Origin of the sequence: Streptomyces sp. SID3212 (assembly GCF_009865405.1) — a bacterium.
Lineage (GTDB): Bacteria > Actinomycetota > Actinomycetes > Streptomycetales > Streptomycetaceae > Streptomyces.
Genome location: NZ_WWJY01000005.1, coordinates 1 through 41,626, shown reverse-complemented (window position 1 = coordinate 41,626; position 41,626 = coordinate 1). Strand labels below are relative to the sequence as shown.

Sequence of the window (41,626 nt, the reverse complement as noted above, 5' to 3'; positions counted from 1 at the left end):
TCCTACGAACCGGCGGGGGCGGGCAGGATCGGCTCCATCGTCTTCCAGCGGGCGATCTCGCAGCCGTTCTTGCGGTTGAAGGTGGCGTCCACGTTCCTGCCCCGCCAGATGCCGGTGACGCGGGCGGTGGCGTCACCGCCGTACTGCATGGTGCACATCTGGTCCTTGGCGACCGGCGCGAACGGGTCCTTGTCGCTGCCGGCCAGCTCCGTCAGCCGGTCGCAGGCGGCCTTGGCCCGGGGGTGTGTCCCGCCGACCGGACCGCATTCCAGTTTGAACGAACCATCCGCCCGGGTGACGCCCGAACCGGCGACGGTCACGGTGAACGAGTCGGGCCGCTCTTCGAGGAGCGGCAGCGGAAGCGGCGCGAGCCGCCCGAGGGGGGAGGCGAGCGGGGAGGCACCGGAACCGGCGACGGGCCCCGCGAGGGCGCCGGAGGCGCCTGAGGCGGCGGGCGCGAGGGCGGTGAGCGCGGCGACGGACGCGGCGGCGGTGAGGACGAGGCGGCGCAGCATGAAAGCTCCTGACGGGTTACGGATCCGGGGTCGGCCCCCGACACGTCTAACGCTCGTCGGGCCCAGGCGTTGCGCAACCGGAGCCGCGCGAACGCGGCAGGGCGGCCGGAGATGCTTTGCTCTACGCCCCGCCCGCCTAGTACCGTGAGCGGCGATTGGTGAGAGCCCACCCGGCTGTGTCATCATCTGCACGCACCGTCCGCGCCCGCGCGGTGGTGTGCTGGAGGCGTCGCCTAGTCCGGTCTATGGCGCCGCACTGCTAATGCGGTTTGGGCCTTAAAGCCCATCGAGGGTTCAAATCCCTCCGCCTCCGCGCAAGCACCACCGAAGCCCCGGCCACCCGGCCGGGGCTTCACCTGTTCCGGACCCGTTCCGGACCCGTTCCAAGGCTCGCGCGCCACCCGGCCCACCCACTCCACGAACCGCACTTCCCGGGCATCTCCGCAGGTCAGCCCCGGTATGACGAATGGATTTCACCTGGCGCCACAGGTCATGTAATGTTGTTCTCGCAACGCCGCCCAGGCAGAAAAGCCCGGAACGCCAAGCACTCGTAGCTTAACGGATAGAGCATCTGACTACGGATCAGAAGGTTGCAGGTTCGAATCCTGCCGAGTGCACACAGGTGAGAGCCCCTCTGGATATGTCCAGAGGGGCTCTTGCGTTGCCCGTACAGCAACGAAGTACAGCAACCGTGTCAGCCGGTACTGCCCATCGCGTCGGACAGCTTGCCGAGAGCCGTGCGTACTTCCTCTTCGCCTGCTTCGGCGTACACCTCCATCGTCATCGCGATCTGCGAGTGCCGCAGGATCCGCTGCGCGATCTTCGGATGGACTCCGAGGACGACGAGAAGTGCGGCCACCGTGTGCCGGGTGTTCCGGAGCGGGATGATCCGCAGGCCGGCGCGCCGGGTGCGGAGGGCGAACATCCGCGTGAGGTTTCCGGGCTCGATCGGCGTGCCGTACTTGGTCGTGAAGACCAGCCCGTGAACGTCCTGCCAGAGCTCTCCGGCGGCGCTCCGGTCGCCGATCTGCTGGGCCCGGCGCATCCGCAGCGCCTTGAGGCAGAGCGCCGGCAGCGGCAAGAAGTCGTCCGAGTCCTCGGTCTTGGTCTCGCGATGGAGGAGCTGCCGACCGGCCCGCTGGATCTGGTGATCCACGTACAGCTCGCCGGAGTCGAAGTCGATGGACGTCCACGTCAGCCCCAGGACCTCCCCGCGGCGCAGGCCCAGCGTCAGGACGAGCACCCAGGCCGCGAAGAGGTGGTCATCACGAGCGGCGGCATCAGCGAGGAAATGCCCGGCCTCGGCGACAGACCACGGCTTGACCCGGCGCCGGCGAGGTTTGGGCACCTTCACGAGGGAGGCCACGTTCTTGTTGATCTCCTCTTCTGTGACCGCATGCGTCAGCGCAGCCCGAAGAGCGTCACGGGATCCCTGGACCACCCGACGGGAGGCGTACGACTCACAGCAGTCCCCGACCGCGCAGCACTTCCTCCGAGCCGGTGCCCGCTTCGCATCCTTCCCCTGGGCACAGCACTGGCACAGAGTGCCCAGCTTGCTCAGCCACTCCCGCACGTCTCGCACGGTGAGCTTGTCCAGTCGCTTGGCGCCGAGGTGCGGGGAGATGTAGAGCCGCACGTACCCCTCGTACGAGACATACGAGAGCGGGGCCAGGTTGGGCTTCACGATCGAGTCGAGCCAGTACGCGAGGAAGGCCGCGAGGGTGCGGTGCCGAGTGGCCACTGGCCCTCTCTTCGATTCGGCATGGAGCTTGAGCCACTTGTCGTGGACCTCTTCGCGGGTCTTGCCGTAGGCGTACTTCCTCGCCCGCCTCCCGTCCGGCTTGGTGACCCAGGCGTAGGCCGCGTAGCCGTTCTTGTACGGGTAGATGGACCCTTCCCCGTTGCCACGCTTCCCGGTCATGCCGCCCACCCTTCGGCGTCCGCGGTGACGCGCTGGACGTATTCGTCCACCCAGGTCGGGAGGATGCGCCGATTGCGGCCGATCTTCACCGAACGGATCTCGCCAGCGAGCACGAGCATCTTGGTCTTGGAGAGGCCGAAGCCGAGCATTTCGGCCACCTCGGCAGTGGTGTGCCACTTCCGCTCGATCACGGTGGTGGTCATGAGTGCCCCTCTTCCAGGTCTTCCAGCTCGGCACGGTGTTCACGGGCGGTCAGGCGGTTGTGTTGGAGGTCGCGGTGGATGTTGGCGGCGAGCCAGGATTCGCCGGGGGTGTGGCCGTGGCCGGCGTAGGCCCAGTGGGCGACGGTGAGCGTGGTGGCGTCGGGGTGGTCGTCGGGGTTGGGCAGGCCGAGGGCGGCGCGTTGTTGGTTGGCGCGGTAGTCGGCGCGGACCTGTCGTAGGGCGCCGAGGGTGGTGGAGTAGCGGCGGGATTTGGTGGAGAAGTGGCCCCGGAAGCCGAGCATGTGAGCCCACGCCCAGAGGCGGCGGTCGGGGTAGGCAGCGTCGAGGTCCCAGCAGGCGCGGATGAGGCGGCGGGTGTGGTCGGGCAGGTCGGGGAGCTTGTCGAGTTCGGCGAGTTCTCCGATGCGGCGGTCGACGGTGCCGGTGGTCTCTGCGGCTTTGGTGGCGTATTTGGCGACGTAGGAGGCGACGGCTTGCTCGGTGAGGTCTTCGCCGTTGCCGAAGGCGCCAATGGGTTGGACGTCGAGCTGCGTGCCCCAGCGCAGGACCCGGGCCGGGTAGTCGCCCGCGGCGGGGAGGGCGATCTCGGCGCGGGCTGCGGCGGCGCGTAGGGCGTCGGTGAGCAGGTCGAGGGTGGCCCAGGTCGGCGGTGGGGAGTCCGGTCCGTCGGGTCCGTCGAAGCGGATCACGGCGTGGAAGTGGATGGCGCCGCGCTTTTGGTACTCAGCAACCTTGCCGTAGGAGACCCGCAGGCACTTCCGAAGAGCCTTCTGGGTGATGCCGGCGCGAGCGGCCAGTTCCCGGGGGAGGTAGATGGTGACGTAGCGCCAGAGGTGCCCGGCGTGGTTGTTCCACAGCACCGCCCCGGCGTAGTCGTACGTACCGGGGTCCAGTGCGGTCCCCAACTCGGTTGCTCCGTCTGCGTGTTGGGTGCCACAGCGGCAACGCCCCGAGGTGGGCCGGTTGTGAACGGGGCCGAAGGACGGGGCGGTGAGGGTGGCGAAGACGCGGGGGTGGTCGCGGACGGTGTGGGGGGTGCCTTTGGCGGGGTCGCCGGTGAGGCCGGCGCGGATGAGGTGGTAGGTGTCGCCGGCGTAGGTCCAGGCGCAGGAGGGGCAGCGGGAGGCCCGCCGGTTGCCGCACGCGATCCGCAGCCGGCCGCCCGGTTCTCCGTCGGTGGTGTAGGTGGAGAAGACGGTGCCGGTGGCGGGGTCGATGGTCTTGGTGGAGCCGGAGAGGTGGATGGGGTCGGCGCAGCCGCCGGTGCGGCGGATCTGGTCTTGCCAGCGGTCGAAGCCGGGGGACCCGGCCACCCTCAGGAGGTCTGTGAGGGTGGTCGGGTCCAGGCCCGCCGTGGTGGCGGTGTCGTTCATCAGCGGCCCTCGCAGGTTTTCTTGTGGTCGGTGTAGCGGTCGACCAGGGCCTTGACGTTGGCGTCGCCGTTGGCGTGGTCTTCGTCTCCGCAGCGGCAGAGATAGTCGCCCTGTGAGCTCGTGTACTTCGTGCCGCTGCGGACCCTCAGCCCCGGGGAGGCCGGTGTGGGGGTGAGGTCGGCGGGAAGTTTGCGACGCATGCCGGTCACCTCGCCACGAAGATGCGAGCGGCGGTGAGAGCGGCCCGGCCGGTGCCGTGGCAGGTCCGGCAGGCCACGGTGATCGTCTGGCGGGAGCCGTCCGGGGTGCGGGTGCCGGTGGTGATGGCGACGGTGGGGAAGCCGTCGCAGTCCTGGCAAAGGCGCGTCCGGGCAGGGCTGTGCTGGGGCATCATGGGTGGGTCCTTCCGGGTCTTCGGATCGGGATGGGTGGGCGCCCGGGGCGGCGGAAGTTTGGCGACCGAGGCCGCCCCGGGGGCTACTTGCTGTGGCGCTTGAGGGTGAGGCCGACGCCGCCGGTGGCCGAGAGAACGGCGACCGTCGCGGCGGCGGCGACGTGCAGGGTCACCGCGATCATGAGAATGATCAGGGCGATGCCGCCGGTGATCGTGACCGCGAGCAGGATGGGGCCGGTGTAGTTGCGGGGTGCGGCCCGGACGATGACGATCTGTTTCGGGTCGGTGCCGGGCGGAAGCTGTCCGAGCAGGTCAGCGGGGATGTGGCCGGCGTTGAACTGGTCCTCGGGGTAGCGCATGGTGCTCACCTCCGGTCAGGGGTTGCAGTGGTGGGTGCGGGCGGCGAGTTCGGCGGCCGGGCGGCTGTCGTAGTCGGCGGAGAACCCGCACTTGGGGGCGGTGCAGGCAGCGGTGTGCTTGGTCCGTCCCCGGCCGTCGGTGTGGGTGCCGACCTGGACCGGACCGATACGCAGCAGGTCGCGGAAGCGGTTCGGACGCGGCATGAACTTCCCTCCTTGTCAGGCGAGTTGGGCGACGATTGCGTCAGCGAGCTGAGGCGGGACACCGAGCCGAGCCCGCAGCGTTCCGGGGTCGATCTCGTTGCCGGTTGCGGTGTGGTGTGCGTCCGCGATCTTCCGGGCGTGATCGAGCAGAGCCGGAGGCACTGGCGAAACGGCGACCGGCAGCGGCCCCGGTAGCAGTTCGGGGACGAACGGGTCAGCGTCAGGAACCCGCTCAACCTCGATATCCGCGACTTCGGCCGGGGCCGGTTCTGTTTCCGGTTCGGCCAGCGGGGCGGGGCCGTCGTCAGCCGGGGTGGCGACGAGGTTGTGAACCTGTCGCATGAGGGCGCCGAAGGCGAGGAGCGCGGCCGAGGGCGGTACGGCGGCGACGACGTAGTGCAGGCGTGGTGCTCCGGCGCCGACTCCGGCGACGTTGAGACCGATCGACCCGAGCGACCCGGCGACCGTGAGGCCGATGGCCCACCAGTCGGTGACACCGCGCAACGCGGCCCGGAACATGAGGACTTCACCGGCCACGATGAATAGGTCGAGGGTGGCGGGCCAGGCCCAGGTGCGGGCGTTGGAGGCGGCGAGGCCGTTGGTCTTAGCGACGTCGGCGAGGTGGGCGTAGGAGAGCCAGAACGCCACCGCCGTCAGGGCGAGGATCACGACTCCCGCGGTGAGGATCGCGGTCCGTTCGGCTTCCTGCTTCGTCATCACAGGGTCCTTCCGTGTGGTCAGGAGGTGGTGGTGCCGGTGCCGAAGCAGGCCAGGCAAAAGCCCTCCTGCTGTCCGACGTTGCGGTGTTTGCGGCCGACGCGGACACTCACGGCGACCTGTCCCGAGCCCTTGCACACCCCGCACGCGGCAGGCGGGACGGGAACCGTCTTCGGGGTGGTGCGAGGGGTGGTCTTCCGGGCCATGGCGGTGATTCCTTCCGGTTTCAGGCATGGGCGGGGTAGGGACCTGGCGCGAGAAGGCCGCGCCGACCTGTGGAGCAAGGGGGGGTGTTACTCGGTCACGGGCCGAGCGGTGACCAGCGGCGGAGCTCCATCCGGAACCACCACGTCGGGAACGGCCGGGCGGAACGGGGCCAGGACCGGAAGGTGCGGGGTGAGGTGCGCATACTCCCGGCAGATCGCCACCGCCTCAGCGGGAGACATCTCGGGAGTGCGAATACGGGACCAGCCGCCCGACGAGTCACCGGCCACCGCGACACCGGGGCGGTCCGGGGCGATCGTCGTCACGGCCGAGACCGCGTCGGGGGCGATGTCCCCGAGGCCCATTTCAGCGGTCTGCTTGTCGTTGACCCGGTGGATCACACGGCCGGTGAGCTGAGCTCGCAGAGTGGTGGCGCCCTTGCCGAGGTCGGAGCCGAAGCGCTGCCCGCAGATCTCCAGATAGATCCCGACCGCGCGGGCCATCTGACCGAGACGGATCATCTGCATGACCATCCGGTCCCGCCGCTCCTCATCCTTCCTCGCCGCCGTGAGGAACAGCTCCGCCACCTCATCCACCAGAACCACCAGCGGCACCGGCCGAACCCGCTTCGGCAGCTCCCACAAGTCCGAGACCTGATGCTCACTCAGCAGCGAAAACCGGGACTCCATCTCCCCCACCAGCGCATCCAGCAGGGCGGACGCCTCATCCGGTGTGGTGGCCAGGGCGGACAGGCGGGAGGCGAAGCGGCCCTGCTCGACACCGCGTTTGCAGTCGATCCCGACCAAGCTCACGGGGAGCCTGGCCAGACCGGCGATGAGGTTGCGCTGATACATCGACTTGCCCGACTGATTCGCACCCAGCGTCAGCGCGTGCGGGATCTTCCGGTAGTCGCGGACGAACGCCCTCCCGTCCTCCCGCAGCGCCACCGGCACCACCAGCTCCCCCGACGCAATCCGGCGGGGCATCCGCACCCGGCGCAGCACGTCGTACCCGGTCATCCGCAGCTCTACGACCCCCGGCTTGGCCTCCACCACGTGGACGGAGTGGACACCCCAGGCGTGCCGCAACCGCTCCGAAGCGGCGGCCACGTCGGCAGGCTCCAGACCGGCCGGGAGCCGCAGCGACACGAGCAGACCGGTCGAAGTACCCCTGACGCGGCGGACTTTCGGCGGGACCGGCTGGACGTCGCGGCGGGCGACGTTGCGGACCATGAACGCCCGCAGCCGGGAGGGTTGGACCGTCAGCCCGCACACGTCCATCGTCGATCCGTACGTCACGGTGAACCGGCCGATCGCAACCGGCATGCCCACCAGAGACCAGTACACCCGAGGCGCCCGAGCCTTCGCGTACCCGAGACCACCCGCAGCCGCTACAGCCCCGGTGACCTCAGCGATCGTGGTCAGATCCGACATGGCGTCAGATCCCCGCCGTGATCGCGACCGCACGGAAGCTGATCCCGTGGCGCTTCTGCCCGTTGAACTCGTTCTCCCAGTCCCGCGCCTTGAGCCCGATCACCGACACCGGCGTCCCCGGCACCAGGCTCTCCGGAACCCCCGTCTTCGGCACGGTCACCTGGTAGAGGTTCCCCTCCCCCTCATCCGAGATCAGCAGACCCACCGTGACCAACGGCGCACCGGTCTCCCGGTCCATCGCGATCTCGCCGGTCTGCTTGTTGACGAGCTTCGGCACCGGCGCCGTCGCCACGAACACCACGGCGGTCGAAACGTCGATCTTGAAGGACGGCATGCGGCTCTCCTGTAGAAGAGATTCTCTCCTGCACTCATGTACAGGAGTTATGAGTAGAAGAGTGCCCGACTCCTGTACATGAGTCAACCCGCCACTAGAAAGAATCTTGTGGCGGGTTGCCGATCTGACTGACCGTCAATCTCTGGCAGGGAAGCGGTAGTCCAAAACGAACTGGTCAGCGGCCATGATCGTGTCGCAGACCTCGACAACACGGCCGGCGTCCGTCTGCGCATTGCGTACAAGATGGATCACGGGGGAGCCCGGACTCAGCGCGAGAGCCGAACTTTCCGCCTTGGTCGCGAGCCGTGCCCGTACCGTCTCCGTGAACTCCGCCAGGAGGTGACCGCGGTCTTCGAGACGTGCGTAGATCCCGCCACCGCCGGGGTTCTCAGCGAACATCTCCGGGATGTCCTTGACGACGTCCCAAGGGAGATACGACGTCGCTTCCTCCGTGGGCACCCCGTCGCGGAAGTAGCGGCGCTTCCGCGCGAGCACCTGACTGCCGGCGCTGACGTCGAGCCGGGCGGCGATCTCCGCGGGTGCCTCGACCGGGCCGATGAAGAGGACCTTCACCGAGGGCGTACCGCCGGACTGTTCAGCCTCTGCCAGGTACGCGGCCTTGCCGGCTTTCCGATGCGACCTGCGGAATCGATCAGAGGACTTCCGCTGCACCGGGGGGCGGGAGCGGACGAACGAGCCCCGTCCGTGATGCGTCTCGATCAGCTGAGTCGTGCGCAGCTCCGCGACCGCCTTGCGTACGGTGCCCGAGGCGACGCTGTAGCGTTCCATCAGCTCCGCTTCACTCGGCACCGCAGCTCCAGCGGCCAGGGCACCCGATTGGATCTGTGCCGCAAGGTCGTCCGCGATCTGGAGATACTTCGCTTTGGCCGTTGAAGCCACCTCAGTACTCGCCATAGTCCTTCTCAGTCTCCTATTCTCATGTACATGAGTAACAGTCGCCAGGAGACCCCGTCAACGCCGCTCCACTCGGTGTCCGTGGCCGGCGTGGTCGTTCGCGAGGACGGGCGCGTACTGACGATCCAGCGAGCCGACAACGGAACGTGGGAGCCGCCGGGCGGCGTGCTCGAACTGTCCGAGGCCCCCGAGGACGGCGTACGGCGCGAGGTCTACGAAGAGACCGGGCTCAAGGTCCAGGTTGAGCGGCTGACCGGGGTCTACAAGAACACGGCCCGCGGCGTCGTCGCGCTCGTCTTTCGGTGCCACGTCGAGGGCGGCCACGAGCAGCTCTCCGACGAGTCGACCGCGGTCGAGTGGCTGACACCTGCCGAGGTGGTCGACCGCATGGGCGAGGTCTTCGCGGTCCGGGTCACCGATGCGCTGCGGGACGATGCTCCGCACGTGCGCTCCCACGACGGCCGGAAGGTCATCGCGAGCGCCTGACCGGCGACCCTGGTTGTTACAGGTTTCTCTACCTCATCAAGCCCCACCCTTCGGGCGGGGAGGGGAGGGGAAGCCCTCCGGGATCCCGCGCGGGAGGCGCCGCTACTTCCGGAACCTGTCGGGCAGGTGGGGGATCACTCCTTCGGGAGGGCCCGGAACTCTGGCCGGCGAAGCCGCGAGAAGGCCAGCAGGCCGCCCCGGGACCGGGGCAGCGAGTGGCCGGCGTGGTGTCTTCGGCTTGGTGGCTTCCTCCGTGCGTGGTGGGCTGCTCTTGCCCCTTGGGCATCCGGCGCGGTTGGGCAATCGGCATTCTGCCGCCGCTACGGATCACACCCCACCGGCCCGTCACACGGGCCGGCGCGGACTCGGGGACTCGGGCGGCCATGCCTTCGGCCCGCCGCCCGGCCCCCGGCCCCGCGCCACCAGAGGTAGCCGCAGGGTTCCCCGATTCACGCTTTGCCCCGCCCTCCACACCGCCGGACCGAGGACGACAGCCCACCACCCCACGGGCCACCCATCCGAACCACCAGCCACCCACAGCACCCCCGACACGGACGCCAGCAGCCGAGACACGGCACGAACGGCGTGCTTCACCCACCGAGAACCAGCCCCAGAACCCGCAAGGCGAGGAGGGAGGCAGGGGAAGGTGGAGAAGGGTGAAGGTGTGGACAGGGAAGAACAGGGCCTCCGGCGGGGGCGCTCAGACTCCGGGATGGGAGGGGCGCCGTCCGCGACTGCGGGCACGTGGTGGTGAGCGTTGTGGGCTCCCGTCCCGACCACCTCCGACCCAGGCAGAGCCCAGCAGTTGTGGTTCAGGGCGTCAAGGTCGTTCGTACAGTGGCGCGCTCCACCTTGACGCCCTGAACCACAACTGCTCCACGGTGTGTGGGTCGAAGGCGGACGGGACGGGAGCCGGGGTGCGTAGTGGGCTGCTGTGTGAGCACCTCCTGCGAGTGAGAGCTCCTGAAGCCAACAAATCTTCAAGAGTTCACGAGTTGTGGACTTTTTTCTCTGCACAGGCAGTGGACAGCGTGCTTGCAGGTGAGGCGCGGTGAGCTCGTGACGCGGCGTAGTCATACACAGCTTCGTCCCCCGGTTTATACACAGAATTGGGCCAACTACCCACAGAATCATGGAGGTTATGCACAGGCCCTGTGGATGACTGGTTTGGTCGGAGGTCCCGTCACATGCCACGATCGAGACGTAGTTACCCACCGTCACATTCTCCTGTTGGGCCTACAGACGTTTTGACGATGCATGAACTGGCGGTCTTCCAGCGTTCTAGTCCGTCAGCACATGCAGCCAACTAACATCATTTGCACCGACAAGGAGGTCGCGCATGCCCCGACACCAGTTTGCCGTCTACGAGATCCGAGTGCGGAAGGTCCAAGAGCCTAAGTCCTTCCGCCAGATCAGCAGCTTCAATAGCAGAAAGGATGACTTGCTTGATGTCTACTCCAAGTTCCTTTCAGATGGCGTCGGAACTAAAGGCATGACGATCGACAAGTCCGAGCGGTATATCCGCCTGCAGTCCTTTGAGGCATCCGGGCGGGCAGTGTGGTTCACGGTCGAGGCGGGTCGCTATGGAACACGAGGGAAGGTAGTAGACACCGGGACGGGAAACGACTCGTACGAGATCCTTGACGATGATGCTGCGGCCTACCCCTTGAGGCAGGCGTTGTTTGTTCCGCGGTCAGGAGATTTTGCTTTGTGGGCTACAGAGGTGATCGGGCATGCGAGCGCTCAGGGCTCTATGGCAATAGCATTTCGTGACTGGTTCAAGGCCGGGCAAGAAGCGGAGAGGCTCTGCGCCGAGATCAACTACTTCCAAGATACGAATGCGTGGAACAAGTTTATCGAGGAGTCCAGCCTTGAAGAAATCACCTACGTCACTCGTGAAAGGGATGTTGCGGACAGGGCGGTGGGCGTTCGGGTGCAGGAACATCGAGTGAAGGCCCAAAGGTCCCGACTTCCGCGGGATTGGATCCAGATGGCCATTCAGAAGAAGCTTCCCGCAGACGCAGTTTTCTCCGTTACAGGCATTCCAGAAGCGGACGAGGTCCGGCTTCAGATCGAGCTTAATGGGCGGTCTAGAACGATCGTTGTAAACCGCGACTGGCCACGCTTCATGTATGCGCTGGAGGGCCCCCGGAACGGTCCTCCAGGCGACGACGTCTTCCGGCGCGAGGTACTGTCAGAGGTAGGTGCTTCACTAGACTATCTGCGCGTCGACAGAGGGGCGTGGCAGATCGACTGACTGCGTCTAGGGGGCCGCCGTGAGTGGAAAATGGGATGTTCGGGACATCGCGGCGGCCAACTTTGCGACGTATGTTGACGGCGAGAGCAGTAAGGCGAGATTTGCTGATTTTTTTGCCTTCATTCTCCTCCCTGCGTTTCTTGGTGTAGGCGTTGGTGTGCTCCGTCATTTTAATCATTTTAATCTCCTTGATGTTTCGAAATTCATTGGAGGTATCGGTGTTTTCACTGGCCTTCTATTTGGCCTGTTGACGAACGTTTTCACGCTGAGTCTTCGGGTTCGTCGGGATGAAGGTTTGCATCCCGCTCACGATATAATCCGTGATGTGGCGGAGCTATTCGCTAATGTGGGATGGGCTGTGCTGGTAGGTCTTACCCTTGTGGTTGCTCTGGTAATTGTCGCGGCTACGCATGATCCAAAGGTTCCGGTTGGGCCCTACTGGACAGGGGTTCTGGTGGCGATCTTTTCTCACTTGGTGTTGACCGTTTTGATGAGTCTTAAGCGCTTGTGGTTTGCCCACGGGCATGTCGCGAACTTGCCTCCAAAGTAATTAAATTATTGAGCATATTGTATTTGGCTGTGATTGGATGGATTAATTCTGTCTCTCATTTTGGAAATACTTGAGTCGTCGGTGAGTGAACTTTATCCGGGAATATGAAGTGGCTCATGATGGTGCCAAATGAGATATCGATCTGCGCGACGTAATTCTGCGCCTCCCCATTCAAGGCGCATGACTCCGCGGTCCATGGAGCAGGCGTAGGCGACGAGGATCAGCCGTGTATCCGGCGGAACCTGGACAAGGTCTCGGTGGGCTTCTTGCTCTTCCAACTCTTCAAGTCCAAGGTCTAGTTCGCCCTGCATGGGCTCTGGTCCGTGGCGTCGAATCAGGTCGGCTCGTAGTCCGGTAGCCCGACGGAGTCGCGCCGCGGTGACGGGTACGTCCGTTTTGGCGTAGCGGATCGGGTAGATCACGTTGTCCGCGACGATCATGACCGTTCGGGCTTGGAGACGGACCGCGGTTGCGCCCGGAATCTGTTCGAGGCCGGCGGCAAGCTCCTCGTACTGCACTGCGTGGAGGCCGTGCCCGTACGCCTCCAGCGTTTGGGTGTGCACCCCTTGGTGGCCGTTACGGGCTCGCTCGTGGGCGCGCGTCAGGCAAGCCGGTATGGCGTCAGCCAGCGCGCCGGCCACTTCGCCGAATGTCTCCTTCGCCCATGGGGTCACCCTGTTCATCGCCTACCGCCCTTCCCCCAGGTATCTAGCGGCGCCGCCAAAGCAGCAAGGCCACCGTCGCCGCGAGGCTCTCGGCGCGTCAGTGCGCATAGGGGCGCATCTAGGCATAGGGCGGGCGTACGGATCCATCCTGGAGGTGAATCGGATGCCAAAATTTGACATCCGATTCACATGCGCGCATCCTACTTACGATCGCACCTCGTTGTGAGGTCCGACAGCTTTCGAGGGAGGCCCATGAGCGAGACGACGGTGGACAGCGTGGAGTGGCAGCTCCAGCCCGGCGATCAGATCGAACGCAAGGCCCTGCACAGCGAGTTCGGGGGGCGCACGCAGGGAGGCATCGGGCCGTCAGCCAAGACGCCCAACGTGTTCGTCTTCACGGATCCTGTCGCCGGCGAGAAGCACGGCTACTACGACGACTGGATGCCGGACGGCCGCTTCCACTACAGCGGAGAGGGCCAGTACGGCGACCAGCGGATGATCTCTGGCAACGCCAGCATCCTGAACCACCAGGCCGAAGGGCGCGCACTGCGCGTCTTCCAGGGCGCCCGCGGGACGATCACCTACCGGGGTGAGTTCACCGTCGACCAGGAGGACCCCTGGTACTCCGCAGACGCCCCCGAAACCAATGACGGCCCGCTCCGCAAGGTCATCGTCTTCCGGCTCAACCCGGTTGACACCGCACCGCAGGAACCCGCCACCAAGCTTGGCCGGCTGCTCGTCTCTCACCCAAACCAGGTGGACGATCTCCCCCTGGAACGCAACGAGAACGAGACCACGTTCGTCAACCCGAACCAGGAACCGTACGAGGCTGATCGGAAGGAAGCCCGCCTGGTCAAGGCGTTCGCCGACTACCTGACCAGCAACGGCCACCAGTCTGGCCGGCAGCGCATCCTTCCCCCCGGTGAGAGCCGTCCACTCTTCACCGATCTCCACGCCAAGGGGCTCGGCCTCCTGGTCGAGGCCAAGGGCAGCGTCACCCGCGAGAACATCCGCATGGCCATCGGACAGCTCGCCGACTACAGCAGGTTCGTCGACCACACCATCCGCGCCATCCTGCTCCCCTCCGAGCCGCGGGAAGACCTCCTGGCCCTGGCCGCGACGCAGGACTGCGCCGTGATCTGGCCCGAAGGCAAGGGGTTCATCAGCACCAACCCCAAGGCCCTCCCGTAGCGGCAGACCCCGTACCGCAGTGCAGTACAGCAACGCCAGCAACCGTCCCCGTCCGCGACCGTCTCTCCGTGGCCCTGTAGCGGCCGGTATGGCCGTCACTGACCGTTCTGGCTAGAGCTACGGATCAGAAGGTTGCAGGTTCGAATCCTGCCGAGTGCACAGCAGCCAGAGGCCCCGGAGAGATCCGGGGCCTCTGGCGTTGGCCCGTATGGCAACAGGTCTTGACGACGTCAGCCGGTCCCGCCCACCGGCTCGGACAGCTTGCCGATCGCGGCGCGTACTTGTTCCTCGCTCGCCTCGGCATGGATAGTCCGCACGGGACGGTGCACACCGCCGGGGCTGCCCGGGCATTGCTGGAAAGCGAGCTGCAGGTGCACCACGTCATCGCCTACGCGGACTGTGAGGTGCGCCGTCAGTTCAACGTCTGCTTCACCGCCCGCGTGGTCGGTGGCCGGCTCGCGATCTCGGACGAGTCGACGGAGCTGCGCTTCGTCCAGCTGGAAGAGATCGACCAGCTGCCGATGCACCACACGCAACAGCTCCGGATCCGTCACTTCCTGGAACACCGTGAGCGGCCCTACCTCGGCTGATCGCACCCGCGACACCGCTTGGAGGGACGCCCGTCCCGTGTCGCGTGGCGAGACCTGGACTCGCCCCTCCTGGATCACTGGGGAGTGATCCTGAGGGGTTGCCGCCTGGCTCATCATCGACAGTTTCTGACGTCCGTCAAGCCAGGGGGCGTGAGACCGGCCTTGTCTCCTCCGTGCGGGTTTGCTGGGGGAGGGGGGTTGGTGCCGTGGGGAGCTTGTTCTTGTGGGGGGTCAGGGCGGCGCGGGCTCGGTGGGACAGGGACGTGAAGAAGCGGTCCGGGAGGAAGACCATGTCGGCCACGATCATGGCGCCGGAGAAGAGTGGCAGGCCCATGAGGAGGGCGATTCCCAGGTGCATGCCGAACAGCGCTGCCAGGACCGGGTACTTCAGGCGGCCGAAGAGGGTGAAGGGGAAAGCCACCTGGAGCAGTACCGTCAGGTAGCCCGTGACCGCGATCATCAGGGGGTACTGGTCGGCGAGTTGGGAGAGGGCCGGCCAGGGGCGGAAGAGTTGCAGGTTCAGTACGTAGTGGAGGGCCGTGCCGTTGCCCCAGGTGCCGCCCTGGACCTTGTACAGGCCGGCCGATCCGTACAGGAAGCAGACCTGCGCCGCGATCACGAACATGGCGCAGTTGTGCAGTGTGGTGGTGAGTGTTCTTGCCGCGTCGCGGAGGGGGATGAGGGGGATGAGAGGGAGGAAGGGGCGTTGTTTTTCGGGGTTTCCGGCGCGCCTCTTGCCGGCTCGGCGTGCGTCCAGTGACCAGCGTCTTCCGCACGCCGTCAGGACCAGGCAGACCGTCATGAGGAGGATGAGGTTGTCTCCCCCGTCCGTCATGAAGATCGACCGGGCGTGGAACGACGCCACCACTACCGCGAAGAGTACGGAGAGGATTCTGGTTCGCCAGCCCAGTGTGAACAGGGCCGAGATGACCAGGGCCGCCGCGTAGCAGCACTCGAAGTACGTCCGGCTGTCCGACAGCGTCAGGACGCTGGTCCAGCCGGTCTGGTCGAACAACTCCCTGGCCAGGGTGGGGGTCCACGGCGAACCGGGGCCCCAGATCTCGTCGCGGTGCGGGAACTCGCGTACCAGGAAGGCGAGGTAGAGGAATCCGTACCCGATGCGCAGCACGGCCGCCGCGTACAGGGAGACGGGCCGCTCGACGAGGAGTGTGCTCACGGCTCTTGCGCGGGTGAACAGCCGCGTGATTCCGGTGTCCTCCGGCCCGGGGGCAGTATGCCGCCGCGGGGCCGGCGTGCTTCGTTCAGTGTCCATCCCGGTTCACCTTCCGCCACGGCAGCAGCCGGTTCTCTGTCACCCGGGACGCCGTCGGCGCCTGTCGGCCGTCCGGTGACGGGGGTGGGGCGATGGCCAGCGTGAGGACTCGGAGCTGGAGGGACTCGAAGGGGCCGTCGCCGTGGTCGGCCGCGCGGTCCGACGCGATGTTGTACAGGTACCGCTGGATCATCGCGGCCCGCTCCGAGTGGGGGCGGTCGTCACCGCCGTGGAGTTCGACGTACGACGTCCAGGCGCGGCGCAGCAGGTTCTGTGTGGTGTGGCTCGGGAACACGTTGTGTTTCACATCGGCCCGGTCGGCGGCCGTCACGTCGAACCAGTCGCTGACCTCGACGGCGCCGTTCGGCGCGGTGTGTGCAGTCCTTGCCAGAATGCGCCGGTTGACGGAGTCCGGATCCGGCGCGAAGAGCCGCCAGTTCTGTTCGAACAGGGGATAGATCCACGCGTCGATCTGCCGGCTGTAGCGCTGTGAAACGGCATTGGCCGGGGCCACGTGCAGGAATACCATCGTCACGTGGGTCAGTGTCGTCACCGCGCAGAGGGCCACCACGGTCCGCAGCCCCACTTTCAGCGTTCGCGCGAGCCAGGGGCGCGGTCGTGCCGAAGGCACGGATTCCGCAATTGTCTCTTCCTCGCGTTCTCGTGGGATTTCTTTCTCGTCGCAGCTACTCACGTCCACGTTTCCTTACGGGATTCACGGACGGCACGCGGCGGAATCGGGATCCGGGATTCCGCCGCGCGCCGCCGTTGATCGAGCCGGACGTACCGGCTCGGACCGTCACCTAGCGTGTCTGGCCCTGGTCGTCGGACCACTCGCCGTGACCGTCGTGACCGCCCTGGTTCTCGGGGCCACCGGGGTGCTCCGACTCGTCGCCCTCCGGCCCCTGGGGCCGGTCTCCGTAGCCGCCGAAGCCCTCGTCGCCGCCGTAGCCGCCGTGGCCGCCCTCTTCGTGGCCGGGCTTGCCGTGGCCGTGGCCCTCACCGTGTTCGGGCTTGCCGTGGTCGCCGCCGTGGCCGGGCTTGCCGTGGCCCGGCTTGCCGTGCCCGCCGCCGTGTTCCGGCTTACCGTGGCCCGGCTTGCCGTGACCCGGCTTTCCGCCGTGCTCGGGCTTGCCGTGGCCGCCGCCGGTGATGTTGCCCCCGGTGATGTTCCCGCCCGTGATGTTGCCGCCGGCGGTGTTCCCCTTGGTGGAGTTGCCTCCGGTGGTGTTGCCCACCGTGTTGCCGGACGTGTTCCCGGAGATGTTCCCGGAGGTGCTGACCGTACTGCCGCCGCCGATGGTGCCACCGGTCAGTACGCCCCCGAGGACCCCGCCCAGCACACCGCCGTTGGTGGTGCCGCCGGTGGTGCCACCGGTCAGTACGCCTCCGAGGACGCCGCCCAGCACACCGGTGGTCGTCCCGGTCGTGGTGCCGGTTGTCGTGCCCGTGGTGGTACCGGTCGTGGTGCCCGTCGTCGTGCCGGTGGTCGTACCGGTCGTCGTGCCACCCGTGGTGGTCGTGGAGCAGGTCGCCCGGCTGATGCGGTTGTTGTCCAGCGTCACCGAGCCGTTACGGGCCAGCGCCCGGCCGTCGATGCTCGCCCCGGTCGTGACGCTGATCGAGGTCAGGGCCAGGATGTTGCCCACGAACACGGAGTTGGTGCCGAGCGTGGCCGAGCTGCCGATCTCCCAGAAGACGTTGCACGGCTGCGCGCCGTTGATCAGCGCCACGCGGCTGGCGGACGCCGTCGTCAGTCCGGAGCCCACCTGGAACACCCAGACGGCGTTGGGGTTGCCGCCCGCGTCCAGGGTGAGGGTGCCGGTGAGACCCAGCGTGCTGGACGCCGTGTAGACGCCGGGAACGAGGGTCAGGCCGCCGGCGTCCGGCGGGAGGGCGGCGTCGGTGGCCTGTCCGGCGGCGTTGTTGTACGCGGCGACCAGGTCGGACTTCGCCTGGAGCGCGACCGCGTCCGCCGAGTGCTGGACACCGTTCACGAGGCCGGGCGGGAATCCGCTGATGGCCGTACCCGGACTCACGCCGACGTCACCGGTGATGACCGAAGGGCCGGTATTCGTGACCTGCTGTCCCGCCAGTACGGCGAAACTGTCCGCGGTACCCAGCGGAACGGGTGTCGCGATGGCGACGGCCTGGGTCGACGTCATTACCACGACGGCGGCGGCGACCAGCGGGGCCATGGCCCCGGCAATCAATCTGGGAACGATACGGCGACGTGACGGCGCGCGCGAGACGTCCAATGTCATGAGAGAGCCTGCTCCTGTAGAACGGGGGTTCTTGGACAGGACAGTTCAGGGTCTGGGAACAGCCCGGCTGTCATAGGCACATAACGCTTGAACGCGCCATTCGGAAATGATGCATTCGAGTGAGAATCATTCTTGAAAGACGGACAAGGGATTTCGGGGCGCTTGCCGGAGGTCGTGGCCGATGCCAAGGGGTGACCTCGGGGGTGACGTCGGGGGCGGCGTCGGAGGCGTTGTGGGCGGGGCGTTGTCAGTGGCGTGAGGGACAGTGGAGGGGTGAAGGCGGTCGGGTGGTGGTGTGACGGGATGGGGTGGGCAGGTGGGACGCCCGTGCTCCGGTGGCGGCGGGGCGGTGGAGTGGGTGTGCGGCGGGAGAGCGCTGTCGCGCGGGGGAGTGTGGTCGGGTTCCGGGCGGTGGGGGTGCGGGTCTGCCGGGGGGCCCGGGGGAATCCGTGTCCCGTGAACGGTGAGCTCGGGGGGCGGGGGACCGGAGGGTTGTGCGTCGAGTGCGCTCGCCTGGACCGGCTGCATTCCGTGGCCGCCGACGCGCTCGCCGACGATCCGCGCGTCTATCGCGTGTACGTGGCCTGGTTCGGTCCTGGCCTGGTCAAGGTGGGGATCACGCGGGAGGAGCGGGGGTCCGCGCGGTTGCTTGAGCAGGGGGCCGTGGTCTTCAGCTGGTTGGGACGGGGCCCTCTGATGGCCGCGCGGCGGGCCGAGGAGCTGGTGCGGGTCGCGCTGGGTGTGCCGGACCGGATTCCGTATGCGGAGAAGCGGCGCGTACGGGCGGGCCTGCCCGGAGTCGCCGAGCGCGCCGAGGAGGTACGGCGGACGCATGCGCGCGCCGGGGCGTTGGCCGGGTGGCCCGAGTCCCTGGAGCGGATCGGGTTCGAGGCCGTCGACCACGGCGCCGTCTTCGGGTTGGACGGGCTCCCGCCCGCCGGCGGTGTGGTGCGGGAGTTGGTGGCCGGGGGGTGCGTCACCGGGCGGCTCCTCGCCGCTTCCGGGCCCGATCTGCATCTCGCCACGGCGGCGGGAGTGGGAAGGGGAGTGGAAGTAGGAGGGGGAGGGGGAGGAGGGGTGGTGGTGCTGGACACCCGGCTGATGAAGGGATGGGAGTTGACCGGCGTGCGGGACGGGGAAGAAGGGCTGACCGTGCCCGTGCTGGACGTACGGGTGGGAGATGTTCAGGGTGGCCTCTTCTGAGGAGGCGGGCGAGAAAGGGTTCCTTCATGGGCGATCTGACTGATCCGGCCGACGTGTCGCGCTTCCGGGAGCGGATCGGGGTGCCCGCCCTGGTCGACGTGCACACCCACTTCATGCCTGATCGTGTCCTGCGCAAGGTGTGGGCCTACTTCGACTCCGCCGGGCCGCTGATCGGCCGGGAGTGGCCCATCACCTACCGGCGGGCGGAGGACGAACGGGTCGCGCTGCTGCGGGCGTTCGGGGTGCGGGCCTTCACCTCGATGCTCTACCCGCACAAGCCCGGCATGGCCGAGTGGCTGAACGGCTGGGCCGCCGGCTTCGCCGCCCGTACCCCCGACTGTCTGCGGACGGCCACGCTCTTTCCCGAGGCGGGGGTCGAGGCGTACGTCCGCAGGGCCGTCGAGGAGGGGGCCCGGGTCTTCAAGGCCCACCTCCAGGTGGGGGCCTACGACCCGAACGACGAGCTGCTCGACGGTGCCTGGGGACTGCTCGCCGAGGCCGGGGTGCCGGTGGTGACGCACTGCGGCTCGGGGCCGGCGCCCGGCGCGTACACCGGGCCCGGGCCCGTGGGGCGGCTGCTCGCGCGCCACCCCCGGCTGCGGCTGGTGGTCGCGCACATGGGGATGCCGGAGTACGAGGACTTCCTGGACCTCGCCGGGCAGTACGGGGAGGTGCGGCTCGACACGACGATGGCGTTCACGGACTTCAGCGAGGCCATGGCCCCCTTCCCCCGCGAGGCCGGGGCGCGGCTGGCGGATCTGGGGGACCGGATCCTGCTGGGGAGCGATTTCCCCAACATTCCGTACCCGTACGTCCACCAGCTGGAGGCCCTGGAAGGGCTCGGGCTGGGGGAGGAGTGGTTGCGGGCGGTGTGCCACGACAACGGCGCCCGGCTCTTCGGTCTTACCGATCCTGCCGGTCTTGCCGATCCCGCCGGTCTTGCCGATCTGGCCGAACAGGCCGATCTTGCCCAGGCAGGCAGTCCTGACCAGGGCCCCGGGGCCCCCGGGCCCACGGGTCCCAGGGGTTTCTCAGGAAATTCATAGGAATCGGCAAGAACCCTCTCACCGGCCCTCCCCAGGGTGAGCACCATGACCGTGATCTCGCCCAGGGGGCGCGCCGAAATGCTCAGGTCGGACGGCAACCCCGTCCGCGTCCTCGTCGTCGACGACGAGGCCTCGCTGACCGATCTGCTGTCCATGGCCCTGCGGTACGAGGGGTGGGAGGTGCGCAGCGCCGGTGACGGGGCGGGCGCGGTGCGGTCCGCGCGGGAGTTCCGGCCCGACGCGGTGGTGCTCGACGTGCTGCTGCCCGACATGGACGGGCTCGCGGTGCTCGGGCGGCTCCGGCGCGAGCTGCCCCAGGTGCCCGTGCTCTTCCTCACGGCCAAGGCCGCCGTCGAGGACCGTATCGCCGGACTGACGGCGGGCGGCGACGACTACGTCACCAAGCCGTTCAGCCTGGAGGAGGTCGTCGCGCGGCTGCGCGGCCTGATCAGGCGGTCGGGCGCCACCGTCACCCGCAGCGAGTCCCTGCTGGCCGTCGGGGACCTCACCCTGGACGAGGACAGCCACGACGTCGTCCGGGCCGGCCGGTCCATCCACCTCACGGCCACCGAGTTCGAACTGCTCCGCTACCTCATGCGCAATCCGCGCCGCGTGCTGAGCAAGGCCCAGATACTCGACCGGGTGTGGTCGTACGACTTCGGCGGCCAGGCCAACGTGGTCGAGCTCTACATCTCGTACCTGCGCAGGAAGATCGACGCGGGCCACCCGCCGATGATCCACACCCGGCGCGGCGCCGGATACCTGATCAAACCCGGCGACCCGGCCGCCGCCCCGCGCTGACGGGCCGCTGCCGTACGTCAGGCGAGCGGTTCGCCGCCGTCGACCGACAGCGAGACACCCGTCAGGAAGGTGTTGGTCATCGCGAAGACGACGGCGTCCGCGATGTCCTCCGCGGTGCCGATCCGCCGCGCCGGGTTGCGCGCACTCCTCTCGGCGAACAGCGCGGCCTTCTTCTCCTCGCCGAGGGCGTCGTACGCCCCCGTGTCGACGGTCCCGGGGGAGATGGCGTTGACCCGTACAGGAGCCAGTTCCACGGCCAGGGCCTTGGCGATCACGTCCGCCGCCCCATTGGTGGCGGCGACGGCCAGCATGCCGGGAACGGGCTTGATGGCCGTGGCGCCGGAGAAGAGGGTGAGGGAGCCACCCTCGCGGATCCGGTCACGGAAATGCTTGGCGAGGATGATCGGCCCGATCGCCTTGGTGGCGAAGGACAGCCGGAGGATCTCCGGCGTGAGCGCGTCGATGGTGCCCCGGGCCCGGGCCGAGGCGGTCGACACGATGTGGTCGACCTCTCCGAGCCGTTCGGCCAGGGCGACGACCGACTGCTCGTCCGTGAGGTCCACCATCTCGGGGGTGACCCCAGGGTCGTTGTACGCCTTCGCGAGGCTGTCCTCGTCGCGTCCGGCGACCACGACGCGTGCGCCGGCCTCCCGGGCCGCCAGGGTCACCGCGCGGGCGATGCCGCTGCCCCGCCCGACCACAAGTACCGTCTTGTCCTGAAGTGTGGATTTCATCGCTGGCTCCCTGTTACATGCCGTCAAGTCTGTCGCGTCTGTTGGCTGTTGCTTGCTGTTGCTGTTGCTAGGAGTTACGGCTCGTGACCTGGCCCTCGACCTCGGCCACGTCGAGCCCGCGATCGGCCCCGTGCGGGATCACCGTCTGGCCCGGCTCCAACTTCAGCCGCGTACCGTCCAGGTGGACCGCGATCTTGTCCGGCTCGAAGGACACGAGATCGTCGACGCGGCGCACCTCGTCGTAGGCGTGGCGGTAGGACCAGGCGGCGCCTTCGGTGCCGCCGATCTCGTAGTAGTCCGCGAGTCCCTTGTACGGGCAGAAGGTCTGGCCCTCGACGGGAGTGAGGGCGTCCTCGTCGATGTCCGCCCGGGGGACGTACCAGCGGGGCGCGAAGCCGGACTCGTACAGCACGACGGGCCGCCGGGTGTTCGCCACCACCCGGTCGCCGTCCCGTACTTCGAGGTGCCGTGAGGAGTCGCGGATGTCGATCCGGTGGTACGCGTCCGCCGCGTGGCCGAGGATCCGTTCGTCCTCCTCGTAGAAGGCGTCCATGGCCCGCCAGGCGAACGCCGCCCGGCCCTCGAACTCCTCGGCGTACGCGGGCAGTTCCGTGTGCCGCCAGGCGGCGCGCGGCGTCTTCCGGTCCTTTCCGTGGACCGTGTACCAGGTCGTGGTGCCCAGTTCGCGGTGCCGGGTGGTCAGTTCGGCGGCCTCCAGCACCCCGTTTTCCACGTCCCCGAGCGGGAAGTACGCCACCGGATACCGGCCGGGTTCGTGCAGGAGGATCACGTCCTCGCTCTCCGCTATCCACTCGCCGGAGAATCGGACCCGCATCCTGCGGCGGAGACGTTCCGCGAAGAGCAGTCTCTCGGGCAAGGGTTCGGGCGTGAGGAACCTGCCGATCGAATGCGGTGCGAGAGGCCCCTGTTGCCATGCCAGACCCATGACGATTCCTTCTTCCACTGATGGCTTCGCGCTTCCACTGACGGCTTCGCGGATGGATTCGCGGATTCATTTGCGGGCGGGTGTGCGGGCGGGTGTGCTCGTGCCCCGGAACTTCCATCGTAGATCTCCTCCCGGCCCATTGCCGAGGTCGGAAGGCATGCGAGAAATCTTGGCTTGACCTCGGGAAATCGCATGATCCAGAAGCGGCGGTCGGTGAATTCGCTCGTTAGGCTGGGAGGACACGCTCAAGGGAGGAAGCCATGGCTCTCTCGTTGAAGGGGCGGACCGTTCTTGTCATCGGCCGCGGGAGCGGAATCGCCAGCGCCGTCGTCCTCGCCGCACAGTCCGAGGGAGCGAACGTCGTGGTGGCGGGGCGGGACCGGGAAGCGCTGCGGGACGCGTACGACGATCCGGGGATCGAGGTGGAGGAGGTCGATCTCAACGACGACGCGAGTATCGCCGCCCTCGCGGAGCGCCTCGGCGAGATCGACCACCTGGTGTCGACCGCCTCGGCCCGCGCCCGAGGGCACCTGGCGGAACTCGACCGCCGGGCGGTCCTGCATTCGTTCGACACGAAAGTCGTCGGCCCGATCATGCTCGCCAAGTATTTCTCCGGGCGGATCGCGGAGGGGGGTTCTTTCACGCTCTTCTCCGGTGTGGCCGCGTTCAAGCCGGTGGTCGGCTATCTCGGCGTCGCCGCCACCAACGGAGCCGCCGATTTCCTGACGAGGTCCCTGGCCCTTGAAATGGGGCCGGTCAGGGTCAACGCCATCTCGCCGGGTGTCATCGACACCGGGATCTGGGACTCCTTGGGCGAGGAAGAGAAGAAGGCCTATTTCGAAAACCTGCGGGCGGCGAATCCCGCCCGCCGTATCGGCACGGTGGACGACATTTCCGCCGCCGTTCTGTTCGCCATGACAAACGCTTCGCTGACAGGTGTCACTCTCCGCGTCGACGGCGGGGAGCCTCTCACCTGACGCACAAGAGCGAAAACCCCGAAGGGGCACATCATGAACGTTGTTCACCATCGTTACGCGACCGTCCAGGGGCACCGGATCTTCTACCGGGAGGCCGGACCCGCCGACGCCCCCGCACTGGTCCTTCTGCACGGTTTCCCGACCAGCTCGTACATGTTCCGCGACCTGATCCCGAAGCTGGCCGACCGCTACCACGTCATCGCACCGGACCACCTCGGCTTCGGCCTGTCCGACGCGCCGGCCGCCGACCGGTTCGACTACACCTTCGACGCGCTGACGACGCTCACCAAGGGCCTGCTCGACCAGCTCGGCGTGACCCGCTATGCCCTCTACGTCCAGGACTACGGCGCCCCCATCGGCTGGCGCCTGGCTCTCGCCGATCCCGACGCGATCACCGCGATCGTCAGCCAGAGCGGCAACGCCTACGACAGCGGGTTCGTCGAGGGATTCTGGAAGACCGTCTGGGACTACCAGCGTGAGCAGACCGAGGAGACCGAGGCGGCGATCCGTGGCGCCTTCACCCTCGACCTCATCAAGTGGCAGTACGTCACGGGCGTCCCGGACGAGTCGGTCGTCAGCCCCGACACCTGGTACCACGACTTCCACCTGCTCTCCCGGCCGGGCAACGACCTCGTCCAACTGGCCCTGTTCCGCGACTACGCCACCAACTCGCCGCTCTACCCGGCGGTTCACGCGTACTTCCGCGAACACAGGCCGCCGCTCCTCGCGGTCTGGGGCAAGAACGACCCGATCTTCGGTCCGGCCGGGGCGGAGTCGTTCCGGGAGGACCTTCCCGACGCCCGGATCCACCTTCTCGACGGCGGGCACTTCCTGCTCGAAAGCCGTCTCGACGACGCCGCCGGGCTCATTCACTCGTTCCTGGACGACGTCGACCCCAAGCCGTAACAGCGCTCACGCAGCACGCAACCCCACCCACACCCCACCCACGCAAGGAAGTTGAAGAGATGAACCCCACCCCGGCGGCCCCCGGCCACACGCCGTCCGTGATCCTCGCCCACGGCGCCTGGGCGGACGGATCGAGCTGGAGCAAGGTGATCACCCGGCTGAGATCGCACGGGATCCACACCCTGGCCGCCCCGCTGCCGCTCTCCTCACCGCAGGACGACCTGGCAGCCCTGGAACGGACCCTTGAGCGCACCGAAGGCCCGGTGGTCCTGGTGGGTCACGCCTACGCCGGAGCCGTCGTCGGCGCGACCCGGAGCGACCGGGTGGCCGGACTGGTGTACGTCGCCGCGCTCGCCCCCGACGAGGGCGAGACGGTGGCCGACGTCTACTACCGGGACCGACCGCACCCACGGGCACCGGAGTTGGCCCCGGACGCCGACGGGTACATATGGCTCCCCGAGACCGCGTTCGGCGACGCCTTCGCCCCCGACGCCACCGACGAGGAACGCGCCGTGCTCGCCGCCGTCCAGCGGCCGATCGCTGGCGCCTGCATCAGCACCCCCGTCGGCCGGCCGCTCTGGCGGGACCGCCCCAGCTGGTACCTCGTCGCGGAGCAGGACCGCATGATCCCCGCCGGCACCCAGCGCTTCATGGCGGAGCGGATGAACGCGGACGTGCGGTCAGGACCCACCGACCACTCCCCGCTCGTCACCGCCCCCGGAGCCGTCACCGACCTGATCCTGGAGGCCGTCCACGCCGTCCACTCCAGCCACGTGGTCGGCGCCGCCGACCGGTAGGCCCTGATTCCGCAGATCCCTCAGGAAGAGGGCGACCAGGGCGTCCGAGGGAACGGTCGTGATCGCGACCACCGCGCGGCGGACCGGCGGGTCGAAACGCAACACCGCCCCGGCCGGCCGTACGGCTAGCGCCGACGCGGGGACGATCGAGACGCCCATCCCCGCCCCGGCCAGCTGGGCCGCGGTGCGGGGACTGCGCGTACGGAGCACCGGACTGAGCGAGACCTGGTGGGAGGAGACGAACCGGTCGACCCAGGCGGCGTTGCCGTTGTCACTCGTGTAGTGGACGAAGGGCTCGCCGACCAGGTCGTCCACGCGTACGGAGGACCGGCCGGCGAAGCGGTGCTCCTCCGGGCACACGACGAGCATCTCCTCGTCCCCCAGCCGCTCGACGTGCGCCGTGGTGCCGGTGGGTTCGGGACCGACGACGATGTCCGCCTCCCCCGCCATCAGGATCTCCACCATCGCGTCGGTGCTGGTGAACTCCATGAGGTCGATCCGCACCTCGGGCCGCCGGGAACGCCAGCGCCGCAGCAGGGAGACCAGCAGCCAGACGGTCATCGTCTCGGCGCAGGCGAGCCGGATCCGCCCGGCCCGCCCGGCGGCCACGTCCCGGCCCGAAGCCACGGCACGTTCGGCCGCCTTCAGGGCGATACGGGCGTCGACCGCGGCGGCCCGGCCGGCGGCGGTCACGCGTACGCCACGGGACAGCCGTTCCACCACCGGGGTGTCGAGTTCCCGCTCCAGGGCCGCGATCTGATGGGACAGAGCGGGCTGTGACAGGTGAAGGGCCGCCGCGGCCCTGGTCACAGACCCCTCGTCGACGAGTGCGACCAGACACTCCAGCGCGCGCAAAGTAGCCATCCGGTCAATCTAGCCAGAGGACCGTTCGACACGGCGATGGAGCCGCGCCGGGCGGGCAGAGGGGACAGGACGGGCCGCGCACGCAGGGCAGACTCTTCGCCCACGGCGGCATAGCATCGCCCTCGGCGGACATTCCGGGTGCCGGTGGGCGGTATCCGGCAGTCGGCACCGCCAGGGGGCCGCGCGGCCACCCGGCCGGACGGAACCGAGGAGGCTCAGCCATGGCGTCGGAAGCCGACAGCCCGAAGCGTCCGCCCAGGACCAGCGTCTGGCTGGACGGGAAACCGGTGACCAGGCCCCGCAGGGCGGACCGTACCGACCGCGCGGAGCCGGCGGCCGGGGACGCGAAAGGCACCACCACCGCGACCAGGTCCGGCACCGACCAGCCCCCGCCCCTCGACCGCGACCGCATCACCGCGGTCTCGGTACGGCTCCTTGACGCCGAGGGCTCCGCGAAGTTCTCCATGCGGCGGCTGGCGGGCGAGCTGGGCGTCACCGCCATGTCCCTCTACTGGTACGTGGACACCAAGGACGACCTCCTCGAACTCGCCCTGGACGCCGTCTTCGGCGAGGTCCGCGTCCCCGACCTGACGGACGAGACCGCCGACTGGCGCGACCAGCTGCGCGCACTGGCCGTCAGCTACCGGACCGTGCTCGTACGCCACCCCTGGGTCTCGCCGCTCATCGGCAAGTACCTGAACATCGGCCCGGGTTCGCGGGCCTTCTCGTCGGCGGTCCTCGCCGTCATGGGCAGGACCGGCCTGGCTCCGTACGGCCGGATGGGCGCGGTCTCCGCGGTCTTCCAGTTCGTGTACGGATTCGGCACGATCGAGGGCCACTTCGTCCAGCGGTGCGCGGAGGCGGGTCTGACCCAGGACGAGTACCACCGGCACGCCATGGGGACCATCCACGAACAGCCGGATTTCAAGCGGGCGTTCAGCAACACCGAGGAGCTGATGGGCGCGCGCGGCGGCGAGACGGTCGAGGAGATGCGCGAACGGGACTTCACCTTCGCGCTGGACCTCATGATCGCGGGCATCGAGGCGATGCGGGAGCGCGGCTGACGCGAAACCCCGCCCCCCGTACCGGCCGTGACCACCCGTCCGCTACGACACCAACCGCGCCGGGAAGCCCCCCGTGGCGATCGGGCTCCACCGCTCCGGCGTCACCCGGATGATCGACTTGCCCTGCTTCACCATCGCCGCGCGGTACTCGTCCCAGTCCGGGTGCTCCCCCGCGATGTTCCGGTAGTACTCCACCAGCGGCTCGACCGACTCCGGGGAGTCGATCACCTCGGCCGCGCCGTCCACCTGCACCCAGGGGCCGCTCCAGTCGTCCGACAGGACGAGCACGCTCACCCGCTCGTCCCGCTTCGCGTTGCGCGTCTTCGCCCGTTCCGGGTACGTGGACACCACGATCCGGCCCGAGTCGTCGACGCCGCACGCGAGCGGCGAGCCCTGCGGGCGCCCGTCCGCGCGGGTGGTGAGGAGGATCGCGCGGTGCCTGGGCCGTACGAACTCCAGCAGCCCGGCCAGGTCCACGGTCGTATTCGTTGCGATGTTCGGTGCCATGGGGCCGAGCCTATGACTCCGGGCCTACGACTCCGCGCCCGGCACGCTCTCGCCCCGCACCGCCTGTACGTCCAACTCCACCCGCAGCGTGGTCCCGATCATCGCGACGCCGGCCTGGACGACCTGGTTGTAGTTCATGGCGAAGTCCTCCCGCCGCAGCTCCGCCGTCGCCCGGAAGGCCGCCCGTTGCCCGCCCCACGGATCGGGGCCCCCGCCCAGATAGCCCAGGTCGAGACCGACCTCCCGTACGACTCCGTGCAACGACAGTTCACCGTGTACGGTCCACCGGTCGGGGCCCGCCGGGGTCAGGGCCGTACTCCGGTACGTGATCTCCGGGAACCGCTCCACGTCCAGGAAGTCCGGCGACCTGAGGTGCTTGTCCCGCAGGGTGTTGCCGGTGTCGATGCTCGCCGCGGCGATGACCGCGTCGACCCGGGAGCCGGCGTACGAGCCCCCCGACTCCACGATCTCGATCCGGCCGCCGAACTCCTTGAACCGCCCCCGCACGCTGGAGATCCCGAGGTGCTGGGCCACCGCGCCCACCGACGTGTGCGCCGGGTCGAGGCTCCAGACGCCCGGCGCGGGCAGCTCCGTGCCGTTCTGCCGGGCCAGGACCACCGTGCCGACCTCCGCCCTGCCCCTCGCCGTCACGAGCGCGGTGGAGGCGACGGGGGCGTACCCGAGGGCCGTCACGATCACGGTGTACGGACCGGGCGCGAGCGGGACGTCCGCCCGCACCGACCCGTCCTCGTCCGCCGCCGCCCTCAGCACCTGCGCGCCGGTCGTGTCGGTCATGGTCACGACCGCGTGCGGGAGCGCCCAGCCGTCCCGCGTCCGTACCTGTCCGCGAAGCCCCATTGTGCCTCTCACCTCTTCCGTCGCTCTTTCCGCGGGCCGCCGAACTACGCGCCCGGGTGGGCCAGTTCGATGTCGTGTCCCTCGACCCCGCGCCCCGCCACCCTCAACGAGCCCGCCACCGGCGCGTATCCGGTCGCGATGACCGTGTACTCGCCCGCGTCCAGGTCGGCGAAGGCGTACGCCCCGTCGTCCCCGGTCGTCGCGGTGGCCACGACGTTCCCCGCCGCGTCGACGAGCGTCACGCGCGCGTCGGGCAGCGGCCGGCGGGCGGTGCCCGCCCGTACCGTCCCCTGCACCAGGGCGCCGGACCTGAGCACCGCCTCGACACGGGTGATCCCGTGGCCGGCTATCTCCACCGGCAGGGCCAGCGGCCGGAAGCCGGACGCGTTCACCGCGACGGTCACCGGGCCCGGCACCAGCTCGGTGAAGGCGAACTCGCCGCGCTCGGTGGACTTCCCGGTGGTCAGTACGTCTCCGCGCACGTCGGCCACGATCACCATCGCGCCCTCGACGGGCAGCCCGCCGTCCGCGCTGGTCACGGTCCCGGTGAGCCCGCTCGTACCGGACAGGAGGATGTCGTACCCGACCGGCTCGTCACCGACGACCACCGTGGAGGCCTGCGGCTGGAAGCCGTCGGCGGAGGCGATCAGGACGTACGAGCCGGAGCCCGGCGCGCGCAGGAGGTACGAGCCGTCGGGCTCGGCGACCGAGCGGGCCAACTGGCTGCCGCCCAGGGAGATCAGGGTGACGGCCGCGGCGGGCACCGAGGTGCCTTCGGCGCCGCGCACGACACCGCGTACGGGGATGCCCGGCGCTTCCGGAGCGGTGTCCGGGGCCGTGGGCGAATCCGTACCGGGAGCGATCTCCGGAGCCGTACGCCAATCCGTACCGGGAGCCACCTCCGGAGCCGTACCCGAAACCCCGCCGGGCCCCGGCGCCGCCCCCTCCCCGCCCGCCTTCGTCCTCAGCGCGACCTCCTTGATGAACAGGGTCGCCAGGAAGGCCAGCAGCGCCGCCGGCGCCGCGAACAGGAAGACGTCACCCACGCCATGGCCGTACGCGCTCTCCATGACGGTCCGCAGCGGTACGGGCAGAGCGGACAGGTCAGGGATCGCCCCGCCCCCCGTCCCCGCGTGCCCCAGCGCCGCGCCCTGCGGCCCGAGGTCGGCCAGCCCGTCCTTCACGTAGTGCGTGATACGGCTGCCGAGCACCGCGCCCAGCGCCGAGACGCCGACCGCACCACCCAGGGAGCGGAAGAAGGTGACGGTCGAGCTGGCGGCGCCCAGGTCCTTGGCGGTGACCTGGTTCTGCGTCGAGAGGACCAGGTTCTGCATCATCATGCCGACGCCGAGGCCCATCAGCGCCATGTAGACAGCGATGTGCCAGTACGGGGTGTCCACCCGGATCGTGCCGAGCAGCCCGAGACCCGCCGTCAGCAGCGCGCCCCCGCTGACGAGCCACGCCTTCCACCGCCCCGTCCGGGTGATGACCTGCCCGGAGACGGTGGAGGAGACGGCGAGGCCGCCGATCATCGGGATGGTCATGAGGCCGGACATCGTCGGGGACTTGTCGCGGGCGAGCTGGAAGTACTGGCTGAAGAACACCGTGCCCGCGAACATCCCGATCCCGACGAAGAGCGACGCGATCGAGGCCAGCGTGATGGTGCGGTTACGGAAGAGACGCAGCGGGATGATGGGCTCGCGCGCCCGGGACTCGACGAGGACGAAGAGCGCGCCGAGCACGAGCGAGCCGCCGACCATGGCGTACGACTGCCAGGAGGCCCACTCGTACTTGCTGCCGGCGAAGGTCACCCAGATCAGCAGCAGCGAGACGGCCGCCGTGATGAAGAACGCGCCCGACCAGTCGACCTTCACCTCGCGCTTGACGACCGGCAGCTTGAGCGTCTTCTGGAGCACGACCAGGGCGAGGACGGCGAACGGCACGCCCACGTAGAAGCACCAGCGCCAGCCCAGCCAGCTGGTGTCGGTGATGACACCGCCGAGCAGCGGGCCCCCGACGGTCGCGACGGCGAAGGTGGCGCCCAGGTAGCCGCTGTAACGGCCGCGCTCGCGCGGGGCGATCATCGCGGCCATGACGATCTGGGAGAGGGCGGAGAGACCGCCGACGCCGATGCCCTGGAAGACGCGGCAGATGATCAGCATCCCGGCGCTCTGCGAGAGGCCGGCGACCATCGAACCCGTCACGTAGATGACGAGGGCTATCTGAACCAGCAGCTTCTTGCTGAAGAGGTCGGAGAGCTTGCCCCACAGGGGGGTGGTGGCCGTCATCGCCAGCAGTGAGGCGGTGACCACCCAGCTGTACGCGCTCTGGCCGCCGCCGAGGTCGGAGACGATCTCGGGGAGCGCGTTGGTGACGATCGTCGAGGAGAGGATCGCGACGAAGAGACCCAGGAGGAGCCCGGAGAGCGCCTCCATGATCTGGCGGTGGGTCATGGGAGCGCCGGTCACGGGGGCGGGCTCGCCGCCACGCTTGGCGTGGCCGCCCCGCACACCGGTCGGTGTGGTCGTAGCCATGGAATTCCTTGTCCTGTGTCGTCGGTCGTCTTTGTCGCTCTCGCGTCAGCAGCTCGGGCGCGGCGGGTCGGGGGAGAAGCTCTCGCGCAGCCGGTCGAGCAGGGCGCCGAGCCGGCCGACGTCGTCGTCGGTCCAGTCGGCGAGGGCGTACGCGAACGTCTCGGTCGTCCGCCGTGTCAGCTCGTCCAGCAGCAGGTGACCCGCCGGGGTCAGCCGCAGGATCCGCGAGCGCCTGTCCGCGGGGTCGGGGGACCTGGCGAGCCAGCCGCGCCGGGCGGCGTGGGCCACGTGCCTGCTGGTGACCGACATGTCGACGGCCAGCAGCTCGGCGAGGCGGCTCATCCGCATCTCGCCGTACCGGTCCAGCGTGGTCAGTACGGCGGCGCAGCCACCCGGGCAGTCGGCGGGCAGCGTCCGCGCGAGACCGCGTTTGACGGCCCCGATGGCGCCGAGTTGCCGGGCCAGCTCCGCGTATCGGCTCCGTGCGGCCATCGGCCCCGCCCTCCCCGCCATCTTGTTGCTTGGGGCAACCATAGAACTGTAGAAGCAGTTGGTTGCTACAGGCAAATGAAAGGGGGTAGGGAGGGGTAAAGGAACTCAAAAGGCTGACGGATCACCGGTCAACGACGGGCGCGAGGGGGCGCCGGGGGCCGCGGGAGGCGTCACCGGAGCGGATTCACGGCGATCTCCGAGCGGATCCACGGCGATCCCGGAGCGGATTCACGGCGATCGGCGGTGGGCCCGGGGTTGGGCGGGGTGCGTACGTTCGCTAGGGTCCTGCCCCATGGCACACAACCCCCATGCCCCGCAGGGACCCGAGGGAAATCCCGACCCCGCGGGCAGTACTCAGATGTTCCGCGCGTTTGTCGACGACGGTGAGCCGGAGCGCCGGCAGGCACCTCAGCAGCAGAGCGGGCCGAAGGTCGGACTGATCGTCGGCGTCGTCGCGGTGGTCGTCGTCCTGGCCGTGGTGGCCTGGCTGGCCTTCGCCTGACCCCACAGGGCCGTCCCACGAGGACGGCGGCGAAGCCCGTGACGTTCCGTCCCCTGATGCTTCGTCACCGCGGAACCCCGCCCGGAAATCCGGACCTGAGGGCGGGGTCCGCCGGCGTCAGTCCGAGATCAGCCCTTCCCGCAGCTGCGCGAGCGTACGGGTCAGAAGGCGCGAGACGTGCATCTGCGAGATGCCCACCTCTTCGCCGATCTGCGACTGGGTCATGTTCGCGAAGAACCGCAGCATGATGATCTGCCGCTCGCGGGGCGGGAGTTTGGCGAGCAGCGGCTTGAGCGACTCGCGGTACTCCACCCCCTCCAGCGCCATGTCCTCGTAGCCGAGCCGGTCCGCGAGCGAACCCTCGCCTCCGTCGTCCTCCGGGGAGGGCGAGTCCAGCGAGGACGCGGTGTACGCGTTCCCGACCGCGAGGCCGTCGACGACGTCCTCCTCCGACACCCCGAGCACCACGGCCAGTTCGGGCACGGTCGGGGAGCGGTCCAGCTTCTGCGCCAGCTCGTCGCTGGCCTTCGTCAGCGCGAGGCGCAGCTCCTGGAGCCGGCGCGGGACGCGCACCGACCACGACGTGTCGCGGAAGAACCGCTTGATCTCGCCCACGACCGTCGGCATCGCGAACGTCGGGAATTCCACGCCCCGTTCGCAGTCGAACCGGTCGATCGCCTTGATCAGGCCGATCGTGCCGACCTGGACGATGTCCTCCATCGGCTCGTTACGGCTGCGGAACCGGGCCGCCGCGTACCGCACCAGCGGCAGGTTGAGCTCGATGAGGGTGTCGCGTACGTAGGTGCGCTCCGGGCTGTCCTGGTCGAGCACGGCGAGCCGCAGGAACAGGGAGCGGGACAGAGTGCGGGTGTCGATGGCTTCCGGCTGGGACACCCGCGGCTGGACCTCGGCCACGGTGTCGAGCACGGTGTCGAGAGCCTCGGGCGCGGGAGCGCTCTTTGTGAGCGTGAGCACCTTCGAGCTGCCCTGTTCTACGGACATGCCACCCCCTTGAGGTCGCGGACGGTCGCGGCGGCCGCTCCCGTCGGAGGAACGCAGCCTCCACCTGAATACCGGCGGTGGGGCTGCGGCAAACGCGGTTCCAGCAGAATGTCACATGTCGGCAACACGCTGTAGTGACATGTCGACAAGTAAGGGTGACGTCTGCGCAGGAAAGAGGGGGTGTGGGGCTTTTCCGGGAGGCGCGCGGGACAAAAGGCGGGGGAGCGCGAAAGTACCCCCGCGAGCTACGCCTCGATCCGATTTGCGGATCGCAGCCGGGCAAAGCTTCGGGCAAGAAGCCTTGACACATGCATCTGGGAGACTCCCAATTCCTGACTGATCTGCGACTGCGTCAGATTGTTGTAATAGCGCAGCATCAGGATCCGCTGTTCCCGCTCGGGCAGTTGTACGAGGAGATGGCGTACGAGGTCGCGGTGTTCGACCCCGGCCAGCGCGGGGTCCTCGTAACCGAGCCGGTCCAGCAGGCCGGGGAGCCCGTCGCCCTCCTGGGCGGCCTCCAGGGAGGTCGCGTGGTACGAGCGGCCCGCCTCGATGCAGGCGAGGACCTCATCCTCGGAGATCTTCAGCCGCTCCGCGATCTCGGCGGTGGTGGGGGTGCGGCCGTGAGCCGTCGTCAGGTCCTCGGTGGCGCCGGTGACCTGGACCCACAGCTCGTGCAGCCGGCGCGGGACGTGCACGGTCCGTACGTTGTCGCGGAAGTACCGTTTGATCTCGCCGACCACGGTCGGCATCGCGAAGGTCGGGAACTGTACGCCGCGCTCGGGGTCGAACCGGTCGATGGCGTTGATCAGACCGATCGTGCCGACCTGGACGACGTCCTCCATCGGTTCGTTACGGCTCCGGAAGCGCGCGGCGGCGTACCGCACCAGGGGCAGGTTGGCCTCGATGAGCGCCCCGCGCACGCGGCTGTGTTCGCGGGTGCCCGGTTCGAGGTCTTTGAGCTGGGCGAAGAGGAGTTGTGTCAGGGCGCGGGTGTCGGCGCCGCGGCTCTGGGCGGTGGTGGGGCGTGACTCGGTGTCGGCCCTGGGTTCGAGAGGGGGTTCGACGCGGGGCTCGGGCTGGGGTTCTGATCGGGGCTCGGACACGTGTTCTGGTCTGGGCTCGCTCCCGACCCGTGGTCCGGTCTCGTTCTGGGGCGGCACTTGAGGCGTAGTACTGGCCGGCACGGTCACGCCACCCCTTTGCGGTCGACTACGGTCAACTCATCCGTCAAAAGCGGTCATAGCATCACAAGACATGTGCACTGTGTGCAAGCACCCGATAACACCGTGTTGACGGCAAGTTGGGGCAATAAACCCAAAAGCCCCACACCGGAGAGGTGTGGGGCAGGGGGAGCGGAGGCTCAGAACTCGTAGTCGGCGATCACCCAGGTGGCGAATTCGCGCCACTGTGCGACGGCCGCCTGATGGGCCGGGTGGTCGGCGTACCGCTGGAGCGCGTCGCGGTCCGCCACGGCCGAGTTGATGGCGAAGTCGTAGGCGATGGGCCGGTCGCTGATGTTCCAGGCGCACTCCCAGGACGCCAGCTCGGCGACCTGCCCGCCCAGCTCCTCGAAGGCCTTCGCCCCGGCGATCGCACGGGGCTCGTCACGCGAGACACCCTCGTTGAGCTTGAAGAGGACCAGGTGGCGGATCAAGGGGCACTCCTAGGGGTGCGGCGGGTGCGGCGGCGCTACTGGACGAGCTCCGTCATGAACGTACCGACGCTCTTCGCGGCGCTCGAAATGCCCTCGAACCCTACCTGGACGAGATCCGCCGCCCGTTCCGGGGATTTGACGATCGTGAAGAGCACGAAGACGGTGACCGCGTAGAACACGATCTTTCTCGTTTGCGCCATTCCCCACTGCCTCCCCAGCCGCGTCCACGGGCCGCCCCCTGTGCGGTCGCGAGAGTCTAACCGTATGAACGTCGATGTTCGGAGGGTGTTCGAGCCTCTCTTCCCCGCGTCCGGCCCGGGGTGTGGGAAGAGGCCCGACGAAGGGCCGCAAATCCGTCTGAAATAAAACAAACGCCCTTCCGTTTCGGTGTCAGCCTGCTGACCCCGGATCGCCCTCCACCTGGCAGGCCAGGGGCCGGCAGGCCGAGGATCTCGGCCACGACACAGTCACCGAGCTGCGCAGGCCGGGCCCGCCGCTCCTGCTGGGCTTCGGCGACCGCATGCTCCGGCTGGCCGCGCAGGAGGCCGACATCGTCGGGTTCCCGGTCATGTCGATCGCGTACGGCCTGACCTACTTCTCCGTACTGGAAACACACATGGCGGACTTCGCGAGGGTCATCGCCCGCCTGCGCTGAACCGCCCTGCGCTGAGCCGGTCCATGTCCGGAGGGATCAGACGCGGACCCACTCCACGGGACTGCCGCGATCGATGGACGCTGCATGGCACAGCTTCGGGATGTGGGAACCGTCGGTGGAGGCGACCTTCATCGGTCCGCTCGAACACGCCGCCGTGGCGACCACAAGCGCGTCGACGACGTTCTCGTGACCGTCGAGGCCGGCGTCCTCCAGCAGTTCGGCGGCGCGATCGGCGATGATCTCGGTCGCGGGAATGACAGTGAGCCGGGAGCGGAGCCAGCGCAGGTGCGTCGCCGCCTGTCCGGTACGGCGGACCTCGGCGATGCTGACGGTGGAGATCGCGGCCGCGTATCCCTCGACTTCGGCGACCTTGAGCATCAGGGTCATCCCGCGGTCCCGTTCGGCCAGCAGGGACAGTGGCTGTGCGTCAAGGATGAGGAGGGCGCGCGGAAACGCCGGGGTCACTCGCCGTGCCATGCGCGACGGGCCTCCTCGATCTCTTCGGGCGTGAAGGAGCCGTGCTCGTCTTCGTACGCCTCGACGATTTCCCTGGTCTTGGTGAGGGCGAGGGCGTGTTCAACGGCGTCTGAGACGAAGCGCGAAAACCCGCGCGCGCCTGTGCGGGCTTCGACCTCGCGAGCGAGCGATCTGGGGATGGTGACCGATTTCTTGACGGTGGTCTCGTCTGGGGGTGCGTGCTCAATAGCCATGCCTGCATTATCCCACCGGTGGTAGGACTCTTGTCCAGTCGACGCGGTCGGGCGCTTCCCGAACCGTCTGCTGTGACAACCCCGAACCGTCTGCTGTTAGAGTGAGCTTATCCGGAGCAGGCGGTGAGGGGTGGGGTAAAGGTGAGTCAGTCGTGGCCGTGGTGGCTCGGGGCGTCGTTGACAATGAACGTCGCGTTGGCGGCAGGCATCGTCGAGTACGCGCGGCACAAAGATGTGCTCGGTTCTGTGCAGCATGGGGGAAGCGCGTTTGCGGTGGTCGCCGCGATCGCTGTTGTGATCGTCCTCGCCGCCCGGCGTTGACCCGACAAGGTGGATGCAGTGGAAGAGACCAGGTCCCAGGTCGATTGGCTGACGCGAGCTGTGGAAGCGCTGCCTGACGAGATGACCTTTGATGCGATGCAGCAGCTCATTCTGTCCATGGTCTTCCTGCGCCAGGTCTCGGATGTACCCGAGGGGGAGGCGCAGGGGCGACCGACCTGGGAAGAGCTTGTCGGCCAGGTGGCCGGGAAACCCGACCTCGTCCATCAGCCTGTCCAGCGGGCTCTGCGCGCCTGGAGCGGCAGCTACGGGAAGTTTCGCATCGACTTGGACAACGAGGCTGTCCTCGGGCAGATGCGCTCCGACAGCCGGGTGGTGGACCGGGCACTGCGAGACCTCATCGCTCTCCTGGACCGCGCGGGCCGGGCGGGCGCGAAGGGGGATCTGTACGATCAGTGCCTCGCGCGGTTCTCGGAGGACCGGGTAGGTGGGGACTACTACACACCGCGCGATGTCGTACGGACGATGGTGGGGCTCATGGCGCCGGCACCCGGTGACGAAGTCTACGATCCGGCCTGCGGTTCGGCCGGACTTCTGACCGAGGCCGCGCGCTACGTCGAGACGCATGGTGGGCGACCTGCGGATCGCACCGGGCCTGTGCTCCGGCTGTTCGGTCAGGACATCAATGCCCGCACACGCTCGATCGCGGCGATGAACCTGATCCTCCACGGTTTGGAAGACACTCTGCCCCGGGACATCGGCACGGACAACAGTCTTCTGCACGGATCGGACGCCGGCGAGAAGTACAGCGTTGTCCTTGCCAACCCGCCGTTCAGCATGCGAATGCCCCTTACGGACGCCGGGTTCGTTTTTTGGCGCTATGGACCGCCGCCCAAGAGCAAGGCCGACCTCGCCTGGGTACAGCATGTGCTGGGCGCGCTCAAAGCCGACGGCCGCGCCGCGATTCTGCTGCCGAACGGTGCGGCTTTCCGGGGCGGAGCCGAGCGGCGCATCCGCGCCGGGCTCCTCTACGACGACGTGGTCGCCGCAGTCATCCAGCTGCCGTCCGGCCTCTTCTCGCACACACGGGTTCCCGCCTGTCTGTGGGTCTTCAGCAAATCCAAGCGCGCCCACGCGGCAACCCGTGTTCTGTTCATCAACGCGCAGGACACGGGGGTTCAGGTGAGCCGGGGCAGACGCACCTTGACCGGCGCGGACGCGGAGCGGATCGCCAGTACGTTCAACAGCTGGTCGAAACACGACGCCGCCGACGTCCCTGGGTGGTGCCGGACCGTGGCCCTGGAGGAGGTTGAGGCAGCGGACTTTGACCTCCAGCCTGCACGCTATGTCGCGCCGGTAGCCGCAGAAACCGCCCCTGGCGAGGATGAGCGAAGGGTGCGTGAGTTGACCGAAGAACTTTATGAGCACTTCGCGGAAGCCTCGCGCCTGGAGCATGAACTTCGCGATGTGTTGGGGACGTGATGAGCGAATTTCCGCAGTGGGTGGCGCTCGCTGAGCTACCGGGCGTGGAGGTGGTCGGGTACGGCATCAACCGCCCGGGCCGTTTCGATCCCGAAGGCATTCCCATGCTCCGGGCCGGAGACATCGCTGACGGTCGTATTGAGTCGTCGGAGGTGGTCCGCGTGAAGCACGAAGTCGCGGAAGCCCATCCGAGGACTCGGTTGCGCTCGGGTGATCTACTGATCGTGCTTGTAGGGCGGATTGGTGAGGCCGCCCTGACCGGGCCGGATCACGAGGATTGGAACGTGGCCCGCACGGTGGCTCTGGTCCGCTGTGCTGACCCCCGCCTCGCCCAGTGGCTCCGAATCTGGCTTGCCACGCCCACTGCCCGCGCTTGGTGCGAGACGCAAGCTGCGGGGACGGTACAACGCACGCTCGGGCTCAGATCGCTACGGCACCTGCCCGTCGCTCTGCCGTCTTTGGCAGACCAGGATCGGGCTTTGCGCGTGATCAGTGCTATCGAGAGCCGAGCCAGGATCAACGACCGCATTGCCCGTACGGCGGTGGCACTTGGAGACGCGTACTTCGGCGTTTTTGTCACGGACGGCCAGCACTGGCCGAGAATGACATTCGGAGATGTCGTCGGCGGTGCCTGGACGGGTACAGCCGCCCGCCCGGCCGTCGCTTCGGGAGATGAAGGATGGGTGGCACCCGCTGACGTCCTGCGTGCCCCCCTGCCATATGTCGGCATTACGGATAGCTCGGGTCCACCGGGAGTCCCTGGCCCGATCCTCGTGGTTCCCAAGGCGGGACAGGTACATGCCGCGGTCAGCCGATCCAGCGTGAAGGTGAGCCGCGGAGTGCTGGTGCTGGACCCGCAGCAGATGAGGGACGCTTGGTGGCTGCTCCACGAGATCCGCTCCAGAAGCACTGAGTTGTCGCAACTTGCGCAGGGCACCGCAGGTCGTGAGCTGAGTGCGAGAGCTTTCTCCCAGGCCACTGTGGCCTGGCCGCCGGAGGATGTGCTGGTGCAGTTTGCCGGCCTCGCCAACCGGCTTCACGGGCGTTCGCTTGCGGCCCAGCGCGAGAACCGGGTCCTGCACGCCCTCCGGTCACGCTTTCTCCGCACCCTGGAGCCAGCGGCAGCGCCGATCCCAGCCTGACCGCACGTTGCGGAGACAGGCCGGGACGGCCGATACCCAGTTTCGCGTGGAGCGGGGATGGGTCGATCTTCGCCAAGGGTTGTGGATGAGGCCGGTGGAGGATGAGGGCTGGCAGTTCGTCAATGCGGCCGGCCGTGGCGCGTTTCCGACGACGGAGCGAACCCATTGGTGGAAGACCGCTGGCCTTCCCCCAGCGTGTTCCCCCCGCGCATGCGGGGACGGACCGCTGCGCTGAGGGTGCTAACCCGGTGTCTCCCCGCCAGGACACCAAGGTTGCGGCGGATCCTCAGAGCGTTCCGGGCTGCCGCCGAATGAACTGAGATCAGAACCGCCACTGATACATCGCCCCATGGCCAGCACCTCCCGGCAGCACCCCCCAAATACGGAGGCCGTGGCACCGGCATACCGGCGCCACGGCCCCCGGTGCGCCGGTCAGGGCGTACCGCTTCTGCCCTAGGGCAGAGGTCCGGCCGCGTATGCGGCCATCTCAGGAGAGGAGGGGCCTGAACCAGAGGGTTGGGGTCATTCATCCTGATCAGCCAGTCGCGCACAAGGCGCCAGAGGTTGATCACGAACGAGGCCGCAGCCCAGTGGTTCGGGCTCTTTCCTTTCTTTTCCTCGGACGCCTGTTCGGTTTCCCGACTGGGTTCCGAGGGAGGCTTCTGCCCGCCGCGCTTGTCCTTCATGAGCCACCTCCGGATCGATGCCCGTGAAGGGCAGGGGAAAATCCGGGGTCAGGCAGACATGGCGTTGCAGCCACATCTGAACAGGAGCCTACGGGGTCGTGGATGAAGCGTGGGTCGGTTCGCCAAGTCCGCGAGGGGAGCCAACGGGCCTAGCTCGGACGAGTGTTCGTCACTGAGCTGGAAGGGTCATCTGCTTGCTGGGCAGCACGGTTCTGGTGGCCAAGTGAGGCGGAAACTGAGGCGCGACGCAGCGAAGGGGCAGACCCCAATGAGTCTGCCCCTTCGTCTACCTGCGGTAGCGGAGGGATTTGAACCCTCGGTGAGTTTCCCCACACTCGCTTTCGAGGCGAGCTCCTTCGGCCGCTCGGACACGCTACCGGGAGAAAGCTTAGCCCACAGTGGGCCGTGCGCCGAAATCGGTATCCGTGAAGGGGCGTCAGCGGTCGCGGAAGAACGTGGTCAGCAGGGCGGAACAGGCGTCGGCGAGGACGCCGTGGATCACTTCGGGGCGGTGGTTGAGGCGGCGGTCCCGTACGACGTCCCAGAGCGAACCGGCCGCCCCGGCCTTCTCGTCGAGCGCGCCGAACACCACGCGGTCCAGGCGGGACTGCACGATCGCGCCCGCGCACATCGTGCACGGTTCCAGGGTCACGACCAGCGTGCAGCCCGTCAGGCGCCACGCGCCGAGTGCCCCGGCCGCCCTGCGGATCGCCACGATCTCCGCATGGGCCGTCGGGTCACCCGTCGCCTCGCGTTCGTTGTGGCCGGCCGCCAGCACCGCCCCGGTCGGTGACAGCACGACGGCACCGACCGGTACGTCGCCGTACTCGGCCGCCAGCGCGGCTTCGTCCAGGGCGCGGCGCATGGACGTACGCCACGGATCGCGCACCGGATCCGGCACAGGGTCGTGAGCCGGCACAGGGTCGTGCCGGGGCACTAGCGGACGGTCTCCAGGACCTCGGCGGCTCCCAGAGCCTCCGCGATCTCGGCCATGGCGTCGGTCTCCAGGGCCAGCAGCTCCCCTTCCGACAGCCCGAGATCGACGAGGATCTCCTGGTCGCCGGCGGGTCCCGCGGGCACGATCTCCCCGCTCGCCACCGGACTCTCTTCGTCCTCCTCGTCGTTCTCGTCCGGTTCGCCGTCCTCCGTACCGTCGAGGTCCAGCGTGTCCAGGTCGTCGGCGGGGTCGTCGTCGTCCCGGCCGATCAGTTCATCGATGAGAATCTCCCCGTACGAGGAGCGTGCGGCCGCGGCCGCGTCCGAGACATAGATACGAGGGTCCTCCTCGCCCTCCACACGGACGATGCCGAACCAGGCGTCTTCCTGCTCGATGAAGACGAGGACCGTGTCCTCGTCCACCGAGACTTCGCGGGCCAGGTCGGTCAGATCCGACAGGGTCTCCACGTCGTCGAGCTCTGTGTCGCTCGCTTGCCACCCGTCTTCGGTGCGCGCGAGCAGTGCGGCGAAGTACACCGTGACTCTCCCACTGGTCAGAGGTGACGATCCGGCGGTGCGCTGCTCTGCCCCGCCCACTCGGAATCGTTGCAGAAACGAACGCGTCGCGAGAGGTCTTCCACCGTTGCGTCGTAAGGCCATTTTATTAGGCCCGTCCCCGTGGTGGGGCGCGGGATACCCCTCGGACGGGGCGGAAGTGTCCCAGGAGGGCGCCGGAGCCCCCGAGATGTGTGCCCACAGGGGGCGTGGCGGCCGGGCGTGGCTCGGTGCGGCCGCCCCGCCGAACGCGGCGCCTACCAGCGGAAGGTGCGCATCCGCATCTGCTGGCGCATCCGGGCGGCGCGGGCCCGGCGCGGCTTCACCCGCTCCTGGAGCGCCTTCGCCTCGTTCAGCTCCCGCAGGAACTGCGCGCGACGGCGGCTGCGGGCCGCGTCCGTCGGGCCGCCGACGTCGAGGCC

At 68.3% G+C, this 41,626-nt stretch carries 48 protein-coding genes, 3 tRNA genes and 1 pseudogene; 19 read left to right on the top strand and 33 right to left on the bottom strand.

Annotation, left to right across the window (positions count from 1 at the left end; all coding sequences use genetic code 11):
• Positions 1–2 precede the first annotated feature (2 nt).
• Positions 3–515 carry an SSI family serine proteinase inhibitor gene (locus GT042_RS00605; RefSeq protein ID WP_161306723.1) on the bottom strand — a complete coding sequence of 171 codons (513 nt, stop codon included), beginning with the start codon at positions 513–515 and terminating at the stop codon, positions 3–5.
• Between the two features lie 222 nt (positions 516–737).
• Here GT042_RS00605 and GT042_RS00600 point away from each other — a divergent pair.
• Both GT042_RS00600 and GT042_RS00595 read left to right on the top strand, forming a co-directional pair.
• A tRNA-Ser gene (locus GT042_RS00600) sits at positions 738–828 on the top strand.
• A 231-nt stretch (positions 829–1,059) separates the two neighbouring features.
• Positions 1,060–1,132, top strand: a tRNA-Arg gene (locus GT042_RS00595).
• A 77-nt stretch (positions 1,133–1,209) separates the two neighbouring features.
• Here the strand turns inward: GT042_RS00595 and GT042_RS00590 are convergent.
• The 12 genes from GT042_RS00590 to GT042_RS00535 form a co-directional block, all read right to left on the bottom strand.
• Positions 1,210–2,445, bottom strand: coding sequence for a site-specific integrase (locus GT042_RS00590; RefSeq protein ID WP_345943624.1), 1,236 nt, complete (start codon positions 2,443–2,445; stop codon positions 1,210–1,212).
• Positions 2,433–2,639 carry an excisionase family DNA-binding protein gene (locus tag GT042_RS00585; protein ID WP_161306721.1) on the bottom strand — a complete coding sequence of 69 codons (207 nt, stop codon included), beginning with the start codon at positions 2,637–2,639 and terminating at the stop codon, positions 2,433–2,435. Before GT042_RS00585 ends, GT042_RS00590 begins: the two co-directional genes overlap by 13 nt.
• Positions 2,636–4,033: a replication initiator protein RepSA gene (gene repSA, locus GT042_RS00580; RefSeq protein WP_161306720.1), complete on the bottom strand. Its 1,398-nt coding sequence runs from the start codon at positions 4,031–4,033 to the stop codon at positions 2,636–2,638. The genes GT042_RS00585 and repSA overlap by 4 nt, the downstream gene beginning before the upstream one ends.
• Entirely contained in the window at positions 4,033–4,233 is a 201-nt protein-coding gene (locus GT042_RS00575) for a hypothetical protein (protein ID WP_161306719.1), read from the bottom strand. Before GT042_RS00575 ends, repSA begins: the two co-directional genes overlap by 1 nt.
• A 5-nt stretch (positions 4,234–4,238) precedes the next feature.
• Positions 4,239–4,424 carry a hypothetical protein gene (locus tag GT042_RS00570; protein WP_161306725.1) on the bottom strand — a complete coding sequence of 62 codons (186 nt, stop codon included), beginning with the start codon at positions 4,422–4,424 and terminating at the stop codon, positions 4,239–4,241.
• Between the two features lie 86 nt (positions 4,425–4,510).
• Positions 4,511–4,786: a hypothetical protein gene (locus tag GT042_RS00565; RefSeq protein WP_161306718.1), complete on the bottom strand. Its 276-nt coding sequence runs from the start codon at positions 4,784–4,786 to the stop codon at positions 4,511–4,513.
• 15 nt (positions 4,787–4,801) lie between these two features.
• On the bottom strand, positions 4,802–4,990 hold the full coding sequence (locus GT042_RS00560) for a mobile element transfer protein (protein ID WP_161306717.1): 189 nt from the start codon (positions 4,988–4,990) through the stop codon (positions 4,802–4,804).
• A 15-nt stretch (positions 4,991–5,005) separates the two neighbouring features.
• Positions 5,006–5,707, bottom strand: coding sequence for a DUF2637 domain-containing protein (locus GT042_RS00555; protein WP_161306716.1), 702 nt, complete (start codon positions 5,705–5,707; stop codon positions 5,006–5,008).
• Positions 5,708–5,727: 20 nt separating this feature from the next.
• Positions 5,728–5,913, bottom strand: a complete 186-nt coding sequence (locus GT042_RS00550; protein ID WP_161306715.1) for a hypothetical protein — start codon at positions 5,911–5,913, stop codon at positions 5,728–5,730.
• Between the two features lie 87 nt (positions 5,914–6,000).
• Positions 6,001–7,344, bottom strand: a complete 1,344-nt coding sequence (locus GT042_RS00545) for an FtsK/SpoIIIE domain-containing protein (RefSeq protein WP_161306714.1) — start codon at positions 7,342–7,344, stop codon at positions 6,001–6,003.
• A 4-nt stretch (positions 7,345–7,348) separates the two neighbouring features.
• Positions 7,349–7,678: a hypothetical protein gene (locus GT042_RS00540; RefSeq protein ID WP_161306713.1), complete on the bottom strand. Its 330-nt coding sequence runs from the start codon at positions 7,676–7,678 to the stop codon at positions 7,349–7,351.
• Positions 7,679–7,813: 135 nt separating this feature from the next.
• On the bottom strand, positions 7,814–8,593 hold the full coding sequence (locus GT042_RS00535; protein ID WP_161306712.1) for a GntR family transcriptional regulator: 780 nt from the start codon (positions 8,591–8,593) through the stop codon (positions 7,814–7,816).
• Positions 8,594–8,623: 30 nt separating this feature from the next.
• Between GT042_RS00535 and GT042_RS00530 the strand changes: the two genes are divergently transcribed.
• From GT042_RS00530 to GT042_RS00520, 3 genes are all read left to right on the top strand, one after another.
• A complete protein-coding gene (locus GT042_RS00530; protein WP_202532173.1) occupies positions 8,624–9,079 on the top strand; it encodes an NUDIX domain-containing protein in 456 nt (151 codons plus the stop codon).
• Between the two features lie 1,339 nt (positions 9,080–10,418).
• Positions 10,419–11,336, top strand: coding sequence for a hypothetical protein (locus GT042_RS00525; protein ID WP_161306711.1), 918 nt, complete (start codon positions 10,419–10,421; stop codon positions 11,334–11,336).
• A 19-nt stretch (positions 11,337–11,355) separates the two neighbouring features.
• Positions 11,356–11,886 (top strand): hypothetical protein, encoded by a 531-nt coding sequence (locus GT042_RS00520; protein ID WP_161306710.1) that lies wholly within the window; start codon positions 11,356–11,358, stop codon positions 11,884–11,886.
• 92 nt (positions 11,887–11,978) lie between these two features.
• On the opposite strand, the gene GT042_RS00515 is transcribed toward GT042_RS00520, so the two are convergent.
• Positions 11,979–12,569 (bottom strand): hypothetical protein, encoded by a 591-nt coding sequence (locus GT042_RS00515; RefSeq protein ID WP_161306709.1) that lies wholly within the window; start codon positions 12,567–12,569, stop codon positions 11,979–11,981.
• A 234-nt stretch (positions 12,570–12,803) separates the two neighbouring features.
• Between GT042_RS00515 and GT042_RS00510 the strand changes: the two genes are divergently transcribed.
• Together GT042_RS00510 and GT042_RS00505 are read left to right on the top strand one after the other, a co-directional pair.
• Entirely contained in the window at positions 12,804–13,742 is a 939-nt protein-coding gene (locus tag GT042_RS00510; protein WP_161306708.1) for a restriction endonuclease, read from the top strand.
• A gap of 377 nt (positions 13,743–14,119) precedes the next feature.
• Positions 14,120–14,332: pseudogene (locus GT042_RS00505) on the top strand (DNA mismatch repair protein MutT); the annotation flags it as partial.
• 136 nt (positions 14,333–14,468) lie between these two features.
• Here GT042_RS00505 and GT042_RS00500 read toward each other — a convergent pair.
• From GT042_RS00500 to GT042_RS00490, 3 genes are all read right to left on the bottom strand, one after another.
• Complete coding sequence (locus GT042_RS00500) at positions 14,469–15,509, bottom strand: HTTM domain-containing protein (RefSeq protein WP_345943623.1); 1,041 nt, start codon at positions 15,507–15,509, stop codon at positions 14,469–14,471.
• A gap of 85 nt (positions 15,510–15,594) precedes the next feature.
• Complete coding sequence (locus GT042_RS00495) at positions 15,595–16,134, bottom strand: DUF5819 family protein (RefSeq protein ID WP_345943625.1); 540 nt, start codon at positions 16,132–16,134, stop codon at positions 15,595–15,597.
• Positions 16,135–16,408: 274 nt separating this feature from the next.
• The gene (locus GT042_RS00490; RefSeq protein WP_161306705.1) at positions 16,409–17,869 is read right to left on the bottom strand and encodes an ice-binding family protein; all 1,461 of its coding nucleotides are present in this window, start codon (positions 17,867–17,869) and stop codon (positions 16,409–16,411) included.
• 303 nt (positions 17,870–18,172) lie between these two features.
• Here GT042_RS00490 and GT042_RS00485 point away from each other — a divergent pair, with 303 nt between their 5' ends.
• Genes GT042_RS00485 through GT042_RS00475 form a run of 3 tightly spaced genes read left to right on the top strand, consistent with a single transcriptional unit; the run spans position 18,173 to position 20,919 of the window.
• A complete protein-coding gene (locus tag GT042_RS00485) occupies positions 18,173–19,072 on the top strand; it encodes a DUF2797 domain-containing protein (protein ID WP_161306704.1) in 900 nt (299 codons plus the stop codon).
• 26 nt (positions 19,073–19,098) lie between these two features.
• Entirely contained in the window at positions 19,099–20,118 is a 1,020-nt protein-coding gene (locus tag GT042_RS00480) for an amidohydrolase family protein (RefSeq protein WP_161306703.1), read from the top strand.
• Between the two features lie 45 nt (positions 20,119–20,163).
• Entirely contained in the window at positions 20,164–20,919 is a 756-nt protein-coding gene (locus GT042_RS00475; RefSeq protein ID WP_161306702.1) for a response regulator transcription factor, read from the top strand.
• A 17-nt stretch (positions 20,920–20,936) separates the two neighbouring features.
• Here the strand turns inward: GT042_RS00475 and GT042_RS00470 are convergent, their stop codons facing one another.
• Together GT042_RS00470 and GT042_RS00465 are read right to left on the bottom strand one after the other, a co-directional pair.
• Positions 20,937–21,653, bottom strand: a complete 717-nt coding sequence (locus GT042_RS00470) for an SDR family oxidoreductase (protein WP_161306701.1) — start codon at positions 21,651–21,653, stop codon at positions 20,937–20,939.
• Positions 21,654–21,720: 67 nt separating this feature from the next.
• Positions 21,721–22,530, bottom strand: a complete 810-nt coding sequence (locus GT042_RS00465; protein WP_237530351.1) for a DUF427 domain-containing protein — start codon at positions 22,528–22,530, stop codon at positions 21,721–21,723.
• A gap of 329 nt (positions 22,531–22,859) precedes the next feature.
• On the opposite strand from GT042_RS00465, the gene GT042_RS00460 reads away from it, so the two are divergent.
• The 3 genes from GT042_RS00460 to GT042_RS00450 are packed head-to-tail and all read left to right on the top strand — an operon-like array spanning position 22,860 to position 25,279.
• Positions 22,860–23,576 (top strand): SDR family oxidoreductase, encoded by a 717-nt coding sequence (locus GT042_RS00460; RefSeq protein WP_161306699.1) that lies wholly within the window; start codon positions 22,860–22,862, stop codon positions 23,574–23,576.
• Between the two features lie 33 nt (positions 23,577–23,609).
• Entirely contained in the window at positions 23,610–24,482 is an 873-nt protein-coding gene (locus GT042_RS00455) for an alpha/beta hydrolase (protein ID WP_161306698.1), read from the top strand.
• Between the two features lie 59 nt (positions 24,483–24,541).
• Entirely contained in the window at positions 24,542–25,279 is a 738-nt protein-coding gene (locus GT042_RS00450; RefSeq protein ID WP_161306697.1) for an alpha/beta hydrolase, read from the top strand.
• On the opposite strand, the gene GT042_RS00445 is transcribed toward GT042_RS00450, so the two are convergent.
• The gene (locus GT042_RS00445; protein WP_161306696.1) at positions 25,163–26,143 is read right to left on the bottom strand and encodes a LysR family transcriptional regulator; all 981 of its coding nucleotides are present in this window, start codon (positions 26,141–26,143) and stop codon (positions 25,163–25,165) included. The two genes, GT042_RS00450 and GT042_RS00445, sit on opposite strands and share 117 nt — an antisense overlap.
• Before the next feature lie 221 nt (positions 26,144–26,364).
• Between GT042_RS00445 and GT042_RS00440 the strand changes: the two genes are divergently transcribed.
• Entirely contained in the window at positions 26,365–27,207 is an 843-nt protein-coding gene (locus GT042_RS00440; RefSeq protein WP_161306695.1) for a TetR/AcrR family transcriptional regulator C-terminal domain-containing protein, read from the top strand.
• A 42-nt stretch (positions 27,208–27,249) separates the two neighbouring features.
• Here GT042_RS00440 and GT042_RS00435 read toward each other — a convergent pair whose 3' ends face one another.
• From GT042_RS00435 to GT042_RS00420, 4 genes are read right to left on the bottom strand one after another with little or no spacing between them, the layout of a single operon-like run.
• Positions 27,250–27,714, bottom strand: coding sequence for a PPOX class F420-dependent oxidoreductase (locus GT042_RS00435; protein ID WP_161306694.1), 465 nt, complete (start codon positions 27,712–27,714; stop codon positions 27,250–27,252).
• Positions 27,715–27,738: 24 nt separating this feature from the next.
• Complete coding sequence (locus tag GT042_RS00430) at positions 27,739–28,572, bottom strand: YceI family protein (protein ID WP_161306693.1); 834 nt, start codon at positions 28,570–28,572, stop codon at positions 27,739–27,741.
• Between the two features lie 44 nt (positions 28,573–28,616).
• Positions 28,617–31,106 (bottom strand): MFS transporter, encoded by a 2,490-nt coding sequence (locus GT042_RS00425; RefSeq protein WP_161306692.1) that lies wholly within the window; start codon positions 31,104–31,106, stop codon positions 28,617–28,619.
• 45 nt (positions 31,107–31,151) lie between these two features.
• Positions 31,152–31,598: a MarR family transcriptional regulator gene (locus GT042_RS00420; RefSeq protein WP_161306691.1), complete on the bottom strand. Its 447-nt coding sequence runs from the start codon at positions 31,596–31,598 to the stop codon at positions 31,152–31,154.
• Between the two features lie 292 nt (positions 31,599–31,890).
• Here GT042_RS00420 and GT042_RS00415 point away from each other — a divergent pair, with 292 nt between their 5' ends.
• The gene (locus tag GT042_RS00415) at positions 31,891–32,100 is read left to right on the top strand and encodes a hypothetical protein (RefSeq protein ID WP_161306690.1); all 210 of its coding nucleotides are present in this window, start codon (positions 31,891–31,893) and stop codon (positions 32,098–32,100) included.
• Positions 32,101–32,217: 117 nt separating this feature from the next.
• Here the strand turns inward: GT042_RS00415 and GT042_RS00410 are convergent, their stop codons facing one another.
• The 4 genes from GT042_RS00410 to GT042_RS37925 all read right to left on the bottom strand — a co-directional run bounded on the left by GT042_RS00410 (position 32,218) and on the right by GT042_RS37925 (position 34,959).
• On the bottom strand, positions 32,218–33,102 hold the full coding sequence (locus GT042_RS00410; protein WP_161306689.1) for an RNA polymerase sigma factor SigF: 885 nt from the start codon (positions 33,100–33,102) through the stop codon (positions 32,218–32,220).
• Between the two features lie 245 nt (positions 33,103–33,347).
• Positions 33,348–34,295 (bottom strand): SigB/SigF/SigG family RNA polymerase sigma factor, encoded by a 948-nt coding sequence (locus GT042_RS00405; protein ID WP_345943622.1) that lies wholly within the window; start codon positions 34,293–34,295, stop codon positions 33,348–33,350.
• 170 nt (positions 34,296–34,465) lie between these two features.
• Positions 34,466–34,759 (bottom strand): Dabb family protein, encoded by a 294-nt coding sequence (locus GT042_RS00400; RefSeq protein WP_161306687.1) that lies wholly within the window; start codon positions 34,757–34,759, stop codon positions 34,466–34,468.
• Positions 34,760–34,794: 35 nt separating this feature from the next.
• Positions 34,795–34,959, bottom strand: coding sequence for a hypothetical protein (locus GT042_RS37925; RefSeq protein ID WP_202532172.1), 165 nt, complete (start codon positions 34,957–34,959; stop codon positions 34,795–34,797).
• Positions 34,960–35,279: 320 nt separating this feature from the next.
• Between GT042_RS37925 and GT042_RS39790 the strand changes: the two genes are divergently transcribed.
• Positions 35,280–35,414 carry a hypothetical protein gene (locus tag GT042_RS39790; protein ID WP_272925661.1) on the top strand — a complete coding sequence of 45 codons (135 nt, stop codon included), beginning with the start codon at positions 35,280–35,282 and terminating at the stop codon, positions 35,412–35,414.
• A 36-nt stretch (positions 35,415–35,450) separates the two neighbouring features.
• Here GT042_RS39790 and GT042_RS00390 read toward each other — a convergent pair whose 3' ends face one another.
• Together GT042_RS00390 and GT042_RS00385 are read right to left on the bottom strand one after the other, a co-directional pair.
• Entirely contained in the window at positions 35,451–35,891 is a 441-nt protein-coding gene (locus GT042_RS00390; protein WP_161306686.1) for a type II toxin-antitoxin system VapC family toxin, read from the bottom strand.
• Entirely contained in the window at positions 35,876–36,124 is a 249-nt protein-coding gene (locus GT042_RS00385; RefSeq protein WP_161306685.1) for a hypothetical protein, read from the bottom strand. Before GT042_RS00385 ends, GT042_RS00390 begins: the two co-directional genes overlap by 16 nt.
• A 183-nt stretch (positions 36,125–36,307) precedes the next feature.
• Between GT042_RS00385 and GT042_RS00380 the strand changes: the two genes are divergently transcribed.
• Genes GT042_RS00380 through GT042_RS00370 form a run of 3 tightly spaced genes read left to right on the top strand, consistent with a single transcriptional unit; the run spans position 36,308 to position 39,027 of the window.
• On the top strand, positions 36,308–36,445 hold the full coding sequence (locus tag GT042_RS00380; protein WP_161306684.1) for a hypothetical protein: 138 nt from the start codon (positions 36,308–36,310) through the stop codon (positions 36,443–36,445).
• An 18-nt stretch (positions 36,446–36,463) separates the two neighbouring features.
• Entirely contained in the window at positions 36,464–37,885 is a 1,422-nt protein-coding gene (locus tag GT042_RS00375; RefSeq protein WP_161306683.1) for an N-6 DNA methylase, read from the top strand.
• Entirely contained in the window at positions 37,885–39,027 is a 1,143-nt protein-coding gene (locus GT042_RS00370; protein WP_161306682.1) for a hypothetical protein, read from the top strand. Before GT042_RS00375 ends, GT042_RS00370 begins: the two co-directional genes overlap by 1 nt.
• 979 nt (positions 39,028–40,006) lie before the next feature.
• Here GT042_RS00370 and GT042_RS00365 read toward each other — a convergent pair.
• The 3 genes from GT042_RS00365 to GT042_RS00355 form a co-directional block, all read right to left on the bottom strand.
• A tRNA-Ser gene (locus tag GT042_RS00365) sits at positions 40,007–40,091 on the bottom strand.
• Positions 40,092–40,149: 58 nt separating this feature from the next.
• Complete coding sequence (gene tadA, locus GT042_RS00360; RefSeq protein ID WP_161306681.1) at positions 40,150–40,578, bottom strand: tRNA adenosine(34) deaminase TadA; 429 nt, start codon at positions 40,576–40,578, stop codon at positions 40,150–40,152.
• Positions 40,579–40,649: 71 nt separating this feature from the next.
• Complete coding sequence (locus tag GT042_RS00355; protein WP_161306680.1) at positions 40,650–41,186, bottom strand: hypothetical protein; 537 nt, start codon at positions 41,184–41,186, stop codon at positions 40,650–40,652.
• Positions 41,187–41,626 lie beyond the last annotated feature (440 nt).

Coding starts and splice junctions, on each gene's coding strand:
- GT042_RS00415 (WP_161306690.1), top strand. CDS start 31,891: ATGGCACACAACCCCCATGCCCCGCAGGGACCCGAGGGAAATCCCGAC.
- repSA (WP_161306720.1), bottom strand. CDS start 4,033: ATGAACGACACCGCCACCACGGCGGGCCTGGACCCGACCACCCTCACA.
- GT042_RS00370 (WP_161306682.1), top strand. CDS start 37,885: ATGAGCGAATTTCCGCAGTGGGTGGCGCTCGCTGAGCTACCGGGCGTG.
- GT042_RS00460 (WP_161306699.1), top strand. CDS start 22,860: ATGGCTCTCTCGTTGAAGGGGCGGACCGTTCTTGTCATCGGCCGCGGG.
- GT042_RS00490 (WP_161306705.1), bottom strand. CDS start 17,869: ATGACATTGGACGTCTCGCGCGCGCCGTCACGTCGCCGTATCGTTCCC.
- GT042_RS00560 (WP_161306717.1), bottom strand. CDS start 4,990: ATGCCGCGTCCGAACCGCTTCCGCGACCTGCTGCGTATCGGTCCGGTC.
- GT042_RS00535 (WP_161306712.1), bottom strand. CDS start 8,593: ATGGCGAGTACTGAGGTGGCTTCAACGGCCAAAGCGAAGTATCTCCAG.
- GT042_RS00540 (WP_161306713.1), bottom strand. CDS start 7,678: ATGCCGTCCTTCAAGATCGACGTTTCGACCGCCGTGGTGTTCGTGGCG.
- GT042_RS00410 (WP_161306689.1), bottom strand. CDS start 33,102: ATGTCCGTAGAACAGGGCAGCTCGAAGGTGCTCACGCTCACAAAGAGC.
- GT042_RS00420 (WP_161306691.1), bottom strand. CDS start 31,598: ATGGCCGCACGGAGCCGATACGCGGAGCTGGCCCGGCAACTCGGCGCC.
- GT042_RS00510 (WP_161306708.1), top strand. CDS start 12,804: ATGAGCGAGACGACGGTGGACAGCGTGGAGTGGCAGCTCCAGCCCGGC.
- GT042_RS39790 (WP_272925661.1), top strand. CDS start 35,280: ATGCTCCGGCTGGCCGCGCAGGAGGCCGACATCGTCGGGTTCCCGGTC.
- GT042_RS00530 (WP_202532173.1), top strand. CDS start 8,624: ATGAGTAACAGTCGCCAGGAGACCCCGTCAACGCCGCTCCACTCGGTG.
- GT042_RS00385 (WP_161306685.1), bottom strand. CDS start 36,124: ATGGCTATTGAGCACGCACCCCCAGACGAGACCACCGTCAAGAAATCG.
- GT042_RS00605 (WP_161306723.1), bottom strand. CDS start 515: ATGCTGCGCCGCCTCGTCCTCACCGCCGCCGCGTCCGTCGCCGCGCTC.
- GT042_RS00545 (WP_161306714.1), bottom strand. CDS start 7,344: ATGTCGGATCTGACCACGATCGCTGAGGTCACCGGGGCTGTAGCGGCT.
- GT042_RS00480 (WP_161306703.1), top strand. CDS start 19,099: ATGGGCGATCTGACTGATCCGGCCGACGTGTCGCGCTTCCGGGAGCGG.
- GT042_RS00515 (WP_161306709.1), bottom strand. CDS start 12,569: ATGAACAGGGTGACCCCATGGGCGAAGGAGACATTCGGCGAAGTGGCC.
- GT042_RS00390 (WP_161306686.1), bottom strand. CDS start 35,891: ATGGCACGGCGAGTGACCCCGGCGTTTCCGCGCGCCCTCCTCATCCTT.
- GT042_RS37925 (WP_202532172.1), bottom strand. CDS start 34,959: ATGGCGCAAACGAGAAAGATCGTGTTCTACGCGGTCACCGTCTTCGTG.
- GT042_RS00445 (WP_161306696.1), bottom strand. CDS start 26,143: ATGGCTACTTTGCGCGCGCTGGAGTGTCTGGTCGCACTCGTCGACGAG.
- GT042_RS00585 (WP_161306721.1), bottom strand. CDS start 2,639: ATGACCACCACCGTGATCGAGCGGAAGTGGCACACCACTGCCGAGGTG.
- GT042_RS00570 (WP_161306725.1), bottom strand. CDS start 4,424: ATGCCCCAGCACAGCCCTGCCCGGACGCGCCTTTGCCAGGACTGCGAC.
- GT042_RS00495 (WP_345943625.1), bottom strand. CDS start 16,134: ATGGTATTCCTGCACGTGGCCCCGGCCAATGCCGTTTCACAGCGCTAC.
- GT042_RS00575 (WP_161306719.1), bottom strand. CDS start 4,233: ATGCGTCGCAAACTTCCCGCCGACCTCACCCCCACACCGGCCTCCCCG.
- GT042_RS00435 (WP_161306694.1), bottom strand. CDS start 27,714: ATGGCACCGAACATCGCAACGAATACGACCGTGGACCTGGCCGGGCTG.
- GT042_RS00380 (WP_161306684.1), top strand. CDS start 36,308: ATGAACGTCGCGTTGGCGGCAGGCATCGTCGAGTACGCGCGGCACAAA.
- GT042_RS00565 (WP_161306718.1), bottom strand. CDS start 4,786: ATGCGCTACCCCGAGGACCAGTTCAACGCCGGCCACATCCCCGCTGAC.
- GT042_RS00470 (WP_161306701.1), bottom strand. CDS start 21,653: ATGAAATCCACACTTCAGGACAAGACGGTACTTGTGGTCGGGCGGGGC.
- GT042_RS00455 (WP_161306698.1), top strand. CDS start 23,610: ATGAACGTTGTTCACCATCGTTACGCGACCGTCCAGGGGCACCGGATC.
- GT042_RS00475 (WP_161306702.1), top strand. CDS start 20,164: ATGACCGTGATCTCGCCCAGGGGGCGCGCCGAAATGCTCAGGTCGGAC.
- tadA (WP_161306681.1), bottom strand. CDS start 40,578: ATGCGCCGCGCCCTGGACGAAGCCGCGCTGGCGGCCGAGTACGGCGAC.
- GT042_RS00440 (WP_161306695.1), top strand. CDS start 26,365: ATGGCGTCGGAAGCCGACAGCCCGAAGCGTCCGCCCAGGACCAGCGTC.
- GT042_RS00525 (WP_161306711.1), top strand. CDS start 10,419: ATGCCCCGACACCAGTTTGCCGTCTACGAGATCCGAGTGCGGAAGGTC.
- GT042_RS00430 (WP_161306693.1), bottom strand. CDS start 28,572: ATGGGGCTTCGCGGACAGGTACGGACGCGGGACGGCTGGGCGCTCCCG.
- GT042_RS00555 (WP_161306716.1), bottom strand. CDS start 5,707: ATGACGAAGCAGGAAGCCGAACGGACCGCGATCCTCACCGCGGGAGTC.
- GT042_RS00425 (WP_161306692.1), bottom strand. CDS start 31,106: ATGGCTACGACCACACCGACCGGTGTGCGGGGCGGCCACGCCAAGCGT.
- GT042_RS00485 (WP_161306704.1), top strand. CDS start 18,173: ATGGGGTGGGCAGGTGGGACGCCCGTGCTCCGGTGGCGGCGGGGCGGT.
- GT042_RS00550 (WP_161306715.1), bottom strand. CDS start 5,913: ATGGCCCGGAAGACCACCCCTCGCACCACCCCGAAGACGGTTCCCGTC.
- GT042_RS00450 (WP_161306697.1), top strand. CDS start 24,542: ATGAACCCCACCCCGGCGGCCCCCGGCCACACGCCGTCCGTGATCCTC.